We start from the raw sequence: 50655 nt of genomic DNA, 5'->3' as shown, positions 1-50655 counted from the left end.
GGAGCGACAGGAGCAACTGGAACAGCTGGAGCGACAGGAGCAACTGGAACAGCCGGAGCGACAGGAGCAACTGGAACAGCTGGAGCGACAGGAGCAACTGGAACAGCTGGAGCGACAGGAGCAACTGGAACAGCCGGAGCGACAGGAGCGACAGGAGCAACTGGAACAGCTGGAGCGACAGGAGCAACTGGAACAGCCGGAGCGACAGGAGCGACAGGAGCAACTGGAACAGCTGGAGCGACAGGAGCAACTGGAACAGCTGGAGCGACAGGAGCAACAGGCCCAACCGGTCCAACTCCGATAACTTCCACAAAAATTTTTGTATTTGAAGGGACGGCTACGGGTTTTCAGCGTATAGTCGGTTCACCTGGTGCAACTTCTCAAACTATCCCTATTACTATTGGAGCAACAGGAACCATAGTCGGATTTACAGCATCTGTAAATATAAATAACTTACCAGTTGGGTCATACACTTTTCAAATATGTGTTAATGTGATTAATAATGCAGTGGCACCCGCAGTTGCAAATATAATATCTACAATTACGTTTACTAATACAGCCGTTATGTCCGGAACCTTTATTTTTTCCATTAGACCGACAGATGTAGGGCCACAGCCCGTACTTTTCTCCAATGCTACCCCTTATGCACCAGCACCTGCAACTGTAACATGGACCACTAATATTCCTGGTAACCCACTTGCAAGAAATGATGCGTTATCTTTATTCCTGATTGGTAACTTGACACAAAGTGCAGTTTATGGAGTAGCTGCTTCTACTGCTATTTAATTAGACTTTGAAAATGCATTCTATAAAAAGAACTTAAAAATAAAGCATTATACAAAGTATCCGTGTGTACTTTAAATGTCGAACATTTTAAAACAAAAAGAAGGATAGGAAATCAGAAGTAGTATCTGCTATTTCTATCCTTTTTTGTACTACAAATAACCTCATTTACTACATCAACATTTTCTTATGTTATGCAACTAACTCATGCTTTAGTTGAACAACATGATCGGCTTTGTAGCCGATTTTTTTATTAAGCTAAATGGCAGTTTAGTTGAATAAGGAATGGTATAATAAATTCAAAAAAGAAGTTTTTTAACAGCAATTATTGTTAAATTTAAGGGGATAAATGAAAGTGGATATTGGATTTTTTTTATTTTGCTTATTCTTTATTGTTTCTGGAATTACACTAATAATAATGGGTTTAAGATATACTAAAGAAAAACGTGAAAACGATAAGAATAGCAGATATGTAATTGCAGGTAACGGTTGGTTTGATGAATTTTTAAGAACGGTTCTTCCATTAATGCCAGTATGGGTTACAAAAATTGTATATATTATTTTGGGCTTATTTTTACTAATTTTAGGTATAGATATGTTATTTTAATGTTTCGTAAAATCCTTTAATAATATTTTTAATTTAATACAACTAACTCATGCAATAGTACAACAAGCAATCAGATTCAGTGTTTAATCAAAAAACAAGAAAAGGGATGAAATATTGAATAAGTCAAAATGGATACCATTGTCTAATATTAAGGATGATGAGGAAATATGGGCAGGAGCAAGAGTAAGATTATACGATGTTGGATTGAATTCAAGTGACAAAGAAAAAGATTACTATGAATTTATAATTTCTTACATTTACGATAATAATGACCATCTTCAATTAACCAATTTAACACCAGGCAAAGCAGGATATGTAACATTTGTTTTAGAAAAGGATTTACCGAACAACTTTGGATTAGGTAAAACATTAAAATATTTAATAGGCTTAGAAAATGCCTATATTAAATTTGAGTTTGAATAATTAAAAACTAAGGGATGCACCTACTTTAAGGTGTTTTCCTTAGTTTCATAATTTATCAACATTATCTTATATAACTAACGCATGCGTGTGCGGCCGAGCCTAGGTCGTATCATATAGCGGGTGGGATTCCCGTCGAGTAAGAACTAGCCATTCACTCGTAGCGAGTCTTGGAGGGCTAAAGGTAACTTTAGTCTTTAAGCGTAGACAGTTAGGTTGCGGGCCGAAAGCCAAATGGTTGAAGGGATTGAGCTTCGAAATGTTAGTAAAACGAGAGGGCTGATGCCTTACGCATAGCAGAAAGCAACATTTTACCTTTCATTAAAGGCAAGAAGGGTAAAACCTCTCCGGAGTCAGAGACCTTGGCACGTAATACATTGATATGATACGGCAACTCGGGAGACCCTACTGGTCTTTTCATTTAGAAGAAGAGTATGGTGTACAAACGATAACAAGTAAGGAAACCAAATGCCGATGTAGGGAGCCGGATAGCAGCGTAGTACCTATGAAGTTGGGTAATGCCAATGGAGGAAAGGCTGCTACCAAAGAATCACCCTTAATAGGGACACATTTACTACACACAGAGGTAGAATAAATGGAAACAAAACTATTAAGGATAGTAGAATTAGCAATATTTAAGATTGCTACATTCTATGAATGATAACTTGGAGGAGCCGTGTGCATTAATAGTGCAAGCGCGGTTCTGAGAGGGGTTGTACAACAATGGGAGCTGATCAATCGATCGGCTCCTTTATTATTTTTAGAGTTAAGTTGAATTAGAAATGATATAGTAATTGGGTCGAAATAACTCAGATGGATGATCAAAAATTTATTGGAAAACTAGATAACAAACCTTATTGAATACAAGATTTAAAAGCTGGCGATGAAGTTGCATTTGGAATTGAAAACATTTGTGATACAGAATATGATGACCCAAATTCCTCAAATTGGGATTACTATTTTGATACAAAGGTCATTGTTAGTGATGATGTACTTGAAAAAAGAGAGTTTAACTTTCTACTAAGGGATGTTTCGAAAGGCGAAGGTGACTCTGGTTGGTCAATATTAAGTGGTTTCGAAGATGATGAATTTCTTGGTGATTCCAAAAATTTTCAGGTTATATCTATTGGTGTAATCCTAAATATCGATGACTCCATTCTAGATTTTATTGAAGAACCTCCTTTATGTGCATACGAAAGAAACGAAGACGGCAACTTTATTAAAATAGAAGACTGCGATTGGGAAACATATTTAAATGAATAAGATCATCTCTTCTTATTCAAATACCATGAAAATAACTATCTACTAAAAAGTTGTTCCATTAACCATTTTCCTTATGCAACTAAACTGCCAGTAAATTACCGATAAAAATAAACAAAAAAAAAGACCTTTTCTAAGGTCCTTCGGTGTTTTTTGACTAACGTTTTAATCTATTACTGGACTTGTAAATCAAAGAAATGAGCAATCACAATGCCTCGTCTTTTTAATAGTTGCCTAACTCTAATTTGTAGTTAATCGTTTTCTATATAGGAAAAAGAATACAATCGCAATCAATAAGGCAGTTGGAAAAATGACTAAACTATACTTTGCAAAAATAGACGCAACTTTATCCCATTCTTCACCAAAAATTTTTCCTAATGTTATAAAAGTGAATCCCCAAAGGATTGCTCCAATAAATGCAAACGTTGCAAATTTTCTATACGAATATTTATTAATGGCAGCAAAATAAGCAGTTAAATGCCTGACTCCGGGTATAAAAAATCCTATTATAAGAATATATGGTCCAAATTTTGTAAATAAGCTTTTTGTCATTTCAATTTTTTTCTCTGTAATATGAACTTTTGGTCCATATTTATTAAGTAAAGGTAAACCAAATATGTATCCAAGTAAATAGCTTAATGAGATTCCACAAATGATTCCAATCATCGCACAAGCTATTGAAGGTAAATATAATAATCTACCTATAAATACATTATAACCTATGTATACTAAAAGAATTTCATCTGGTAGTGGTAATCCTATAATTCCTCCTATTAATGCTAAAATGATGCCTAAATAACCATAGTGACTAATTAGTAAGTTTAAATGGTGAACCATTGATATACACATCCTCGATTTTTTCCGCGTGAAGTAAATAGGCAAAAAATTAATTTTAAAGATAATATCATTGTATACAAACAAAAGTATTTTATAGCATTTTTTTAAATATGGCAATTCAAAATTCAAATAATTTTGTTATTATTAGAATGATTTAATATTACGATAGAAAATAATGAAATTTAGGTGCTAAAAATGATTAATTATTATGAAATAACCCCAAATATATTTAGTAGGAAAGAAACAATCATCATGTTTCATGGTTGGGGTTCAACGATTGAATCACAAATAAAACTTGGCAATGAGCTATCTGAATTAGGATTTAAAGTTGTTATTCCCGAAATTAAATACCATGATTCCAGACAAGCTCTAAATAACCATTTCGATCAAGAGATTTTACAAACATATTTTTGGAAATCGATATTTGAAACAATTGATGAAGAAGATGAAATGATATATCAGCTTAATTTACAAAAAGAAAATACGATTCTGTTAGGCAGTTCAATGGGTGGTTTCATTGCAAGTGGAATGTTTTTTTCAAACAATAGTTATGCCGGGCTAATTAATATTAATGGATCAAGTTCTTATATTTATTCTGAGCAGGATTTTCGTATAAAAGATAGAAGAGAACCATTAAATGATAGTGAATTGGAAAAGTTTGTGATATATGATCCAAAATATAAAAAAAGTACGATAAGAAAGCCTGTTTTATTTTTACATGGCGAACAGGATCTAGTTATTCCAATTGGTGGGCAACTCGATTTTTTAAAAACAAATCATCATTATTATATAGATTTTCTTAAGTATAAGGATGTAAATCATACAATCACAACTAGTATGAAAAACGACATATTGAATTGGCTTGATAAAAATTTTAAATAGGAGAGGATTTTATATGAGTGAAAATTCACTACCAAATGGATTAGCTAAACCTGCAATTAGAGCATTAACTTCAGAAGGTTACTTACAGTTGGAGCAATTCACACAATTAAGTGAAGCGGAAGTATTAAAATTACATGGAATGGGACCTAAGGCGATTATGACAATTAAAAATGCATTGGAAGAGAATGGATTATCTTTTAAAAAATAATATTGGCTAGCGATTAAGAACTGATCAAATTTCAGTTCTTTTTTTGTCTTTATTAAGTAAATGAAGGTGTTATAAAAAATCATTGATTAACTCATTTTTACCATAAGTTGTTAGGATATTAATATAAACTATAGTGATATAATGATTCTTATCGATTAATTTTCATAAAAAGGAGGAAGGCTATTGAAACCTAACTTGTCTCCTATACAAAAAAAAGGAAACCGTTATTATTTAACAGTAAATAAGAAATTTTGGTTTAGCCATTTTATTTCATTTTCTTGGTTACTTTTTTCAATTTATTTATCAATTCCTTGGGTAAAGGACTTATCTGACGTTGTTACTACGCCAGTAGCAATCATCATAATAGGAGGTATTGCCTATATACCGGGCTATATGAGCACTTTTTTAGTCATAAGTTTACTACTCGATAAACAACCGAATTTTAAAAATGAATTTCCAGATGATTCGGTAACTGTATTAGTGGCTGCTTATAATGAAGAAGGTGCTATTTTTAATACGTTAAAATATATTTCAGATCAAGACTATACTGGTGAAATAAACGTTATCGTTATTAATAATAATTCAACTGATGGTACAGATCGTGAAGTAATGAGGGCGAAAACAGAGTTAAATTCAAATATAACTTTATTACATCAACCAAAACCAGGTAAATTTCATGCACTTAATTTAGGTTTGGAGTATGTAAAAACAACATATGTCATTACATTAGATGCAGATACATTAATTCATCCTTCCGCAGTAAGATACTTAGTTTCAAGAATAAAAAGTAGCCCTACCGATGTTTGTGCTGTTGCTGGCTCAATGTTAGTTCGTAATAGTCGTGAAACATTTTGGACTAAGATCCAAGAATGGGACTACTTTTTAGGAATTGCTTCTATAAAAAGACTTCAGGGATTATATCAAGGAACACTAGTTGCACAAGGGGCGTTTAGTTTATATAAAACTGATTGTGTCAAGGAAGTCAATGGTTGGCCAGATGCAATTGGAGAAGATATCGTTCTAACATGGAGACTTTTACAAAAGCAATGGAAGGTATATTTCGAACCTTTAGCAGTAGCATTTACTGATGCACCTACTACCTTTGGTCATTTTGCTAAACAAAGATCAAGGTGGGCAAGAGGGATGGTTGAAGGACTAATTGAAATAAAACCGTGGCAACAACCACAAGTATATACAAAGTATTTAACTGGTATTAACCTCTTGATGGTTTACTTAGATCTTATTTACACTTTATGTTGGATTCCTGGATTGATTTTAGCGTTTTTTGGAATCAACATTATTGTTGGACCAATGACTTTATTAGTTCTCCCATTAACATTCATTAGCTATTCAATCCTTTATTTTTACCAGAAAAACTATGTTTTCCGTAATTTAAATTTAAGAATAAGAAATAATCGTATAGGATTTCTATTCTTCCTATTATGCTATCAAATGATTATGTCGCCAATTTCACTTTATGGCTATATTCAAGAATTCTTTAAATTAAAACGAGTTTGGGAATAAAAACTTTATCATCATAAAAAAAGGGGATCACTAAAGTAAAAATACTTTTTGTGATCCCCTTTATGTTTTTATAAATTTTTTGTTTCTTTCTTTATTGAGCTATCTAACTTCATCTTTAATTGAACTTCTTGATCCGCGATAATATCATCATCTTCGGCATTATCACGAACAACCTTTTGGGTTAAAATTGAGCCTACTGCTACTAATAGCATAACTGCAATATAATAACCTTTTTCGTTTAACTCCATATCTGCATTATAAAGTCCAATACAAAACAAAAATACTCCTGCAACTAATGTAAAGTAAGCTAAAACAGTAAATGCTGGTGTGTTTCTACGTCTGTGCTTCTGCAAATTTAATCACGCTCCGCATAAGATTTTACAAAATTATTTGACGTTAAAAAATGCTATTAAGAAGATATAAATGATTTCAAATTAATTCTTAACGTCTGTTATTATTATATAAAATTTGTTGTTAAATAGTAATAAAATTCTAATAAATTAGTAAATTGGAAAATATTACTGGAATTTTTTAGGAAAAAGCTAAATAAAAAATAGAGAAATACAAAAAGGTATCTAATCACAAATAGATAGGAAATATTTATTTGGAGAGGATGGTCAGATTTTGAGTAATAGAGGTGCTGGTATTGGTGGAATCGTGTTTGTAGGCTGTATGTTTCTAGGCGGAGGAATTGGAAGTTTATTACATGAACCACATTCTGGTTGGCTAATTGGAATGGGTGTTGGATTTTTAGGGCTCGCTTTAACAAGATTTCTAATAAAAAGTTAATTCGGGAACTAAAAAAGAACCACAAGGGAAATGATAACCTTGTGGCTCTTTCAATTGAAGAGGACTTTTATAAATAAAATCGATCCCTAATTTCTTTTGATGGAATCATACACGATTCGTTTTTTCCAAAAAATTTAAAACGATTTCTTGCGATCAGTCTATATAAATGGTCACGTATTGTTGTTGGGATTATGATAAAGGCATAGAAAAATTTTGGCCAACCTTCTAAATTTTTTGCAATAGAAAGGGCAGCTGAAGATTCAATTTTTATTTTTCCATTTTGTACAAGAATAATTGAATCAATTGAACAAAGTTCGGGGTGATCCTTCTTAAGCTTTTCGCCAAAAGTAGATTGTAATGCGGCAAAATGAAAATATCCTTTTTGGTCATGTTTAATAATAAATTGAACGGCTCCATTGCACAAAATACATTCACTATCAAATAAAATAATTGGCCTCTCACTCATAATATATCCCCTAAAGATTATTCTTGGTTCACCATATGGTAAGTAACATTTCTTAAATGTTGTAATAATGGCTCTTTAATTTCTTCATCTAGATCGACATCATCCATCGCTTTTCCCATGCAATCCAGCCAGTCATGCGCTAATTCAATTGTAATTGGAAAAGGCAAATGACGCGCGCGCATTCTTGGATGACCACGTTCCATACTATAATATTGTGGTCCACCTAAAAACTGTGTTAAAAATAGTTTTTGTTTACGTGCAGTCTCCTCCCAGTCACCTGGAAATATTGGTGAAAGTCTCTCATGCTTTGAAACATAAGAATAAAAAGTATCCACAAGCTCTTCTAATTTTTCTTTCCCTATATAATCATACATTGTTTGATTTTCGTTACTCAAAAGAAAATACCTCCATTAACTTCAAAAAATACAATTAAGATAGGTTTATTTTATCTCTTTTTGGACTTTATGAGAAGTAAATAGGAACGTTAGGGTAATATAATTTATTATTAAAAGATATTGTCCCACTTTTTATGGGAACCCTCGTTTTTTAAGAAAGAAGATGAAATATAGTAACTCATAGGAGGTTCATGAGTAAGTAAAAAAGGAAGAAGATGAAAATAACTTACCCATAGGAGGTTCATGAGTAAGTAAAGAAGCAAAAAGATGAAAATAACTTACTCATAGGATGTTCATGAGTAAGTAAAAAAGCAAAAAGATGAAATAACTTACTCATAGGAGGTTCATGAGTAAGTAAAAAAGCAAAAAGATGAAAATAACTTACTCATAGGAGGTTCATGAGTAAGTAAAAAAGCAAAAAGATGAAAATAACTTACCCATAGGATGTTCATGAGTAAGTAAAAAAGCAAAAAGATGAAAATAACTTACTCATAGGAGGTTCATGAGTAAGTAAAGAAGCAAAAAGATGAAAATAACTTACTCATAGGAGGTTCATAAGTAAGTAAAAAAGTAAAAAGATGAAATAACTTACTCATAAGAATTTATATGAACTAATCGGCTAAATTTCTATAAAGAGTCGTTCAGTCAGTCGTATTAACATCAAATCATAAACTTAGGTGAGATGCCTCCCTATACATACTTCAACTTCAGAGCTTTCCCAAAGTGCTAGTACATTTTATCGTGATTTAAGAGATAGCCCCTATCCTTTATAAGCATCAATTAAGTTGTTTAGATTGATTTTATTCTTAGTTTGGAGAATAGCTTTCATTACTCGTTCAGATTTTTCTAGATTAGAGTCATTTAATAGTTCAGGTAAAATGGTCGGAACAATTTGCCATGAGACACCAAATTAATCTTTTAACCAACCACATGCTTGAGCATTTTTATCTCCATCCTTTGATAATTTTTCCCAATAATAATCTATTTCTTCTTGGGAGTCACAATGAACGATGAATGAAATTGCTTCTGTAAATTTAAAGTGAGGTCCACCGTTTAACGCAACAAAATCTAACCCCTCTAAGCTAAATTGAATGGTCATAACCGCACCTTCTTCCATACTGTTTGGATCATGTCTTTCTTTTCCGTATCGTGTGATTCTTTCAATTTTTGAATTCTTAAATATAGAAGTGTAATAATTTACGGCTTCTTCGGCTTGTGTATCAAACCATAAATTCGTTGATATTTTTTGAATTTTACTTTGCATAGCTTTTCTCCTTTAATCCAAAAACGTTTATAATAATTAGATATTGGTTTTAGATATGATTCAAACTTTATCAGTTTTAACTATATTCAGGCATTAATACACGTTAATAGAATATATAAAAAAATGAAATTATACTAGCATAGGAGGTGAGTCAATGAATCAATGGGCACCAAAGAGCGGAAGAGTTATTTTACATGTCGATATGAATTCATTTTTTGCTTCAGTTGAAATAGCGAATGATCCATCATTAAAAGGTAAACCAGTAGTTGTGGCCGGTAATGAAAAAGAGCGGAGGGGAATAATCGTAACTGCAAGTTATGAAGCTCGAGCCTATGGAATCCGGGCAACAATGCCATTATGGGAAGCACGAAAAAAATGTCCTGAGATGATTGTGAAAACGCCAACTTTTGAAGCTTACCGAAAAGTCTCAAGGCAAATATTTGAAAAATTAGGTGCAATAAGTCCTAAAATTGAAGTAGCATCAATTGATGAAGGATATATTGATATAACTGATTGTGATGAAAAACTAGGTCATCCAATTAAAATAGCTGAAATGATCCAGTCAATGTTGTTAGAAGATCTTGATATGCCATGTAGTATCGGTATTGGTCCAAATAAATTTCTTGCGAAAACAGCTTCAGATATGAAAAAACCACTTGGAATTACTGTTCTTCGAAAGAGGGATGTTCCTACTATTTTATGGCCTAGAAAAGTAGGAGAGATGCATGGTGTTGGTAAGAAAACTGAAGAAAAATTAAATGAAATTGGCATTATTACAATAGAAGATTTGGCAAAAAGTGATGAAGAACAAGTACAAGAATTATTAGGTGTAAACGGTAAATCTTTAAGAAATAAGGCAAATGGAATAGATGAAAGAGAAGTCGATCCTAGTCGTATGCTTTCACATAAGACAATTGGCCAATCAACGACATTTTCATTTGATGTTTTTGAGGAACCAATGATTGCAGAAAAATTTGAAGCTCTATCGAAACGGGTTGCTGAACGATTAATTAAGAAGGGTTTAGTTGCTGACACTGTGACAATTACACTTCGATTTAGTGACCGAAAAACAATTAATCGAAGTAAAAAACTTACTACACCTGTACAACAAGCTAATGAAATCTTTAAAGAGGCATTTGACCTATGGAAAAGAAATTGGAACGGAGAACCATTACGTTTAATCGGAGTAACTGCCTCACAATTAAATCCAAAAGATGAAATATCAAAGCAATTGGACTTATTTTCTTTTGAAAAGGATGCCAAACAAGAACCTTTGTTTGAAACATTACATAAATTGCAAAATAAATATGGAGAACAAGTGATTAGTTTAGGGAGACAAAAAAAGAAAATTGACTCAAACAATATATTAGATATATTGAAATCTACAGAGTAAACAGCTGGTGCGGTTTCTTAATCGAAGAACCCTTTTTTATTCTCTACGAAAAAAAGACGGTCTATTAATTAGACAGTCTTCAAATAGTTAATAGAACCGTTTAAACTTTCTCGATAATAATTTTAGTTGCTGTTGGAAGATATTGTTCCACTGCATTCAGTACATTTTGATCATCCTGATATGCACCGACTTGTACTCCGTCTACGATTACTCTATGCATTTCAGCCTTAGCCTTAGCTGTTAAGTTAAATGCTTTTACTAATCCATTTACATGCCCTTGAGCTACTTTTTGACGCCAATTTGGGTCTTTTAGTTTTGCAGCATCACTTGCATTATCAATGAAACCATTTTCAGTCAAAATCGCTGGCATATTTGATTCACGTAATACATGAAAATTAGCTTTCTTTTTACCACGATCAGTTAGACCATTTACCTTTACGATCTCTGGATGTAAAACGTTTTGATACTGAGCTGAAGTAGACGTATCTGACAAACTATCATGTATATAATCCTCATAACCTGACGCTGATGTATTAAATGAATTGATATGAACAGATAAAAAGTAGCTAGCACCCCATGAGTTTGCATCATTAGTACGTTCAGTTAAAGAACGATCAGTATCGGTAGATCTGCTCATTCTAACCTCAACGTCATTGTAGTTATTCAATAAATCTCGTATTCTTAATGCGATATCCAAAGTTAAGTCTTTTTCCTTTAATCCATTACCTACTGCACCTGAATCAGAGCCACCATGACCTGGATCTAAATAAAGTTTCAACATTTTTTTATAATCCCCTCCTAAAGATAATGTATTCAAAGTAGCCTTTAGTTGAAATGGACAAGCATCTAAATGTATATAACCAAATTTAAGACATTTAATTGAATTAGGCATTCATTCTAATAGATTCTTTTATTTAGATTGATAGTTAAGTAGGGGAATACTAAAATATTGTCGAATTTATAGATTAGGTTATTTTGTTATCCAATATAACTATTGCAGAGAAGCCAAGGAGGAAAAGTGTATGTATACAAAAATGAAAGCGAATGAACACGTTTATTCATCACATCGTAATGTGGTGTATGCTAGAAATGGAATGGTCGCTACTTCTCAACCATTGGCTGCACAAGCGGGCCTTGATATTTTAAAAAAGGGTGGTAATGCAGTAGATGCTGCAATCGCTACAGCTGCTTGCCTTACAGTAGTAGAGCCTACTTCAAACGGCATTGGCGGGGATGCTTTTGCATTAGTTTGGATGAACGAAAAGTTATACGGTTTAGATTCAAGTGGACCAGCACCTAAAAATATATCGATTGAAAAAGTAAAAGATCTAGGTTATGAAAAAATGCCTAAGTATGGTTGGGTGCCAATAACAGTTCCTGGTGCTCCTGCTGCTTGGGTAGAATTATCGAATCGGTTTGGGAGACTTTCATTAAAGGAAGTGCTACAACCGGCAATTGAATATGCTCGTGAAGGTTTTCCGATTTCACCAACATTAGGTAAGTTTTGGAAGAAGGCTTATGAAATATACAAAAAGGAGTTAAACTCTGAGGAGTTTGCTGCTTGGTTTGATACGTTTGCCCCAAATGGAAGAGCTCCTGAAGTAGGAGAAATTTGGTCGTCACTGGATCATGCAATAACTTTAGAAAAAATAGCCGAAACAAATGGAAAAGATTTTTATAAAGGTGAAATTGCAGATAAAATTATTGAGTCTTCAAATCAATATGGTGGCTTTTTAGCAAAAGAAGATTTAGAGTCTTTTAAACCGGAATGGGTAAATCCAATTAGTATAAATTACAGAGGCTATGATGTGTGGGAAATTCCACCTAATGGTCAAGGCATTGTCGCACTGATGGCTTTAAATATATTGAAAAATGATCAGTTTGATGACAAAGAGAACGTAACTACATATCATAAACAATTTGAAGCAATGAAGTTAGCTTTTGCTTGTGGAAAGGAATATGTGACAGACCGAAAGTTTATGAAGACTTCGGTGGAGAGTCTATTAAGTGATCAATATGGAAAAGAACGTTTTTTAGAGATCACGGAAACTGCTCATACACCATTACCAGGAAGACCGCCTAGTGGAGGCACTGTTTATTTAGCAACAGCTGATGCAGATGGAAATATGGTCTCATTTATTCAAAGTAATTATATGGGTTTTGGGTCAGGTATCGTAATTCCTGGAACTGGAATTGGATTGCAAAATAGGGGTTGTGATTTTAGCTTAAATGAAAAACATGCCAACGCTTTAATCGGTGGAAAAAAATCATATCATACGATTATTCCGGCATTTTTAACAAAAAATAATAAAGCAATTGGACCATTCGGTGTAATGGGTGGTTATATGCAGCCTCAAGGTCATGTTCAAGTAATCATGAATAGCATCGATTTTTATTTAAATCCACAAGAAACTTTAGATGCTCCTAGATGGCAATGGATTGAAGGGAAAATAGTTGAAGTCGAACCTAGTTTTCCGCAAGAGATTATAGAAGAGTTACAGGCTAAAGGTCATGAAATTAAGGTTGCAGATGATACTGGAAGTTTCGGGCGAGGCCAAATTATTTGGAGAAATGAAGATTCTGGCGTTTTAATGGGTGGTACAGAATCAAGAACGGACGGTTGTATAGCAAGTTGGTAAATATGAAAAGGAAATGATTTAATGAAACAATTAGAAATATTCATCGCGTTTTTTCGAAGTAGTATATTAGGATATGGTGGAGGACCATCTACGATTCCTCTAGTTTATAAGGAAGTCGTTGATACGTATAAATGGATGAAAGACGAAGAGTTTTCTGAAATTTTAGCTATAGGTAATATGCTCCCAGGTCCAATCAATACAAAATTAGCAGGTTATATCGGTTATCGTATGGGTGGTATAATCGGAATGCTAAATGCGATTATTGCAACGATCCTACCGACAATCCTATTAATGATTATACTATTAACATCATTATCGTCTTTTAAAGATATAAAATGGGTTAATGGGATGAAGGAATCAATTGTACCTGTTGTTGGGGTAATGTTAGGTGTATTAACATGGCAATTTTATCAAAGTTCAAAAAAAGGATTGAAAACACCAACAATATTAATTCATTTAGTTGTTGGATTGTTTCTAATTCAATTTTTACACATACATCCAGCGATTATTATTGGTAGTTTACTAATATTTGCAATCTTCCAACCAGTAAAAGCAACTTCCTCAAATGACCATCAGACGAGGAAGGGGAGTACAAACGAATGATTTATTGGAAATTATTTCTTTCATTTCTTATAACGAATCTTTTAGGATATGGTGGGGGGCCAGCTACAATCCCATTAATTCAAAATGAAGTTGTTACACAAAAACATTGGTTAACAGGGCAAGAATTTCATGAAGCGTTTGCAATGGGAAATGCCTTACCAGGACCTATCGCCACAAAAATGGCTGGCTATATTGGATATAAAATTGGAGGAATCTTTGGTTCCTTTATTGCAGTCTTTGCAACGGTATTCCCTTCTTTATTGCTAATGATTCTATTGATTGGGTTGCTTTATAAAAATCGTGACTCAATTCGAGTGAAGAGAATGACAGCATATGTAAAACCGACAATTGTTGTCCTTTTAGGTCTACTTACATATCAATCTTTTTCTGATTCGTTTCATGATATTGGAGCATTCCAAGTTATTTTTATTGCGGCTTGTACATTTTTCTTAATGGAAAAATTTAAGATTCATCCGGCTTTTGTAGTACTTGGTGCATTAATTTATGGTGCCATTAATCTTTAAAAATAAAAAAAGAAACCAATTAATTGGTTTCTTTTTCATTTTCTTTTTCCTTTTCCTTGCTCATAACTTCTTCATAATCTTTATTAAACCAAAGTGGATCCATATTATCTACTTCGCCATTATAATTAATCAAAATTTCTTCGCCAGCTTTAATGTCTTTGTAAGCGAAAAAATCAAATGTGTGATTATCAAAGTTAATATCGTAAGTTGCATTTGCATCATAAGAATGGTTGAATAGCATTCCGTATCCTAGAAGAATAGCTGAATGATTAATACCATATTCAAATGCGTAGTCTGCTAATAAAGTTTTCTCGATATGCTCATGTTCCTCGTTCGGGTAAGAAATAACTGGCGCCTCGTGTATTAATTCACCTTTTGCAATATCACGTGTTGCAAAGACACCTCGATTAAATTCACCGTCACTCAACGTAGAAGTTTTAATTTCAATCATAATTACACCTATAATTCTCTCTTAAGTCTTATAGATAGTTTGCCATTATTTTAAATATAAATCAATTTTTTTATCTATTTATCGTTATTCACAAAAAAAAGTGCGTCTCTTATTCGAGCGAAAGGAGTAGTAAAGCTAATATTAGATTAAAAACTGATAAAATTTTAAAAATCTAAGTATATATTTTGCCAAAACATCAAATTATAAAATTGTTATATATATATAGGGAGGCAGATTATAATGAAATTTTTTTATAAGATTATGATTTTATTGATTGTAATGTCTTCTATTCTTCCAGGAAATAAGCAGGTAAATGCAACTAGCAAAAAGGAATTTCTGCGAATTGAAGGATATAAGCCAAACCAAACTGTTAACAAAATTCCTAATCTAGCTGATATTTTCCAGGTTTCAACAAATCAGATCCTAGTAACTTTTGATTCACAAGTTGATATTTATTTAGGAACAAAAGCATCTTTTTATTGGATTCAAAGTTTATCTGATAAAATCCCTACCGGAATTGCATCACTAGGAAACAAAAGTCAATTTAATGCAAGGAATGCCTTATCAAATAATCAAGTTACAATTACAAAGGTACAAGGAGATAACAATTCATTCTTGTTAACCTTTAAACAAGAAATCCCTTCAAATAAGCGATTTAAACTAGCAGTTCGTCATTTGCACGCTCCTGGTGGAAAACCATTTGATGGTATAAATGGTATAAAAGTATTTACAGGTAAATAATTATTTTGTAGTTTGTCTACATGATTGATGTAATCCCCTATTGCAGAGGGGATTTTTTTATGTCTTGTAATGAATAATGTTACCAAGCGATCGGTAGAAATTAAATGTAGTGTAGTTCAAAGAAATTTTTTTGAACAGGGTATAGCTTACTCCAAAAAAAATCTTAAAAAATATAAATTATAGAATTGACTTTAACGTTGCGTAAAGGTGTATTGTAAAGATGTCAGGAGGTAGTCGCAATGGAATACACTGTACAAAAGCTTGGACTTCTAGCAGGAATCAGCACAAGGACTTTAAGATATTATGATGAGATTGGGATTCTTAAGCCGGCAAGAATTAACTCATCAGGATATCGGATTTATGGTCAAGCGGAAGTAGATCGCTTACAACAAATCTTATTTTATAGAGAACTAGGTATGAATTTAGAAAACATTAAAGAAATTATCACGTCACCTGACTTTAATAGTACCAAGGCGTTAAACGAGCATCGTGAGCGGCTTCTTGATAAAAGAAAGCAATTGGATTTATTAATTTCAAACGTTGAAAAGTCAATTGCTCTAACAGAGGGGAGAATTACAATGTCAAATAAAGAAAAATTTGAAGGTTTTAAGAAAGATATGATTGAAGAAAATGAAAAGAAATATGGAAAAGAAGCACGTGAAAAATATGGGGATGAAGCTGTTAATAAAGCAAATCAAAAAGTAATGAATATGACAGAAGAAGATCATAAAGAAGTAACGCGACTTGCTGAAGAATTAGCAAAAACACTAGCTGAAGCATATAAAACGGGTGATCCATCAAGTGAAATTGCCCAAAAAGCAGCTGATTTGCATAAACAATGGTTAACATTTTATTGGAGCAAATATAGTAAGGAAGCTCATGCAGGCCTAGCCCAAATGTATGTAGACGATGAACGCTTTAGAGCACATTACGATAAAGAACAACCAGGAACTGCTGAATTTTTAAGAGATGCAATTCATATTTACACGCAACATAAAAAATAAGTCGGGGATGGTGTACTTAGGCAAGTTCTAAGTACACCTGTTCTTAATTCGTGAAGGTTCATGAGTAAGTGAAACAGCAAATAAGAAAAAAGGTGACTCATGAGGGGTTCATGAGTAAGTAAAACAGCAAAAATAAGAAAAAAGGTACCGCATGAAGGGTTCATGAGTAAGTAAAACAGCAAAAATAAGAAAAAAGGTGACTCATGAGTGGTTCATGAGTAAGTAAAACAGCAAAAATAAGAAAAAAGGTTCCGCATGAAGGGTACATGAGTAAGTAAAACAGCAAAAATAAGAAAATACCTTACTCATAAAAGGTTTATGAGATGTAAAACTGAAAAAGAAGATGTTGTCATACTCTTATGTCACATGGAAATCAACATCACTCTACTTCTTTTACGAAAATTTGCTAACTTATTTAACAAGGTTGTTTTTCAGTAGCGTGAAAAAGTGTAATTAGATTCATTCTAAGTACACTTTTTTATTTTTTTTGGAAAAAAATAGTAAATGTATTCAATGAAATTTGGTATAATTATTTTTATGATTATTTAGTTTGATGTAAATTTTGTAGAGATGTATTATAAATTTTTAAATAATGGAATGTTTATGTACAATATAGGTAAGAATTTGATTTAAATAATTTAATTTTTAAACTAAGGATGTACTAAAATGGACGAACAATTTATACCGAGGAAAGAGCGACATAAGAAGCGCTTTATTAGAAAGCGTCAAAATATTGAGCATGAAAAAATAAAATTTAGTACTTATATATTAAGTGTATTTTATTATTTTTTATTATTTTTAATTTTTAATCTTGTACAATTTTATATATTTCAGCATGTTAATCACACCATTAAATCACTAGGGAATTTTGATTTAGCTAGAGCAATTATATCAGGATTAATCTATTTACTATGTATTATTTGTATTGAGGATACTTATAGAAGATATCGAATACCTTCAACTTTCATCCGAATATTAATACCAATTTTAGTGTTTATTTTAGCAATCGTCACTATGTATACTTTAATAAAAGTATTTTTCTAATACGATTTGTTAAGTGAAAACAGCAAAAAAGTATTACTTCTTTTAATGATGTAATACTTTTTTTGTTAAACTTAAATGGTATTTTGTTAGATGGATAAGGTGTAGGGAATTTTTAGTTTAAGCTGTGTAATGGCTAAAAGATGGGGGAACAAAGTGCTTTATTTATGATTCTTTTACACTCATTTCTAATAATCTTTTTTGTATCCAAACAGCGGCTTGGGTACCATCGCCCATTGCTATTGTGACTTGTTGAGAGTGGGCTACTAAATCGCCGGCTGCCCATACATTTGTAACATTCGTCTCCTTTGTCCGTGAGTCTACAATAACATGCTTATTATTTAAAAGATTTACTCCTAGCTGGATAGCGAGACTATTTTGTACTTTATTTCCACCAAAACCAATAAATGCTCGGTCCCCATAAATTATTTCACCACTATGTAAACAAATGCCTTTAAAAGTGGAATCGTCTTCTTTGAGTACTTCTTTAATCGTTTCTTTTCGATAGTGAACTCCAATTTTCTGTAGTTGGTCATGTAATTTGGAGTCAAGGTCATGTCCATCGTGATTAATATATGTAATTTGTTTTGACCAATAAGCTAATGTTATGGCAAGATTTGCACCAATATTACCAGATCCAAGTATTAAAACACTTTTATTTAAAATTTCATATCCATCACAATCTGGACAAACATAAATTGTCGATCCAAGACAATCGACTAGATTTTTAATTTGAGGAATTCGATCAATTAGTCCAGTTGCTAGTAAGACTGTTTTGGCAGAATAAGATTTTCCTGTTTCCGTCTCTATTAAGAATTGATTGTTTACGTTTTGTATACTTATTACTTTATCTTGGATGAATGATACACCATAAACTTCAGCATGCTTTCTTCCTAGTTGTCTTAGCTCTTGTCCACTTATACTATTCGGCCAACCTAATATATTACGATATGTTTTACATAATGTTGAGCGACCATAATTTGAGTCAATTACGAGTACATTCCTTTGGTATCGACCAAGCTGAATGGATGCCTGTAAGCCTGCGAAACCTCCCCCTACTATGATACATTCATATAACTCATTCATAGACTAGTCTCCTAAATCATTTAATACAAAATCGTATATGTTCAATTTTTCCAATTAAGCAATTTCTAATCATAATTTCTCAATTAATCTAATTGTTGAAAATAAAAAGATTTTTGATTGATATATTCTGAATATTTAGGTACGATTTTTCTATTAACTTATTTTAATTTGTTGTTTTTTGTGGAGGGAGTAAGAATGAGTGCAGATAAGATTGCCTTAACAAATTCTAGAACGAAGGGAATTATTCTCGTATTAACTGCGGCAATATTATGGGGCATATCTGGAACTGTTGCACAATTTGTATTTCAAAGAAATCATTTTAGTCCAGAATGGTTAGTCGTTATTCGATTATTGTTTTCAGGAATCATCCTATTAATTTTTGCTAGTCTAAAAGAAAAAGGACATATAACGGAAATTTGGAAGGATAAGAAGGATATCTTTAGTTTATTGTTATTTAGTATTCTTGGAATGTTAGCAGTTCAATATACATACTTTGCCGCAATAAAAGCTTCAAATGCTGCTACAGCAACAATTTTACAATATTTGGCACCTGTCATTATTACATGCTTTTTAGCAATGCGTTTCAAAAAAGTACCAACTAGAAAAGAAGTACTGGCTGTCATTTTAGCGCTTGCAGGGACATTTTTATTGGTAACACATGGAACGATTAAAGGATTGTCTATTACTGGATGGGCATTATTTTGGGGGTTAGCGTCAGCTTTTGCTTTAGCATTTTATTCAATTCATCCTCAGAATCTTTTAAAAAAATTTGGGTCGACTATCGTAGTAGGGTGGGGAATGCTAATCGGTGGAATTTGTTTTAGTTTCATACATTCACCTTTTAATTTCCAAGGTCATTGGTCGATGAGTGCATATTTCGCAGTCATTTTTATTGTTATATTTGGAACGTTAATAGCCTTTTATTGCTACTTAGAGAGTTTAAAGTATATTAATGCTTCCGAATCTAGCTTACTTGCATGTGTGGAACCATTATCAGCTGCTGTACTGTCAGTCATTTGGTTAAGAGTAAATTTTGAAATGATAGATTGGATCGGTAGCCTATGTATTATAAGTACGATTGTCATTTTATCAATGACTGATCGAAAAGAGACTAATTGACGATTATCTGTCACAAAAGAGCATAAAAAGACAGGACTCAATCAATTTAACTTGTTAGGATGTAATTAAGGGAGGAGTCATATGGCTTGGGTTGAATCTTTACAAAAGGCAATTGATTATATTGAAGACAATTTATTAAACGAGTTAACGATTGAAGAAATTTCTAAACAAGCTAATTCATCTGTTTTTCATTTTCAGCGAACATTTTCAATTTTAACTGATATTAATCTAGCTGAATATATAAGACGAAGAAGATTGACGCTAGCGGCCAATGAATTAACAACTACTGATCATAAAATAATTGATATTGCCTTGAAATATAGGTATGACTCTCCTGAGGCTTTTGCAAAAGCGTTTAGAAGACAGCATGGTGTAACACCAAGTGAAGCAAGAAAGTTTATTGGAAAACTAAAATCATATAACCGCCTCGTTATTCAGGTGAGTTTGAAGGGAGCCGAACCAATGCAATTTAATATTGTTGAAAAAAGTGCTTTTCAAGTAGTTGGAGTAAAAAAAGAGTTTTCTTATTTGAATGATCAACAACAGCAACTGATTCCTAAAATGTGGGAAGAGGTTAATGAAAATGGTACGAGTGATCGTTTGTACGAATTGAACAACGGTGACATTAAAGGTGTTTTAGGTGTATGCATGATGAGCGAGGAGCAAAAATCAAAAAATTTACTAGAATATTGGGTTGCAACCGAATACGAAGGAGATGTACCAGAAGGTTTTTATTTTCACGAAATTCCTGCATCAAAATGGGCTGTATTTGGTGTTCATGGAGCGATGCCGAACGCAATGCAATCGGCATGGAAAAAGATTTATTCGGAATGGTTTCCTTCAAGTGGCTATTCACATGCAGGTATCCCAGAATTTGAACTTTATCCAGAAGGAAATCCATTTAGTGAAGATTATTATACTGAAATTTGGATTCCGGTAAAATAAAACCAATCATTAAAAGCGTTAAAAAAGGTGCTTTTTAGAGAAAGCACCTTTTCCTTTTATGTATGGATTTATCCTCTTAATGCTTCTAAAACTACTTGTGCTTTGTAGCCTTCAGAGAAATCTATAATTGTAGCTTCTTCACCTTTTAGAGCCTTTACTAAATGGTCAATTAATGAATCAGCTAAAGTTTGATCGGCTTCAATTTGTTGAATTGGCTCGCCGATTTTTCCTCCTTCTAAATTAGCCCAATTTACTAAAGAAAGAGTTCCTTTCGAACCGTATGCTGTAAATTTAATTTCTTCTTCACCTGCAATTTGGCTTAAGCCATCTATTATTACAGGAGTGCCATCTTCTAATTCTAAAAAGGCGATAATTCCATTTTCGGAAGCAAGAGGGTCAGCGGGATATTGCATATGTTTCGTGCCTACTTTCATATTACCAAAAATCTTTTGAATTTGTTGAATATAATGCACACCAACCTCTAATACATAACCGCCTTGTTCTTTTGTAGCAACCCACTCATTTTGTTGCCATAGTCTCGGCCAATTAGGAAAACGCATCTTTAATTCGATTCTTCTTAAGTCGCCAACATATCCGGATTTAATAAGGCTAGCAAAAGACTTACTACCAACATTGTAGTTTAATGGAAAGTTCATTGCGTGAAAAATACCTTTTTCTTTAGCTTGGGTATAAAGTCCTAGAGCTTCCTCTGTTGAGTTTGCCAAAGGCTTTTCACAAAGCACATTAATTCCTTTTGCGATTACATCAGTTACTACCGAATAGTGATATTTTGGAGGTACAGTCACATAAACGAGATCAAGTTCTGTATTTTCAAGCATCTCAAGATGATTTGTAAAGGTTAAAACTGATTCTAATTGGCTACTTGTTTCTTGAACTCTTTCCTCTAATGTGTCACATATTGCTACTATTTTTGTTTCTTGGTGGTTTGAAAATAAAGGAATTAATCTTTGGCCAATTGCGCCAAGACCAATAATACCAACTTTTATCATGAGAAAAACACCTTTCAAAGTAGATTTATATTGTAATTATAGTAAGAAAAATTAAATAATTAAAGAAATAGATACCATGTTCTTAGATTTAAAAATTTAAGGTCCTACAAATTGCTCATAGCAAAATAATTTTTGAGTAAAAAGTTTTGTGAATTACCAAATTCGAAAAGGGGTTTTCGACATAGAAAAAGAATATAAATCATTGATAAGTAATGGAGGTGACATTATGGAGAAGAAGCCATTGTATTATGATGGTAGTGGGGATGGAGAAAAATTAATTCAATCAGAAGTTATAAAAAAGCAAATGAGTATTGTTACTGAAGTAAGAAAAAATTTAACTGGTAATCCGTTTGTGATTGATTGGAGTCAAGTTAATGTAGCTGGGAAATGATTCGTTATTTGTGCTTGTTTGTTCTTGATTGAGAACGAATCGGTGAACTATTAACAAAATAATGAATTGAAAAATTGTTTATCCCAGTTAATTTAAATTAAAAAAGATGTCCCATAAGTTAGAAAAAAACTTAGGGGACATCCTTATTAAAGAGTATTAACAGTTTCCATCAATGTCGCAGCTTAATGAAGACTGCTCAACAAGTTTTTGGTTGTTTAATGCTTGAATAAATGCTTCTTTACTTTGAACACCTTGTAAAACTTGATCACCAATTATAAAAGTTGGTACTGCATTAATAAAATTAGGGTTTTGAATCGATGAGTCATATTTTGTATTTGAAACAGCTTCAATGAATTGAGAACGGTCTAAGCCAAGTTTTTCAGCGATATCTGCCAGTACGTTTACATCACCAATTTCTTTACCTTTTGTCCAAAAGTCTGCTAAAACTGCTTGAGCATATTCAGCACCTTTTCCATTTTCTTCTGCGAATAGAAAGCCTCTATGAGCTTTTTTAGTTGAAGGATGGGGATCCATTGTTGGTAAAATCATCTCTACACCAAGTTTTTGTGCAAGTGGTTGAACACCGAATTTCCATCCTTGTTGAATATAAGAACTATTAGGACTTAAAGGTTCAGCTCCCTCAGGTCTTAATTGGAATGGTTTCCATTCAAGCTCTACATCGCTAACTTCTTTAATAGCGTCCTCAAGTGGTTTTTTTCCTAAATAGCAAAACGGACATACATAGTCCGAATAAATTGTAACTTTCATTATGAAACCTCCTAAATCAATTAAAGAAAGTATAAACAATATTAGAACTAAATCTCAATTTATTAGCTTCGAATTACGAAATTTTTAAGTGAAGTAACAGATATTCAACTAAAAAGAAATAGAGCATAAGAGCTCTATTTCTTTAAATCATTGGTAGATTGATCATCAGGTGGTGGATTTGTTCCAATTCTAGCAGTGTTTAGATCAACAAATGAGTTTAAAAAATATTTTCTTCTTAAAAGTAAAACGGTTAATAGTAATAGGCCACAGATTGATGTGAAAATCATTCCAGTAAGTAATCCACCGATATACATGAATGTATCCATTTGTGATGTAAATAGTGACCAAACTAATATTGAAAGGATTCCGTCTGCTAAAACAATGGCAAGCGATACTACTAAATACGGTAAAAATTGTCCAGTTTCTTTTGTTTTCTTTGAAGCATATCGATACCCAATTGGTACAGATAAAAAGATGATAAAACAATAGAAGAGTAATATGAAATCTCGAATTGACATAGTATCACACCTAACTTTTTTGTTGGTACTATACTATATGCAGAATATTCATATAATTGGACAAGATTTTTTTATTTACCAATTTTTACTTTTTTCTTTTTAATTTCTGCTTTTTCAGGCTTTGTAGGAGAGAAGTTATCAAAATCCTTTTTTGTTTCTGGTACTTCGATATGACCTGTTCTTATATTTGCTTTATATAAATCAACTTGCTCTTTTGTATCTTTATTTAAATTCTTATCTGTTTTTGCAAGATCAACGCCATTTTCTTTAATACCCCATCTCAAAATGCGTCCACCTTGAAAGTTCCCTTTTAATGACTTGGTGATTACTTCATCTACGCCTTTATCAATTCGTTTAATTGCTGATGTTAGGGTGACATTTTCCGGTAATCCTTGTTTATATTGATCCCGGTCAACACCAATAACCCAAACCTTTTTGCCATTTTTCTTTAATTTTTTAGCTTCAGTAAATACACCTAATCCTGTTTTTCCTGCTACTTGGAAAATAATATCTACACCTTTATCATTGTATAAGGTTTTTGCTAATTTACTTCCGTCTGCAGGTTTATCAAATGAATTTGCAAATTCCGTCAATACTTTTATTTTTGGATCCACGGACATAACACCTGCTTTGAAACCATATTCAAATCTTTTAATAAATGGATCCTTTGTACCACCAATAAATCCGATCTTATGCGTTTTAGTGTTCATCGCAGCTGCAATACCAGCGAGGAATGCTGACTGCTCTTCACGATAGGTAACGCTAACAACATTTGGTTTTTCAACAATCCCATCAATTATGACAAAGTCCGATTTTTTTTCTTTACTCGCAACTTCAGAGATGGCTTTTTGAAATGAATAGCCTATTCCAAATGTTAAATCATATTTTTTCTTTGCATACTTCATTAATTCTTTTTTTGCTGCTTTGTCTGTTGGAGCATCTGTTTTTACATAATTTTTATTTTCTTTCCAACCATGTTTCTTTCCAGTTTCTATAATTCCATCCCAAACTGCTTGGTTAAATCCTTTATCGTGAATTTCAGTTTTACCCATAACAATTCCAATTTTAAAATCATTTTCTTTTTCTTTCTCCGATGCACTTATATTATTATTTCGATTAGCACAGCTGGTTAAAGTAAGGCTAGCAATTAGTGAGACAGTGGCGATTTGGAAAAAACGTCTTCGCATTGTTTTCCTCCATATATTATATTTAAAAAACTAAGCTCTATTGTGTAAATTTCCCAATCAATTCATAAATCATTCTTTAAAGTGTTGGCAATTTAATAGACAAGTGGTACTGTAACAATTAGAAATGATTAAGATGGAGGCATTAACGTGAAGCTTGTATTTTTAGGAACGGGAGCAGGAATGCCATCAAAAGGTAGGAATGTAACAAGTATTGCATTACAGCTTTTAGAGGAAAGAGGAGCAACATGGCTTTTCGATTGTGGTGAAGCAACACAGCATCAAATATTACATACGTCTATTCGGCCACGACGAATCGAGAAGATTTTTATTACTCATTGCCATGGTGATCATATCTTTGGATTGCCTGGATTATTAAGTAGTAGAACTTTCTTAGGTGGAGAAGATTTATTAACAATTTATGGACCTAAAGGGTTAAAGGATTATGTGGAAACTAGCTTTAAAATTAGTGGTACTTACTTAAAATATCCGATTCATTACGTTGAAATTTCTGAAGGGATCGTTTTTGAAGATGACCAATTTATTGTTCAAGCAGTAGAACTTGAACATGGAATTCAATCATTTGGTTATCAAATTATTGAAAAGGATTTACCTGGAGAATTGAACGTAGAGGAATTAAAGAAAATTGGTGTAAAGCCAGGGCCAGTTTATAAATTCCTAAAAGAAGGGAAGACAGTAACTTTAGAGGATGGAAGAATTTTAAATGGTAAGGATTTTATTGGATCTTCAAAAAAAGGTCGACGCATTGCAATAGCAGGGGATACTCGTATAACTGATAAAAGTAATTTGCTTGCAAGAGGTATGGATGTATTAGTTCATGAATCAACCTTTGCAGACGATGAAACAGCTCATGCTTATGATTATTTCCATACTACAAGTACTCAAATTGCAACAGTTGCTAAATGTGAGGGGATTAAAACACTCTATTTAACACATATAAGTGCAAGATATCAAGGGGAAGCTTCAAAAAAATTGTTAGATGAAGCACGTGAAATCTTTGATCATACGTATATCGTGAATGATTTTGATGAATACGCTATCACAAGAAATGATTAAATTTTCAGTTAAGATGCAAAAGCTTAAAAAGTTGAGAAGTTTACATAAAAGAATCGTTTAGAGACATGATATAAGTATTCTGTGTAAAAGGAAGGTCATGGCTTTGAAACAGTTAAAAGTTATCCTTTTATTAATTTTTAGTTTCCAATTTATTTTTTACAGTTCTATTAATGCATCAGCTGAAAGTAAAAATCGATATTACTATGAAAAACAAGGTACTGCTATTTGGGAGGTACCTGTAAAAGAGAAAGTAATAGCAATTACATTTGATGATGGGCCGAATGATGAATATACCCCAGAAGTTTTAGATTTGTTAAAGAAGTATAATGCTAAAGCTACATTTTTTTTAGTCGGTGAGAGAGTTGCGAAATTTCCTGAAGTTGTAATGAGAGAAATAAAAGAAGGTCATGAAGTTGCGAATCATACATATACGCATGCTAGACTTCAGTATTTAACTGATGAACAAATAAGAGATCAATTACATAAAACTCATGATGCAATTATAGCTGCAACCCATGTCGAACCAGTATTATTTAGACCACCATTTGGTTACTATAGTGAGCGTTCAATAAATACCGTGCATGATCTTGGCTATTTAACTGTTATGTGGTCTTGGCATCAGGATACATTTGATTGGCAAAATCCTGGAGTATATAAAATCGTATCAAATGTATTAAAAGATACTAGAAAAGGAGATATTGTTCTTTTTCATGATCACGGGGGGGACCGTAGTCAAACTGTCGATGCACTGAAGCAAATCTTACCAGCTCTTCAAAAGCAGGGCTATCAGTTTGTAACGGTATCACAATTATTACAATTAAAAGCAGGAGTTAAACTTCCTAATTTTTAGTCAGAACCAGATCAATGGGTAACCAAAATTGATCTGGTTTTTTGTTTGTCTTGTACTTCTACTTCTTAAGTCTGATATAAAACCATTCCTCAGGCCATTATTCCGATATAAAAACTTGTATAAGATAAGAGTATAAGTTGAAAGGAGGCGACGAGGTCATGAAGAAGTTCTTAACTTTTATCCTCGTACTAATATTAATTGGAGTTGCTTTAGCGAATTTAGGTGGCTTGATTACTTTAGCACTTGGGTTAGTAATCACATATTTCAGTTTTAAAAAGTTTATGAAAACAGATTCGATTTTAATGAAAATCATCTGGACAATTATTGGATTAATCGGTTTATCGATTGCAATAGGTGGTCTTCCTTCTTTAATAGGTGCAGCAGCAGCAATTTTGCTTTATTACCTATATAAAGATTATAAAAATCAAAAAAAACTTAAAGATGATGAATTTAATGTTTATGATGAAAATTTTAACCCTATAAAATAAGAGGAGTGTATGATTATGAAAAACTTATTTACTCGTATTAAAAATCAAATCTCAGCGGATTTACATGGCTTATTAGATGAGAAAGAACAACAAAATCCTATCTCACAATTAAATTACTTCATTAAACAATCTGAAAGTGAATTAGGAAAAGTAAGGGGATTACTTGAAAGACATTACTCATTACGTACGAAATTCCAAGTCGAACGTGAGGGAGCACTTCAAATGGTGCAAAAACGTGAAGAGCAATTAAAGGTTGCTAATGAAGCGGGTGCCGAAGAGTTAATCAAACGTGCAACTGAAGATCTTGCTTTTTATAAAGAACAAGCTGAAAAGTTTGTTACATTAATCGCTAAAACAGAAGAAGAAATTAGCTTTATGCATGAGCAAGTTAATCAAATTGAAAAAAAGCTAAAAGAGCTTCATACGAAAAAATATGACTTAATGTCTCGTCAAAACATGGCTCACGCGACAAAAAAAATAAATGAAACTCACCATTTACTTAATAGTAAAATGCCATCAATTGACTTCAACTACTTTGAAAAACAAATTCGTGATTTAGAGCTAAGAGTTCGTTCAGAATTTGATCTACAATCATTTGATTACAAAATTGACTTATTAAAAAAAGAACTGACAAATAAAGTAAAGCAAGAAGCATAATCGTTTTTGAGAAGAAGAGATCACCAATCTCTTCTTTTTTTGTGGATTTAAAAAGGCTGAAAGAGCATTTTGAGTACCTCGTGAACCTGTTATGAGGAAGTAGATTACAAGAAAAGGCAATATAAGTACCTCATGAACCCAATTTTTTGTCTGTTTTTTGATTATTTTGGAATAAATTTCTCTTTAAATAATATAGATAGGATGTTGACTTTAAATAGTATTGTAAAATTATTTGAAAATTTAGAATTAGTTTATCAAACAAAAAAGGTAGATTTTGAGAAAGGGCGAATTAGTTATGAAAGGCTTCGAGATCGTTTTAAAAGACATTGTTATTTATTAAAGTAAGATTCGTAAGATTCCCACATAATTCAACATCAAAAGATCCAACAATGAGGAGCGTATAAGGAGGTTTTTAGAGTTTCAATCTTTGGAATGTGGGGCGGTTAATGGAATCCATTTATTTTAACAGTGCTTTTATTCAAATCATGCGACTTGATGGAGTTTTTATTTTTGTATAGGTGTTTTTAAAAGAGAAAAATTAAGAATGACTAGTAAAATAAATTTGAAAGTAGGGTTATTATTGAGAATTAAAGGTAATATCGTAAAAAAACATGATGTAGTTCATTGTATGGTTTCGACTGAGGCGCAGTTTGCTTGGGATCTTTTAAAGAAAACAAAATATCGATGTATTCCAGTTTTAAGTGAAAACGATAAAGAGTATGTTGGAAATCTTTATCGTGTGGATTTAGCTGAGTATTTAGTAGATAACGATTCTTTGCAAGGCAAGACAGTAAATGATTTTGTGCGCAAAGAATGTCCACCAATTCAGGAGGATTCACCATTTTTCAAAGTATTCTTTACGATTAAACGTTTTCCTTATTTAGCAGTAGTAAACGATCTAAATGAATTTGTAGGAATTTTAACGCATAAAACAGTTTTTGAATTATTAGAAGAAGCATGGGGACTAAAAGACGGCGGTTATTCATTAACTGTTAGTACGATGGAACATGAAGGTGCATTAGCAAGATTAGCTAAGCTTGTAAATAAATATTCTAATTTGAAGAGCTGTATTACACTAGATAGTGATTCGGTTTATCGAAGAATTTTAATTACACTACCACCAACTATTAGTGAAGACGATTATATTAAGTTGAAAAAAGATATTATTAAAAAAGAGTTTCATATTATGCATGAAGAAGTTTCAACAAGTCATGCAACTCAAAAATGATTAAAAAGAAGAGCAAGGGGATCAATATAGAGTCCCTTGCTCTTTTTTTTAAAATATGATGCCAGTTCAGGCTTGAACTTAGTTAAACCCTTAATTTAGCTTTTTATGTACTTCATGATTTGATTCTTTATTTTTCTTTAATGAATCGAATTTTAATAGTAAGAGAGTTGATACCTTTTGAGGGTAGCTAAGTGGTTTGCCTTTTGCTTCTACCATTGAATTGCCAACAACATAACTGATTGTTAGAAAGCCAACAATTAAAACTAGTGTGACGATTAAAGCAATTGTGATGAGAATACGCTTAATACTTGCTCGTAATACACTACGGTTTGTTATTTTCATCAGAAAACTCTCCCCCTTAGGACAACACAGTTACCTGTATCATTTTATTACCTAAAGAAGAGAGTCATGACAAGCAGATTAAATTTTATTAATTTTTTCATATTCCTCTTGGATCTCACGTGATCGAACAGTTGCTTCAATAAAGCAATTTAAAAATGAATTAGCAACTTCACGGTCTTCAAGAACAGATATTCCAGCTTGAGTAGTGCCATTTGGGCTTGTAACTTTCTTTCTCAATGTCAATGGAGATTTATTCGTTTCTTGAAGCATTGAAATCGAGCCCATTAAAGTTTGTTGAATAAATGGCTTGGCAATATCACGATGGATCCCTAGTGCCATTGCAGCTCGTTCAAATTGTTCGATGACATAATATATATAGGCAGGACCACTACCAAATAATCCAGTCATAGCATGTAATTCGTCTTCTTCAACTTTAGCGACAATACCAACACGCTCAAATAATCTTTTTGCTGTTTGCACTTTTTCAAAAGGAACTTCATCTGGATAAGCAAGTGCTGTAGCAGATTTCCTAACGAGTGAAGACGTAGTAGGCATTGCACGAACAATATTCAGATTTTCATTTCCTAGTAACTGTTTAATTGTATTGATTGTAACACCTGCTACTAAGGAAATAATTAATTGTTTTTCATTGAAAAAACTTTTAATTTGATCAAGAGCGACTGTAACATCTTTAGGTTTCATCGCTAAAAAAACTACACTTGAACCAGAGATTGCTAACTGACGGTTAGTAGTAGCTAATACACCGTATTTTGTATGTAAACTATCTAAACGCTCTAAATCCTCCCTATTAGTGATCGCAATTTGATCACTCTCAATATACCCACTATCTATTAACCCTGCAATTAATGCTTCTGAAATACTACCTGCACCAATAAACGCAACTTTGCCTAGAAACATTACATTCACCTCACCTCTATTGTAATAGATATTTATATTAGAGAAATAAATGCTATATTCCTTGTTGACATATTACTTTTATATAATTTTTCAAAAATATTTTTAAATAATTTTTAGTTGAAGGGAAAATTTTAATGAGAAAAGAAGTAATTAGGAAATTTTTCTAAGTTTTGTAACGATTAATTCCTTTTCCGTCCCCGTGTTTTCTGTACATTCTAGATTCTGTCTTTACATTAATGTAAAATTCTAATCATCTTTGTTTTTATTTTTTTAAATGTATATTAGAATTAACTGTAAGAAGATTCAGATAAGGAGGAATAAGTATGATCCCTGAAGATAAGATTCACCAAATTACACTCCCGGTACCGTATGCAATGAATACTGTAAATGTTTTTTTAGTTGAAGGAGATTTATTGACTTTAATTGATACAGGAACGAATACTCCAGATACATTAGATGCACTTAAAAGTGAATTAGATAAATTAGGGTATAAATTAGAAGATATTGAACAAGTCATTTTAACTCATCATCATCCAGACCATGCAGGACTATTAGAGGAGTTTAATGAGGATGTAAAAATATTAGGTCATGAACGAAATATTCCATATTTAACCCAGGACGAATCATTTTTAAATTACTATAATGAGTATTTTATTGAAAATGCGCTATTATACGGTGTACCACAAGAATATGTACAAAGAATGCCACGAACAACAGAGAAAATGCCATATACTAGTATTCGTTCTTTAACTCATACGATCGATGAAGGCGATCGAATTGATAGTATTTTTGGGTTGAAAGTATTGTACACACCTGGTCATGCAACTTCTCACATTTCTTTAATTAGTGAGGATGATGGCATTGCATTTGGAGGAGATTTATTATTAGATAAAGTTTCGTCAAACCCAATCATAGAGCCTCCATTAAATGGTGAAACCGAACGTGTAAAACCATTATTACAATACAATCACTCTTTACAAAGAATAGCAGAACTTCCGATTACAAAATTATATACTGGACATGGTGAACCAGTTATCGATATTAAAGGGTTAGTAAAAAGTAGATTAGAAAAGCAAAAAGCTAGAGCTGAAAAAGTATATGAAATGATTAAAAAACAACCGTTAACTGCATATGAAGTTTGCCAAATGTTATTTCCAAAGGTTTATCAAAAGCAACTTTCACTTACTATATCTGAAACAATTGGTCAATTAGACTATCTGGAAAACTTAGGTTTTATTAGTTTAAATGAACGAAATGATGGTATACTTGAGTATAAAACGAATGAGCATTCAGTCAGTCAATAATAGAGGTGGGAATTTTTGAGGTTAAGTAACCAAACGGTAGTAATAACAGGTGCTTCTAGTGGTCTTGGGAAAGATTTAGCTTTAACTGCAGCAAAACAAGGCGCTAATATCGTCTTAATTGCTAGAAGAGAAACAGAGCTAAAAAACTTAAAGGCAAAAATACAAGAAGATTTTCCAGTTAAATGTCATTATTTTGTTGTAGATGTGACAGATGAAAATGCAGTATACGATGCATTTCACCAGATCGAGGAACAATTTGATGGAATCGATGTTTTAATAAATAATGCAGGGTATGGTCTATTTCAAACGGTTGAACAAATGTCACTTCAAGATATGAAGCAAATGTTTGATGTCAATGTATTTGGAGTCATGATTTGTTCAAAGCTTGCCCTTACGTCTATGAAGCTGAAAGGGAAGGGGCATATTATTAATATCGCTTCTTTAGCTGGTAAGATTGCAACTTCGAAGGCTGCAGCATATGCAGGTTCTAAGCATGCAGTACTAGGTTTCAGCAATGCCTTAAGACAAGAAGTTGAAAAAGACGGTATCTATATTACGAATATAAATCCAGGTCCAATGGATACACCGTTTTTTGATATAGCAGATGAGTCAGGATCGTACGCAAAATCTGTTCGAAAAATGATGCTAGACCCTGAAAAAGTTGCTTCGAAAGTTATTTCTTTAATTGGAAAAAATGTTCATGAAATCGATTTACCTTCATGGATGGGATTTGGAGCAAAAGTTTATTCAGTATTCCCTAAAGTAAGTTATTATTTAATGATGAAATTCGGAAATAAAAAATAACAGAAGCTGTTCATAGAGACTGCTTAAATGATGATAGAAAAAAGAGCTAAGAGAGGTAATTTTCTCGAAGCTCTTTTTATTTTGTTCTGTATTAAAGAATAATGTTGTTTTTGTTATTCAACTAATTAGTAGATTAGTGGATTAATTACACTTAAAGGTGGAGATTAAAGTTTTGCCGAATAATATAAAGTCAGATCAAAATAATTAGGGGTGATTAAATGGTATTGGAAGCTGCTATGCTATATGTTAAGGAAGGTATGGAGGAACAATATGAAGAAGCTTTTCGAGAAGCATCAAAAATTATTTCTTCTATGAAAGGGTACATGTCTCATGAATTACAACGATGCATGGAAACAAAAGGGAAATATCTATTATTGGTGCAGTGGGAAACATTGGAGGACCATACAATTGGATTTAGGCAATCTAATGAATACCAAGATTGGAAAAAGCAGCTTCATCATTTTTACGACCCATTTCCAACAGTGGAACATTTTGAAATGGTGAAATTTTTGTAGATGTTTCTTCGACAACTATTGAAGTAAGTTATAAACTTCCATGGACTGAGGTAATTATTAATCCATGGTCGGCTAACGCAATTGTTCGTTACATAAAGTAAAGTAAGACCACATTTTTGTGGTCTTTTTCAGTTGCAATCAACATTTAAATTTAGCGTAGCTTTATTTAAATTAATTTAAACCTTTTCTATTTGTTATTTGCTTTTCAATTTTTAATAATACTAAATTGTTTTACGCCTCGTTAATATTTCAATCTTGCTTCTATACACCTCATAATTTTATTCGAAGTAAACCCTATTGTTTTTCATTAGTCTAACTTCATGCGCTTTCAACTATATATATAGTAATGAGATCTAAGTGAAAGATGGTGGGATAGTATGACTAAAAGGGATTATTTAATAAAACCACTTGTAGGTGATTGTTATCCGACAATTGATCGAGGAGAAACTATCTACCTATGGGACAAGCAAGGAAAGAAATATATTGATGGTTCTTCAGGTGCAGTTGCGGCAAGTATTGGTCATGGTGTTAAGGAAATAATTGATGAAATGGTAAAACAGGCCTCTAAAGTGGCATTTGTTTATAGATCACAGTTTACGAGTGAGGCGGCAGAACAATTAGCTGAAAAAATAGCTCAGCTAACACCTGGGGATTTAAACTGGAGTTTTTTTGTTAATAGTGGTACTGAAGCAACTGAAACAGCTATGAAAATGGCAATACAGCATTTTCAAGAAAGAGGAATTCATACGAAAACGAAGATTATATCAAGAAGCATGAGCTACCATGGTATCACCATCGGATCTTTATCTATGTCAGGGCACCCTTTAAGGAGGAAACGTTTTACTAGTTTACTAGAGGATTATCCTATGGTTGAAGCGCCGTATTGCAAAAGGTGCCCATTTGAATTAGAGCCTGAAAGTTGTGGGTTACTTTGTGCGACTGCACTTGATCGTACAATTCAGAAATTGGGTTCGGAAAATGTGGCAGCATTTATAGCTGAACCTATTGTTGGTGCGGCAGGAGCTGCGTTAACTCCTCCAAAAGGATATTATGAAAAAATTAAAGAAATTTGTGATAAACACGATGTCCTACTTATTGCGGACGAAGTAATGACGGGAATAGGTAGAACTGGAGAAATGTTCGGAATGAACCATTGGAGTTGTGTACCCGATTTATTAGTCCTTGGTAAGGGATTGGCGGCTGGTTATACGCCTATTGCTGCAGCAATCGCAAGTGATCGTGTAATGCAACCAATTTTAGAAGGCAGTCGACTTGTTATGAGTGGACATACGTTTAGTGCGAATCCTCTTTCTGCAAGTATAGCTTTAGCCGTTTTAAACTATGTCGAAAAAAACGGATTAGTACAAAATTCTAAAATACAAGGTGAAAAGATTAAATTAAAACTAAAAGAATGGCAGAAAGAGTATCCTTTTCTTTTCGATGTCAGGGGTGAAGGACTACTGATCGGTATTGAAATAAATGATGATCTGTTTGATTGTAAAAGTGTAACAAATCGTGTAATTGAGATTGCCAAAAATCATGGATTATTACTGTATCCATCTGTTAGTGGTCCATATGGAAGATCTGAAAATAGTTTCTTGCTTTCTCCACCTTTAGTCATTACTGATGCGCAAGTAAATGAATTGCTAACTTTATTGAAGGAAGTATTTAATGAGCTAAATCAAGAAGCAAAGGAGATTAAATAATGGCAATCAATACTTTCGGGAAAATCATTAGTATTGAAGAAGCTTTGCTTTATTTTAAAGATGATATGGTGTTAATGTTCGGTGGGTTTGGAGGAATCGGTAATCCACCAACATTAATAAGGAGCATTTTAGAGAAAGGTGTGAAAGATCTTACTCTAATTGGAAATGATACGGGTTTTCCTGATGTTGGGATCGGACAATTAGTGACGGCTAAAAGAGTAAAAAAAATGATTACAACGCATATCGGATCAAATCCGAATGCTGGAAAGCAAATGACAGATGGTACGTTAGAAATAGAGTTCAGCCCTCAAGGTACTTTTATCGAACGGATACGAGCGGGTGGAGTTGGATTAGGTGGCGTTTTAGTAGATATAGGGATTGATAGTGTAATAGATGTTGATAAACAGAGGGTGAATGTATTTGGAAAAGAGTATTTAGTTGAAACTCCTCTCATTTCAGATGTTTCAATTGTATATGCGAAGAAAGCAGATCCTTTTGGGAATTTAGTTTTTGATAAAAGTGCTCGCAATACGAATCCTTATGTAGCAATGGCCGGAAAAATCACTATTGCCGAAGTTGATGAAATTGTTCCTTTAGGAGCATTAGAACCTGAAGAAATTATCGTACCTGGCGCTTTTGTAAACCACATCGTTCAATCGGAAGGGGTGAATTGGAAGTGGGTTTGGGAAAAATAAATCCTAGGGAAATAATGGCAAAGCGTGCAGCAAAAGAAGTAAAGAGCGGTATGATAGTGAATCTTGGGATTGGAATTCCTTCACTTATCCCAAATTACTTACCAGATGATTGCCAAGTAATGTTCCATGCAGAAAATGGCGTGTTAGGTTTAGGTCCTACTCCACAAAAGGGTGAAGAAGATGAGAATTTATGTAATGCTGCAGGATTACCTGTAACATTAATTCCAGGTTCTAGTTATTTTGATAGCAGCATAGCCTTTGCGATTATTCGAAAAGGTTTATTAGATTTAACAGTACTAGGTGCTCTTGAAGTTAGTAAAAATGGTGATTTAGCAAATTGGATTGTTCCTGGTAAAAGAGTGCCAGGAATTGGTGGAGCAATGGACTTAGCTCAAAAATCAAAAAAAGTAATTGTTTTAATGAACCATACTAATAAAAATGGTGACCCAAAAATAGTCTCTGATTGTACACTTCCTCTTACATCTCCAAGTTGCGTAGATTTAATCATTACTGAAATGGCCGTAATTGAAGTTAAAAAAGAAAGTGGAGAGCTTTGGTTAAATGAAGTAATGTCTCCATATTTAGTCAGCGATGTGATTGAGAAAACTGGTGCTCCACTATTTGTGAACCCAAATGTTGTTGTTCATCGTTGGGAGTGATCAAAATTGGATTTGAAAGCTAAAATTAATGACTACATTCAAAAAAATAAGAACAAGGCAATTGAATTACTTCAGAATCTTGTTCGTGAAAAAAGTGTTTCAGGAAATGAAGCTGCTGCTCAAAAAATTGTTTCAAATTATTTACAGAATCTTGGATTAGTAATTGATCGTTTTGAGCCGACAATTGAGGAATTAACAAAATCATCCTATTTTATTTCAGAACGAACTTCATTTGAAGATAGTCCGAATATCGTTGCAATTCTAAAGGGAACAGGAAATGGTCGATCGATTATATTAAATGGACATATTGATGTGGTTCCTGAAGGTGAAATAAGTGGTTGGGAGCGCCATCCGTATAGTGGTGCAATCGTAGGAAATCGCTTATTTGGTAGGGGATCAACAGATATGAAGGGTGGAAATGTTGCTGCATTATTTGCGATTGAGGCAATAAAAAAATGTAATATTCCACTTAAAGGCGATATCTATTTTGAAAGTGTTATTGAGGAAGAAAGCGGAGGGGCAGGTACGCTAGCAACAATATTACGGGGATACGTTGCAGATGCTGTCCTTATTCCAGAACCAACTAAAATGAAAATATTTCCGAAACAACAAGGCAGTGTTTGGTTTCGAATAAAAGTAAAAGGTAAAGTTGCCCACGGTGGAACGAGGTATGAAGGAGTTAGTGCAATTGAAAAAAGTATAATGGTTATAAATCATATAAATCAATTAGAAAAAGTTCGAAATACAAGACTACTAGATGATCCACTTTACAAAAATGTGCCAATTCCAATACCAATTAATATCGGAAAAATAAATGGGGGTACTTGGCCCTCCTCAGTCTCCGATTTAGTTACTCTTGAGGGAAGACTAGGTGTTTCACCAAATGAAACAATTGAAGAAGCTAAACTTGAAATAACGAGGTGGCTTAAAACACTCTCATTAATAGATGATTGGTTTATTGAAAATCCGGTTGAGATTGAATTTTTCGGAGCAAGATGGTTACCAGGTAGTATCGATCTTGAGCATCCATTTATGGAATCTCTCAAGAAATCTTATCGTTATGTTTATAAAAATGAACCGATTATTGAAGCTTCTCCATGGGGGACGGACGGTGGATTATTTACACAAATCAAACAAATACCTACGATTGTGTTTGGACCAGGGGAAACAAAGGTTGCACATTATCCAAATGAATACATTGATCTAGATGAATTATTTCGTTGTGCGGAGGTAATTGCCTACACTTTACTAGATTGGTGTGGGGTAGATGAATAAAGAAGTATTTTATCAAAACAAGTAGAACACAAATGAAAACGAAGTCCCAAAATATTTTCACGGAAATAATTTGAGCTTTTATACTATAAAAATGTAAATATTGACGAACATAGACATTGATTGAAGAGGATGATATGAATAAACAAATCACTTCTTCAAATGAATGGTCAAAAGGGAGTAAAAGCTCTCTAAAACTTTGATATAGAAGGGCCTTAACTGTAACTAAGGCTCTTTAATTTTGATTTAAAATTCTGGAAATATAATTGATAATGATGATTATTATCATGAAATTTTAGGGGAATATTTTCTTTAAGGGAGATGCTTATGGAAAAACAATTAGAAGTTCAATTTAAAATATATGAAAAACTTCAATCTGAATGTAAAACGTTGATGATCAATTCAATGGATCATAAAGGGGATCCGCATATTAGTTATTCACCTTTTGTCATCTACGAAGGTAACTTCTATATTTTCATTAGTAAGATCGCAGCTCATTTTCAACATTTAGAAAACAATAAGTTTATAAGTATCATGATTATTGCAGACGAAGCAACTTCTCCAATATTATTTACAAGAGAGCGAATTCGATATAAATGTACTCCTGAATTCGTGGGCAATGTGGACAAAGAGCACATATTTGAAAAGTTTGTAAAAAATCATGGAGATCAGATGATTGAGGTTTTAAGAGGAATTGATCTGTCGTTATTCAAGCTTACACCAATAGAAGGTCGATTTATCGCTGGATTCGGTCAGGCTTTTGATATCAATCCGATTGAAGGAACATTCAACCAAATTGACCCTTCTAAAATGAACCACTAAATAGAAAGGCCCGTTACTACATTATGAGTAATGGGCTTTAATTTATTAATAGACAAGTTAAGCATCATTGTATAGTTAAATCGTAGGTAAAATAATTTTTTCAATTAGTATAAAATTACTATAAATAATGATAGATAAAATGGAAATTGGAACACTAAATAGTAAAAAGATAAAGGGAGGATTTATATGCGAAAGATAACTTTATTTTTTCTATGTCTATTTTTGTGGATGCAGTTACCAGAAAAGACACATGCTGCAGACAAAATTCCAATTTTAATTTATCATAATATCGATGAGTTTACGGGTCATGGAGTAAGGGATTTATTTGTTTCACCAGAGAATTTCGAAAAACAAATGATTTATTTACGTGATCATGGCTTTACGCCTTTAACTTTTGAACAATGGGGAGACCGTAATAACGTAAAGAAACCGATCTTTATTACAATTGATGACGGTTATAAAAATAACTTAAATGTGTTAAAAATCTTTCAAAAATTGAAATCGGATACGTTTACACCAAGAGCAACTATATTTGCGATATCTGATTATATTGGATGGCCGGATCGACTTTCTAGCACGGACTTAAAAAAGATGTCTGATTCAGGGATGTTTTCAATCCAATCGCACACTGCAACCCATCCGGATTTAAGGAAAATAGATGATTATAAGCATGAGTTGAAAGGTTCCAAAGATAAGATCCAATCAATCACCGGAAAAGATGTGATCGCGCTCTCTTATCCTTATGGTTATCATAATGATAAAGTAATTGAGGAAACAAAAAAGTACTATAAATTTGCAGTAGCGACAGATCCGAAATATTATCTTGAAAAGGGTACAAAGAATGAAGTCTATCTTTTACCTAGAATCTATATTAAGTATGACACTACGATGGATGAATTTGCTAAGATTGTAGAAGGACAAGCTAAGGTAATTGTAAATTTTAGAGAATCTGAAACTATTTATTACGATTGAAATAGGGTTACTCATAAGTCTTTGTACGTTAGACTCTATGAGTTAACCTTTTTTTATTGATTAATCAGCTTAAAGATATTTGCTTAGTTAAATGATTATTTTTTCATCAATTATGGGGAAAATTACCTTTTTTTAACTTTGTCGATAAATAGGAGGTTTGTGAATAGTTTGTCTCATGGTATGATATAGTAAGTGATAGATTAATGAGATAGAAAAGGTGATTAAATGAGAGCAAATCCATCACAAAGACCATCACCTAAAATGAGGTCAGTATGGAGAATTACATCGCTACTTAGCAGTATCTCTTTAGTTGCTTTACCAATTATCTATTATTTTCTTATGAGATATTTTTCACTTCCCTTCTTTATTTTAATGATTATAATCGGTGTCGTTATAGCGTTAATTATTTTTTTAACTTTATTTTTACCTACTCTTAAATTGAAATATACCGCATATGAGATTTATGAAAATGAGTTAGAAATTCAAAAAGGAATATTTGTTATTAAACGAATTGTAATTCCTATGGTCAGAGTTCAACACGTTACGACAGAAGTAGGACCACTACTGCGTCGATACGGTTTATCTACAGTGAATATTTCCACGGCTGCTACCACACATGAAATTGAAGGCTTAGAACACCATATCGCAGAAAAGCTTAGAGATAAAATTATCTACTTAGCAAGGATCAGTGATGACGATGTATGAGCCAAAAAGACAACATCCAGCTTATATACTTACCGTATTTTTAGAGCAAATTAAAAACGTACTAATACCACTTATTATACTTTTAGTTTCAGGTGGTAAAGGGTCAATGTTTCAATATTTGTTTGCTGCTGTTCTGATTGTTTTTCCAGTTGCTTCGGCAATCATAAAATGGTATCGATTTACCTACTATATAACTGAAGATGAATTTAGAATTCGTTCGGGATTATTTGTAATCGAAAATACATTTATTCAAAAAGAACGTATTCAGTCATTTTCAATTAATGCTGGATTTGTTCAACAGCTTTTTAATGTGGTGAGCGTACGAATTGAGACAGCTGGTGGAAAAAAAGCTGAAGGTATATTAAATGCAATACCTAAGGAAGTGGCACTTTCATTAAAAAATGAAGTATTAAACTCTAAAAAGAAAAAAGTAGGTTTGGTTGTAGCTGAGGAAAATAGTGTACAAGCAGTACCTTTAGTAGATATAAGTTTAACAATTGAAACGAGAAAACTTTTTTTAGCTGGCATCACTTCTTTTGAAGTTGGACTAGCTTTTGCCGTTTTAGCATCATTATTTTCACAAATCGAGGATTTACTTCCACATAGTATTTATGTGGCAATATATAATCAAATACAAACATTCACTTACATGATGTTTTTTATTGTATTTTTAGGTAGTTTATTACTTTCCCTAATTTTTTCAACCATTCGATACATATTGAAATTTGCAAACTTTACTGTCCAAAGAAAAGATGATCGAATAATTATTACAAGAGGGTTATTCGAAAAAAATGAATTTACGGTTTCGTTAAAACGAATTCAAGGAGTAGTTATAAAAGAAGGCATCATTCGCCAATTATTTGGTTATTCTACAGTTTACGTCGAAGCTGTTGGAATGGGGGATAAGCAGGAGCAAGGTAGACATGTTCTACATCCATTTATTAAAACGAAGGATGTCCACTTATTCCTAAAAAATTTTATTCCTTCTATTAACTATGATGAAATAACAAACCGAGCACCAAAAAGAGCCCGAAAAACGTATTATTCAAGAATGATTATTACGTTTCTTCTAATAGCAAGTGGAATTGTATTACTTCCATTTATTCACTTCTGGGTTTATGGCATTGTTTTAATCGGTATATTTATTGGGGAATTAGGATTTAGAAATGCAGGCTATACATTATTAGATCGAACTGTGATCATTCAATCTGGTTATTTATCAAGAACAACCGCGATTTTACCAAAAGAGCGAATACAAGTATTGATCGGTGAACAAAGTTTCCTTCAAAAAAGAGTAAAACTAAAATCTATATACATTACAATTCTTTCAAGCCAATTTGGTCGTACGTATCAGATAAGACATTTAGATGAAAAAGACGTAAATCGAATGATTGGTTGGTTTAGTTAATATCCATATTGAATAAGCAGATTGTAATAGAAGACGTGTATACATTAGTGTAAGCACGTCTTTTTTAACGCTTAAAATTATTTTTTCTATTAGGAGGAAAAGAACTTGGGGAAAAGAATATTTGTAGGAATACTCCTCTTAACCGTGTTTGTGACAGTTTTACATACACTGTGGAATAAACCTGCACCATTAAGGCATGGAGTAATTGATGATGTTGGCCATCTTCTTCCTACTAAAATTGATCGTATAGTCAAAGGAAAGGAAGTAGATCAATTAAAGAAAATTGTAATCGATGCAAAAAAACAAGGTAAGACAGTTTCAATTGCGGGCGAGCGACATAGTCAAGGAGGTCATACATATTATAAAGATGGTGTGGTGATTGATTTAAAAACATTTAATAAGGTTGAAAAAGTGGATCCCGTTCAGAAGACAGTAATTGTTCAAAGTGGTGCAACATGGGGAGATGTACAAAAAGCGATTAATCCTTATCATCTTGCCTTAAAGGTAACTCAGTCACAAGAGATATTCTCAGTAGGTGGTTCATTAAGTGTGAACGCACATGGTCGTGACATTCGGAATCACTCATTAGCTAGTACTGTTAATTGGTTTACATTATTAACACCAGATGGGAAAGTAATTAAAGTAAGCCGCACTGAGAATAAAGAATTATTCCCATATGTATTAGGTGGATATGGATTGTTTGGAATTATTTTGGAAGTAGAGTTTCAACTAACAAATAATGAATTATATCGAGTAGAAACAAAAACGATGGACTATAAGAAATATCCAAATTATTTTAAGAAGAACGTTTTAGAAAACCCAAATGCAAGAATGCAAATTGCTAGGATTTCTGTAGCACCAGATAGCTTTTTAGACAAGGTTTATGCAATTAATTATACGGCAACATCCCGTAAAATGACCGATTCAGATCAAGAGCTGAAGGAAGATCATTCCGCTTTTTTACCGAAGCTTGCGTTAGGTATGTCCAGAACTTCGGATATTGGTAAAGATCTTTTTTGGGATTTTCAATATCGCTTTATTCACTCCCTAAATGGAAACTATGAAACACGTAATAATGTCATGCGTTCTGAAAGTAAGTTTATGGAATTCGATGACCGTCAAGATACACAAGTTTTACAGGAATTTTTTGTGCCTGTAAATGAATTTACTCGTTACATTGATGATGTTAGAGAATATTTGCAATATGAAAATTTAAATATATTAAATATCACGATTCGTTACGTTGAAAAAGATGATGAAACAGTCATGAATTATGCAAAAGATGATATGTTTGCTTTCGTTGTTTTGATTCAACACGGTAAAGATAAAGATTCTGTTCAATATGCAAAAGAGGTAATTCAAAAGTGGACTGATCTAACTTTGGCGCATCGAGGAACTTATTATTTACCGTATTATCCATATCAGTCTAAGCAACAGATGGTAATAGCATATCCAAAAACGCAAGATTTTTTCAATAAGAAAAGAGAGTTTGATCCAAATAATGTATTTATGAATACTTTTTATGAAAATTATGGGGAGTAATCCTATGAACCGTTTTTTAATTGCATTGCTTAGTATTATTGGATTTAGCAGCTCTTTAGTATTTCCATATTATGTACTCTTCTTAAGGAATATAGGAGATGCGTATGACGTATTTAGTTTATTATATGGACTTTTTTCATTAAGTTTAAGTGTCGTTGTATATTTTGGTGGCAGATTCGTTGACCGGGTTTCACCATTTTTATTAATGATATTCCATTCATTATTTTGTTGTTTATTGTTTTTTTCACTTCCTTTGATCGATAATATAAAAATTGTTTATATTGGGCAAGTTTTATTTGGAGGATTTACTGCGTTATTCAAGATCGCTGAAAAGAAATTATTTATGAACGCTTCTTCCGATTTTTATAGAAGTTACTTATTTTGGACTTCTTTTGTAACAGCTATTTGTATTATTGGTGTAGGAACTTTACTTGAATCAATTGACATTCAATTTATGTTTCATTTAGCAGCTTGGCTTTTCTTAATAAGTGCAATTGGTCTTTGTTATAAATTGATAATGAACAAGAGGCTGACTGGTCCTAAGTAATGTATCCAAGGTAACACAACAATGTTTTGTTTTTGTGGGTTATTTTTGTACGTAACGTTGTTGTATTCCTTTTTATACAATAAAGTTACTGAATAAGTAGCATGATATACATATAAAATACTGTTTTTAATAAAAATAAAATAATAAATTAAAATTTATATATTGTTTAAGTAACGAAACAATGTTATATTAACTTTAAATTAATTAAAGTATTTATGGTGACATTTATTACTTTATGTGAAGTTAAATTGTATGGAAGGAATGATTATATAGTATGAGACATGAGGAAGCTGTAGGAATTTTTTATGCTGCTTTTGTAATTTTAGGATTAACGATTGGTTTAGGTGTAGGCTATTTTACATCGCATTTAATCGTAGGCGGATTTCTTGGTTTTGGAATTGGAATAGGTTTAGGTCTATTAAGTAATGCTATTTTATACATTAATAGAGACTGATTTTGATTGCTGTGCTAATTATCGCCAAAGATTAGCTCTTTTTTTAGACTAAGCGTCTCGAAAGAATATCGTTTTTAAGTCAGTCAAATACTTAAGTTAGGCTATGAATACAGTATTGAAATTAATTTTTATGCTTGAAATGTAAAAGGAGAGATGGTTATGCAAAAAAGGGAAACAAAATTGGTTCCTGTTATGATTGCGTTATTACTTGGGATATTTTTCGCTTCCCTTGATAACACAATCGTTTCTACGGCGATGCCTACAATATTAAAAGATTTAGGTGGCTATGATAAATTTGTTTGGGTAACTTCAGCTTACTTAGTTACAGAAATGGCTGGGATGCCAATTTTCGGTAAACTTTCTGATATGTACGGTAGAAAAAGATTTTTTATGTTAGGAATTATTTTATTCATTTTAGGTTCAATTCTTTGTGGAACAGCAAATTCGATTATTCAGTTGAGTATTTACCGTGCAATTCAAGGTATTGGTGGAAGTGCTTTAATGCCAATTGCTTTTTCAATTATTTGGGATGTGTTTCCTGTTGAAAAGCGTGGTAAAATGAGCGGTATTTTTGGTGCCGTTTTTGGATTATCAAGCGTTCTTGGTCCATTAATTGGTGCTTATATTACAGATTATATTAACTGGAGATATATTTTCTATATAAATATTCCTTTTGGACTTTTAACACTTGGACTAATTAGTTATTTTTATATCGAATCAAAAAACCACACGAAGCAACAAATCGACTGGTGGGGTGCAACAACTTTTGTTATTAGTATCATCTGTTTAATGTTTGCACTTGAGCTAGGTGGAAAAGAATACGCTTGGGATTCAGTTCAAATTCTTGGATTATTTGCTGGATTTGCTGTTTTCCTTATTATCTTTTTATTCATTGAACGGAAAGCTGCTGAACCGATTATTTCGTTTAGTATGTTTAAATATCGTCTGTTTGCTGCTAGTAACTTTGTTGGATTATTTTATGGGGCGGCATTCATCGCTGCAACAATTTACATTCCAATCTTTATCCAGTTTGTTCAAGGTGGAACAGCTACGAATTCTGGTTTAGTTTTATTACCAATGATGGTAAGTGTAAGTATTTCTGCCGCATTTGGTGGAGCTTTAGCAAATAAAACTAGTTATCGTAATATCATGGTTGGATCGGTTGTACTTTTATTAGTAGGTATTATTTGTTTAGGTACTTTAACACCTGATACGTCTAAATTCCAAGTGATTGTTTATATGATCATTGTTGGATTTGGTGTAGGGGCATCGTTCTCAGTTCTTGGTATGTCTGCGATGCATCATTTTGATAATGAAAATCGTGGTTCTGCAAGTTCAACTAACGCATTCCTTCGTGCTCTAGGCATGACAGTAGGTATTACGGTATTTGGTGTTATTCAACGAAATGTATTTACAGATAAAATTGCTGATGCATTTGCAAAAAGTGGCGCACCTCAGAATTTCTCTAATATTAATCAGGCCTTTACTCCTGAAGCTGCCAAATTGATTCCTGCGCCAATACTGACAAAAATTACTGACGTGTTTTCAACATCAATTGCTCATACATTCCTTTGGACATTAGTTCCAGTAGGATTAGCATTGATTTCAATTTTCTTAATGGGTAACGAGCGTTTATCAGATAAAGAAATGGCAAAGAGCAATGCTTCATAAATAGAAATAAAAAAGAAAGACCTTTGGTCTTTCTTTTTTTGAACACAATAATCTAACTTAAGTTGGTAAGTAGATTAAATGATTTTAAAAGGGGATTTAGATATGGCAGAAATTTGGGAATCGAGTTTTATAGAAAATCAAATGATGTGGGGGTATGAACCTTCAGACTCTGCAATTTTAACAAAGGACTTTTTCCTTGAAAAGAACGTTAAGGATGTATTGATTCCGGGGATTGGATATGGTAGAAACGCAAAGATTTTTACTGACAATGGAATAAACGTAACAGGTATTGAAATATCAAAAACAGCGATTGAATTGGCAAGACAAAATGGAATTAATTTTACTATTTTTCATGGTTCAGTAACAGACATGCCTTTTGACCAAAAGCTTTATGACGGTATATTTTGTTACGCACTTATTCACTTATTGAATGATCATGAGAGAGAGAAGTTTATTAAAGATTGCTATAATCAGCTAAAGCCGAATGGCTACATGATCTTTACTACGATTTCAAAGGATGCACCAATGTTTGGAAAGGGCAAACAGCTAGATAAAGATTACTTCGAAATAATGGAAGGGATAAAAATGTTCTTTTATGATTCTGACTCGATCAAACAAGAATTTGGAAACTATGGACTCATCGAAGTTTCCGAAATTCTTGAACCACATAAGAATATGGAAAGTAAACCTCCGTTTAAATTTACGATGGTGAAATGTCAAAAGAAATGATCCTTACAAATCTTATTGTCATTAAAAACTACGAATCATTATTGTGAATTTAGGAAAAGTCATAGGGTTTTTCTAAATTCACTTAATTTTTTTCACCCTGTATTACATTTATTTAGATAAGGTTGTCTTTTTCAAAAAATAGTTTAGACTAGTAACTGAGGTGAATGATCTTGAAAGATAAGGTTTCTAGTACGAAATGGTTTGGACTAGCACTGCAATCTCTATTAGTTTTAGCGGAGCAAGACGGAATTTGTCCAAGCGCAGTATTAGCTCAAAAACTTGAAGCACAATCTACTTTTTTAAGAAAAATTCTTGCTAATTTAGTTAAAGCAGGCATTATTTCAGCTAAAGAAGGACGAGATGGTGGATATTATTTAGCCAGAGGTGCTAATGAAATTACTTTAAAAGATGTTTATGATGCGATGAGATCAGATCCATATTCAAAAGGCTTTTTAGATGTAAATAGTAAGGAATGTTTTACGCCATCTACACGATCTGCTTTATATGATTTAAAAGATGAGATGGAAAGCTGGCTTGTTGAAGGTCTTGCAAAGAAAACAATTTCAGACTTATTACCAAAGGAAAATGGGTAAAATAAAATCGAAACTAGTTTCAGACTGACCGCCAAACGCTCGCAATCAGTCTGAAAATCAAATTATTAGTATTTTTTCTAATTTAGTCGAAACTAAGATGTTTCGATTTTATTTTTTTATAAACTGTAGTTGACTTTTATACAGTTAAAGTCATATACTGTATTTATAAATAGTGCAGTTAAATAAGGAGAGATTAAATATGTCTAATGTTAAATCTGAAAAAGAAGAGTATTTAAATAAAGTAAACGAAATTGATTTTGGTAAAGAAGCGCCAAAAGAACTTGATAGTACGGATTTCTTCACTGTAGCAAAGGAAAGAAGATCAGTTCGTCATTACGATCCAAGCTTTCAAATGTCTGATGATGAAATTAAGGAATTACTAGAAATTGCAGTTCAAGCTCCATCTTCTTCAAATTTACAACCATGGAGATTCCTTGTCATTAAAGACCAAAATACTAAACAAAAATTATTACCAATCGCTAATAACCAACAACAAGTTGTGGATGCATCTGCAGTAATCGCTGTTTTAGGTGATACAGAAGCATACAAAAATGCTGATCGCATTTACGATGAATTAGTTGAAAAAGGTATGATGACTCAAGAAGTGAAAGACTTCTACGTTGGATCAATCGTGAAAAACTACGGTAGTTTACCAGAAGAAATTGCAACAAAAATTGCGATGGTTGATGGTGGATTAGTTTCAATGCAATTTATGCTTGCAGCAAAAGCAAAAGGTTTAGATACAGTTCCAATGGGTGGATTTGACCAAGCGAAATTTGTAGAAGCTTTCAATGTACCAGCAAACTTCAAACCAGTTATGCTAATTTCAGTTGGTAAAGGAATCAAAGCAGGTTTCGAAAAAGTTCGTTTAACGTTAGATGAAGTTGTTGCTTGGGATCAGTACTAAGTACTTAGAAGAGTATGTAGAGCAGGGATAAGGGAAACCTTGGACCTGTTCTTTTTTTGTTTGAAGGAAATTTGCATCCGTTTAAAGAATAACTTTTTTAAGGGGAGTAATGACCGAGCTAACTAGCTAAGACTAAAGTGAATGAGCCAATCCGATTGGTATTATAAAAACATTATAGTAAAATTTAAAACGAAGATTTTTCATGAAATACGAATCATATTATTGGGATGAAAATTCTGAGGTTAATTTATGTTTATTTAAAGCTAAAAAAGTGGAATTAATGAGAGGTGTTTATCGATGACAAATAATAATATGCATCCTAAAGTTGAAGCATTTTTATTGAGAGCGAAAAAGTGGCAAGAAGAATTTTATAAGTTAAGAGAAATCGTCATTGACTGTGAACTGACTGAAGATTTTAAATGGATGCATCCTTGTTACACACTTGATAATAAAAATATCGTTTTAATTCATGGTTTTAAAGAATATTGTGCACTTCTGTTTCATAAAGGTGCGTTGCTAAAAGATCCAAAAGGCATTCTGATTCAACAAACAGAAAATGTACAATCAGCACGTCAGATACGATTCACCAATATTCAGGAAATAATTGAAATGGAAAGCGTTTTGAAGGACTATATTAAAGAAGCAATTGAAGTGGAAAAAGCAGGTTTGCAAGTGGAATTAAAAAAGACTTCAGATTATGAAGTTCCTGAAGAATTACAACTTAAATTAGATGAAAACCCGACCTTAAAAACGGCTTTTGAAGCATTAACGCCAGGACGTCAAAGAGCTTATATTTATTATTTTTCTCAACCGAAACAATCGAAAACACGTACGTCTAGGGTTGAAAAATACATTGATCAAATTCTCGATGGAAAAGGATTAAATGACTAGTTTTATTAAAATCAATAAAAAATAAAGAGCGATTAATGACGAATATCGCTCTTTATTTCTTGAGGTTATATTGCTTAAAGAATTATTCCCCACCAATCATTCCGACTTTTTTGTTTGTCTCTGTATCAATATAGATAACGATCTTCTCTTCAGGATTATCTCCATTAAAAGTAACAGAATATAGTTTATCTTTATGATAGTTTTTATTAAATAAAGTCGCTTGATTGGGTATAGATTCTACTTTTTTAACGACTCCATGTTTATCACTTAACGCAGCCTGTTCAGTTCTTGTTAAGCTTGCATATGCAATCCCTTGGATATCTTCGTTATTATTTTTTTCACAACCAATTACTAAAAAAAGCAGAAATGTTAGCATTAAGATGGAAAAATTTTTTCTCATAAAATCCACTTCCTTTCTATATATAATAACATGTAATACATAAAAAATGTTAAATAATGGTAATTTTCACTTGGTATTCAAAATTATTGAAAGTGTAAAAGTATGTGGGAAATAGAGTAGAAATTAATCGGAAAATTGTATGCTCTAGCTATTTATAAACTATTTAAGCTATTAACTAAAGGAGGAGAGAATTTATATGGGACAAAACAAACATGCATTACATCTTCACAAGCGTCTAAACACTTTGCATACAAAACGTAATGAACGAGTTGCTGAATTTCATAAACAACACACGCTTCAGATTGAAAATGGTGAAAACGGAAATGGTTTATTAGCTAAATGGGAAAGATTCGTTTATTTCAAAGGAAGAAATGCAGTTAAGGCAATTAAGGGAATTGTTAAGTGAAAAGTGGGAACATAAGGGATAGGGAAACCTTTCCCCTTTTTTTATTTTTAAAATAAAAAATGTACGTGGACTGCAAATAAAATCTGAAAAACGCAATTAAATTTGGCAAAACTGCAATTAAAATTAGGATATCGCAAATAAAGTTAGTGAAACTGCAATTAAATTCCAGGAATCGCAAATAAAATTAAAAATTACCCATGCCAGTTACAGTATTGTGACATCTAAATTAGATACTTTCAAAACAAAAACTAGTAAATCTGTTCCAAATTAAAAAAAACTTGATAAAATCTGCTTACTATCTGTAAAAAGGTCAATCATATCAGCTTCAAGTTAACCTCTACTGGCGTCAGTACATTCCCTTTTTTAAAATATAGGCTCTGTTAATGAAGATTGTTGACTTTCTTATTCAAATAAATGGTAGGATTGTTTAAGTGAAGGGTTTCGCAAATAGTGTCGTGTTTTTATATTTGTATTACCTAAATTTAAGCAGCTTTTCCAAAATCGTATCAAGTTGTTAACGATGGAGTAGTTTACTTTAGTATTTATTAGAAAGTATAAAAAAAGCTTGCTCACCGTTTGGTGCATTAGGTTTTACAATTATTTTAGTTATTTGTTTATCGTTTTTCAACAAGTTAAAGAGAAACACGTACCGAGATGTCTCATATCTTTATGTTGGTGGGGTCGTATTTTCAAAGGATTTACTTGGATATGAGAATATGGGGTGGATAGGTTTATTTCACTTGTCACAAAATAAGGATGTTACCTTGCCGTAAGACTTTTCTACTTGTATTATGAAATCAAGAATTGTAGATGATAAACTGTGGAATGAGGTATAAATTTGAGAATAGATATTTACTTTCATGATTATAAAGATAAAAGTGAATCAAACAGAACTATGGAAGTTTTGCAGTTATACCTTAACAAACACGTAATCATGAAAAACTATAGTAGTGTTTATAACAGCATCTCATTTAAATTTTTGAATAACCCTCCAAAGAAAAGGGAAGCTAAAGTACTAATGCCCTATGGTGTTCATCCCGAGGTAGAGATCCTATCCCATTTTGAAGATAATCGAAAACTATCTGTAGAGGTATTTCATCTTGCACTAGGATTATTAAAAGAGGCAATTCCTCTTATACCATATGCACCTACTAAAAAAGAATTTGATTTTGATGTTGAAGGACTTTTGAAAGATATTATTACTGCTATTAAAGATGCACCTAATTCTAAGCAAGAACTCA

The 50655-nt window shown here is 32.6% G+C and carries 58 protein-coding genes and 1 pseudogene (1 of these 59 cut by a window edge); 44 read left to right on the top strand and 15 right to left on the bottom strand.

What is annotated here, in order from left to right:
* From BED47_RS09360 to BED47_RS24510, 4 genes and pseudogenes are all read left to right on the top strand, one after another.
* Positions 1 to 786, top strand: a 786-nt coding sequence (locus BED47_RS09360) for a hypothetical protein (protein WP_069033468.1), incomplete at its 5' end; no start/stop codon positions are given.
* Between the two features lie 352 nt (positions 787 to 1138).
* A complete protein-coding gene (locus BED47_RS09355; protein WP_069033467.1) occupies positions 1139 to 1390 on the top strand; it encodes a hypothetical protein in 252 nt (83 codons plus the stop codon).
* Positions 1391 to 1522: 132 nt separating this feature from the next.
* Positions 1523 to 1813 (top strand): hypothetical protein, encoded by a 291-nt coding sequence (locus tag BED47_RS09350; RefSeq protein ID WP_069033476.1) that lies wholly within the window; start codon positions 1523 to 1525, stop codon positions 1811 to 1813.
* Between the two features lie 792 nt (positions 1814 to 2605).
* Positions 2606 to 3073 (top strand): annotated as a pseudogene (locus BED47_RS24510) (immunity protein Imm33 domain-containing protein); the annotation flags it as partial.
* A 237-nt stretch (positions 3074 to 3310) separates the two neighbouring features.
* Here the strand turns inward: BED47_RS24510 and BED47_RS09340 are convergent.
* A complete protein-coding gene (locus BED47_RS09340; RefSeq protein ID WP_069033465.1) occupies positions 3311 to 3907 on the bottom strand; it encodes a DedA family protein in 597 nt (198 codons plus the stop codon).
* 195 nt (positions 3908 to 4102) lie between these two features.
* On the opposite strand from BED47_RS09340, the gene BED47_RS09335 reads away from it, so the two are divergent.
* The 3 genes from BED47_RS09335 (at position 4103) to BED47_RS09325 (ending at position 6521) form a co-directional block, all read left to right on the top strand.
* A complete protein-coding gene (locus tag BED47_RS09335) occupies positions 4103 to 4789 on the top strand; it encodes an alpha/beta hydrolase family protein (protein ID WP_069033464.1) in 687 nt (228 codons plus the stop codon).
* Between the two features lie 13 nt (positions 4790 to 4802).
* Positions 4803 to 4997 carry a DNA-binding protein gene (locus tag BED47_RS09330; RefSeq protein ID WP_069033463.1) on the top strand — a complete coding sequence of 65 codons (195 nt, stop codon included), beginning with the start codon at positions 4803 to 4805 and terminating at the stop codon, positions 4995 to 4997.
* A 183-nt stretch (positions 4998 to 5180) separates the two neighbouring features.
* Complete coding sequence (locus tag BED47_RS09325; protein WP_069033462.1) at positions 5181 to 6521, top strand: glycosyltransferase family 2 protein; 1341 nt, start codon at positions 5181 to 5183, stop codon at positions 6519 to 6521.
* 68 nt (positions 6522 to 6589) lie between these two features.
* Here BED47_RS09325 and BED47_RS09320 read toward each other — a convergent pair whose 3' ends face one another.
* Positions 6590 to 6874: a YiaA/YiaB family inner membrane protein gene (locus BED47_RS09320; protein ID WP_069033461.1), complete on the bottom strand. Its 285-nt coding sequence runs from the start codon at positions 6872 to 6874 to the stop codon at positions 6590 to 6592.
* Between the two features lie 271 nt (positions 6875 to 7145).
* On the opposite strand from BED47_RS09320, the gene BED47_RS23685 reads away from it, so the two are divergent.
* Entirely contained in the window at positions 7146 to 7310 is a 165-nt protein-coding gene (locus BED47_RS23685; RefSeq protein WP_175403474.1) for a hypothetical protein, read from the top strand.
* Positions 7311 to 7377: 67 nt separating this feature from the next.
* Here BED47_RS23685 and BED47_RS09315 read toward each other — a convergent pair whose 3' ends face one another.
* The 3 genes from BED47_RS09315 to BED47_RS09305 form a co-directional block, all read right to left on the bottom strand.
* Complete coding sequence (locus tag BED47_RS09315; RefSeq protein WP_069033460.1) at positions 7378 to 7776, bottom strand: thiol-disulfide oxidoreductase DCC family protein; 399 nt, start codon at positions 7774 to 7776, stop codon at positions 7378 to 7380.
* A gap of 17 nt (positions 7777 to 7793) precedes the next feature.
* Entirely contained in the window at positions 7794 to 8150 is a 357-nt protein-coding gene (locus tag BED47_RS09310) for a globin domain-containing protein (protein WP_069033475.1), read from the bottom strand.
* Positions 8151 to 9081: 931 nt separating this feature from the next.
* Positions 9082 to 9435, bottom strand: a complete 354-nt coding sequence (locus BED47_RS09305; RefSeq protein ID WP_353615534.1) for a VOC family protein — start codon at positions 9433 to 9435, stop codon at positions 9082 to 9084.
* 154 nt (positions 9436 to 9589) lie between these two features.
* Here BED47_RS09305 and BED47_RS09300 point away from each other — a divergent pair, with 154 nt between their 5' ends.
* Positions 9590 to 10828, top strand: a complete 1239-nt coding sequence (locus BED47_RS09300; RefSeq protein ID WP_069033459.1) for a DNA polymerase IV — start codon at positions 9590 to 9592, stop codon at positions 10826 to 10828.
* A 100-nt stretch (positions 10829 to 10928) separates the two neighbouring features.
* On the opposite strand, the gene BED47_RS09295 is transcribed toward BED47_RS09300, so the two are convergent.
* Positions 10929 to 11609, bottom strand: a complete 681-nt coding sequence (locus BED47_RS09295; RefSeq protein WP_069033458.1) for an N-acetylmuramoyl-L-alanine amidase family protein — start codon at positions 11607 to 11609, stop codon at positions 10929 to 10931.
* Between the two features lie 241 nt (positions 11610 to 11850).
* On the opposite strand from BED47_RS09295, the gene ggt reads away from it, so the two are divergent.
* From ggt to BED47_RS09280, 3 genes are read left to right on the top strand one after another with little or no spacing between them, the layout of a single operon-like run.
* On the top strand, positions 11851 to 13467 hold the full coding sequence (gene ggt / locus BED47_RS09290) for a gamma-glutamyltransferase (RefSeq protein WP_439097775.1): 1617 nt from the start codon (positions 11851 to 11853) through the stop codon (positions 13465 to 13467).
* 21 nt (positions 13468 to 13488) lie between these two features.
* The gene (locus BED47_RS09285) at positions 13489 to 14070 is read left to right on the top strand and encodes a chromate transporter (RefSeq protein WP_069033457.1); all 582 of its coding nucleotides are present in this window, start codon (positions 13489 to 13491) and stop codon (positions 14068 to 14070) included.
* Positions 14067 to 14594 carry a chromate transporter gene (locus BED47_RS09280; protein WP_069033456.1) on the top strand — a complete coding sequence of 176 codons (528 nt, stop codon included), beginning with the start codon at positions 14067 to 14069 and terminating at the stop codon, positions 14592 to 14594. Before BED47_RS09285 ends, BED47_RS09280 begins: the two co-directional genes overlap by 4 nt.
* 19 nt (positions 14595 to 14613) lie before the next feature.
* Here the strand turns inward: BED47_RS09280 and BED47_RS09275 are convergent, their stop codons facing one another.
* Entirely contained in the window at positions 14614 to 15045 is a 432-nt protein-coding gene (locus tag BED47_RS09275) for an SET domain-containing protein (protein WP_069033455.1), read from the bottom strand.
* Between the two features lie 240 nt (positions 15046 to 15285).
* On the opposite strand from BED47_RS09275, the gene BED47_RS09270 reads away from it, so the two are divergent.
* From BED47_RS09270 to BED47_RS09260, 3 genes are all read left to right on the top strand, one after another.
* Positions 15286 to 15786 carry a hypothetical protein gene (locus BED47_RS09270; RefSeq protein ID WP_069033454.1) on the top strand — a complete coding sequence of 167 codons (501 nt, stop codon included), beginning with the start codon at positions 15286 to 15288 and terminating at the stop codon, positions 15784 to 15786.
* 239 nt (positions 15787 to 16025) lie between these two features.
* Positions 16026 to 16790 (top strand): MerR family transcriptional regulator, encoded by a 765-nt coding sequence (locus BED47_RS09265; RefSeq protein ID WP_069033453.1) that lies wholly within the window; start codon positions 16026 to 16028, stop codon positions 16788 to 16790.
* Between the two features lie 666 nt (positions 16791 to 17456).
* Positions 17457 to 17834 carry a hypothetical protein gene (locus BED47_RS09260; protein WP_069033452.1) on the top strand — a complete coding sequence of 126 codons (378 nt, stop codon included), beginning with the start codon at positions 17457 to 17459 and terminating at the stop codon, positions 17832 to 17834.
* Between the two features lie 162 nt (positions 17835 to 17996).
* Here the strand turns inward: BED47_RS09260 and BED47_RS09255 are convergent, their stop codons facing one another.
* Positions 17997 to 18917, bottom strand: coding sequence for an NAD(P)/FAD-dependent oxidoreductase (locus BED47_RS09255; protein WP_069033451.1), 921 nt, complete (start codon positions 18915 to 18917; stop codon positions 17997 to 17999).
* A gap of 195 nt (positions 18918 to 19112) precedes the next feature.
* Here BED47_RS09255 and BED47_RS09250 point away from each other — a divergent pair, with 195 nt between their 5' ends.
* Complete coding sequence (locus tag BED47_RS09250) at positions 19113 to 20036, top strand: DMT family transporter (protein ID WP_069033450.1); 924 nt, start codon at positions 19113 to 19115, stop codon at positions 20034 to 20036.
* 81 nt (positions 20037 to 20117) lie between these two features.
* Positions 20118 to 20981 carry an AraC family transcriptional regulator gene (locus tag BED47_RS09245; protein WP_069033449.1) on the top strand — a complete coding sequence of 288 codons (864 nt, stop codon included), beginning with the start codon at positions 20118 to 20120 and terminating at the stop codon, positions 20979 to 20981.
* A 68-nt stretch (positions 20982 to 21049) separates the two neighbouring features.
* On the opposite strand, the gene BED47_RS09240 is transcribed toward BED47_RS09245, so the two are convergent.
* Complete coding sequence (locus tag BED47_RS09240; protein ID WP_069033448.1) at positions 21050 to 21991, bottom strand: Gfo/Idh/MocA family protein; 942 nt, start codon at positions 21989 to 21991, stop codon at positions 21050 to 21052.
* A gap of 226 nt (positions 21992 to 22217) precedes the next feature.
* Here BED47_RS09240 and BED47_RS23680 point away from each other — a divergent pair, with 226 nt between their 5' ends.
* Positions 22218 to 22382, top strand: coding sequence for a hypothetical protein (locus tag BED47_RS23680; RefSeq protein WP_175403476.1), 165 nt, complete (start codon positions 22218 to 22220; stop codon positions 22380 to 22382).
* Positions 22383 to 22538: 156 nt separating this feature from the next.
* Here BED47_RS23680 and BED47_RS09235 read toward each other — a convergent pair whose 3' ends face one another.
* From BED47_RS09235 to BED47_RS09225, 3 genes are all read right to left on the bottom strand, one after another.
* Positions 22539 to 23150, bottom strand: coding sequence for a DsbA family oxidoreductase (locus BED47_RS09235; RefSeq protein ID WP_069033447.1), 612 nt, complete (start codon positions 23148 to 23150; stop codon positions 22539 to 22541).
* A 134-nt stretch (positions 23151 to 23284) separates the two neighbouring features.
* Positions 23285 to 23668 (bottom strand): hypothetical protein, encoded by a 384-nt coding sequence (locus BED47_RS09230; RefSeq protein WP_069033446.1) that lies wholly within the window; start codon positions 23666 to 23668, stop codon positions 23285 to 23287.
* Positions 23669 to 23739: 71 nt separating this feature from the next.
* Positions 23740 to 24855, bottom strand: a complete 1116-nt coding sequence (locus BED47_RS09225; RefSeq protein WP_069033445.1) for a BMP family lipoprotein — start codon at positions 24853 to 24855, stop codon at positions 23740 to 23742.
* 147 nt (positions 24856 to 25002) lie between these two features.
* Between BED47_RS09225 and rnz the strand changes: the two genes are divergently transcribed.
* From rnz to cbpA, 5 genes are all read left to right on the top strand, one after another.
* Positions 25003 to 25929 (top strand): ribonuclease Z, encoded by a 927-nt coding sequence (gene rnz, locus BED47_RS09220; protein ID WP_069033444.1) that lies wholly within the window; start codon positions 25003 to 25005, stop codon positions 25927 to 25929.
* Between the two features lie 97 nt (positions 25930 to 26026).
* Entirely contained in the window at positions 26027 to 26779 is a 753-nt protein-coding gene (locus tag BED47_RS09215; protein ID WP_069033443.1) for a polysaccharide deacetylase family protein, read from the top strand.
* 158 nt (positions 26780 to 26937) lie between these two features.
* On the top strand, positions 26938 to 27267 hold the full coding sequence (locus BED47_RS09210) for a lmo0954 family membrane protein (RefSeq protein ID WP_069033442.1): 330 nt from the start codon (positions 26938 to 26940) through the stop codon (positions 27265 to 27267).
* Positions 27268 to 27282: 15 nt separating this feature from the next.
* Positions 27283 to 27924, top strand: coding sequence for a PspA/IM30 family protein (locus BED47_RS09205; RefSeq protein WP_069033441.1), 642 nt, complete (start codon positions 27283 to 27285; stop codon positions 27922 to 27924).
* 580 nt (positions 27925 to 28504) lie between these two features.
* Positions 28505 to 29152 (top strand): cyclic di-AMP binding protein CbpA, encoded by a 648-nt coding sequence (gene cbpA / locus BED47_RS09200; RefSeq protein ID WP_069033473.1) that lies wholly within the window; start codon positions 28505 to 28507, stop codon positions 29150 to 29152.
* Positions 29153 to 29242: 90 nt separating this feature from the next.
* Here the strand turns inward: cbpA and BED47_RS09195 are convergent, their stop codons facing one another.
* Both BED47_RS09195 and proC read right to left on the bottom strand, forming a co-directional pair.
* Positions 29243 to 29494 carry a hypothetical protein gene (locus tag BED47_RS09195; RefSeq protein ID WP_069033440.1) on the bottom strand — a complete coding sequence of 84 codons (252 nt, stop codon included), beginning with the start codon at positions 29492 to 29494 and terminating at the stop codon, positions 29243 to 29245.
* Between the two features lie 78 nt (positions 29495 to 29572).
* On the bottom strand, positions 29573 to 30412 hold the full coding sequence (proC, locus tag BED47_RS09190) for a pyrroline-5-carboxylate reductase (RefSeq protein ID WP_069033439.1): 840 nt from the start codon (positions 30410 to 30412) through the stop codon (positions 29573 to 29575).
* Between the two features lie 323 nt (positions 30413 to 30735).
* On the opposite strand from proC, the gene BED47_RS09185 reads away from it, so the two are divergent.
* From BED47_RS09185 to BED47_RS09095, 19 genes are all read left to right on the top strand, one after another.
* Entirely contained in the window at positions 30736 to 31716 is a 981-nt protein-coding gene (locus tag BED47_RS09185) for an MBL fold metallo-hydrolase (protein ID WP_069033438.1), read from the top strand.
* A gap of 15 nt (positions 31717 to 31731) precedes the next feature.
* Positions 31732 to 32520 (top strand): SDR family NAD(P)-dependent oxidoreductase, encoded by a 789-nt coding sequence (locus tag BED47_RS09180; protein WP_069033437.1) that lies wholly within the window; start codon positions 31732 to 31734, stop codon positions 32518 to 32520.
* A 218-nt stretch (positions 32521 to 32738) separates the two neighbouring features.
* Positions 32739 to 33035, top strand: a complete 297-nt coding sequence (locus BED47_RS09175) for an antibiotic biosynthesis monooxygenase family protein (RefSeq protein WP_069033436.1) — start codon at positions 32739 to 32741, stop codon at positions 33033 to 33035.
* Between the two features lie 377 nt (positions 33036 to 33412).
* The gene (locus BED47_RS09170; protein WP_069033435.1) at positions 33413 to 34741 is read left to right on the top strand and encodes an aspartate aminotransferase family protein; all 1329 of its coding nucleotides are present in this window, start codon (positions 33413 to 33415) and stop codon (positions 34739 to 34741) included.
* 65 nt (positions 34742 to 34806) lie between these two features.
* On the top strand, positions 34807 to 35436 hold the full coding sequence (locus BED47_RS09165) for a CoA transferase subunit A (protein ID WP_286133816.1): 630 nt from the start codon (positions 34807 to 34809) through the stop codon (positions 35434 to 35436).
* A gap of 14 nt (positions 35437 to 35450) precedes the next feature.
* Positions 35451 to 36095, top strand: coding sequence for a 3-oxoacid CoA-transferase subunit B (locus BED47_RS09160; RefSeq protein ID WP_439097777.1), 645 nt, complete (start codon positions 35451 to 35453; stop codon positions 36093 to 36095).
* A gap of 6 nt (positions 36096 to 36101) precedes the next feature.
* Positions 36102 to 37370: a peptidase gene (locus BED47_RS09155; protein WP_069033432.1), complete on the top strand. Its 1269-nt coding sequence runs from the start codon at positions 36102 to 36104 to the stop codon at positions 37368 to 37370.
* A gap of 324 nt (positions 37371 to 37694) precedes the next feature.
* Positions 37695 to 38189: a HugZ family protein gene (locus BED47_RS09150; protein ID WP_069033431.1), complete on the top strand. Its 495-nt coding sequence runs from the start codon at positions 37695 to 37697 to the stop codon at positions 38187 to 38189.
* A 186-nt stretch (positions 38190 to 38375) separates the two neighbouring features.
* Positions 38376 to 39161, top strand: coding sequence for a polysaccharide deacetylase family protein (locus tag BED47_RS09145; protein ID WP_069033430.1), 786 nt, complete (start codon positions 38376 to 38378; stop codon positions 39159 to 39161).
* A gap of 225 nt (positions 39162 to 39386) precedes the next feature.
* Positions 39387 to 39866, top strand: a complete 480-nt coding sequence (locus BED47_RS09140; protein ID WP_069033429.1) for a PH domain-containing protein — start codon at positions 39387 to 39389, stop codon at positions 39864 to 39866.
* On the top strand, positions 39859 to 41274 hold the full coding sequence (locus BED47_RS09135; protein ID WP_069033428.1) for a PH domain-containing protein: 1416 nt from the start codon (positions 39859 to 39861) through the stop codon (positions 41272 to 41274). Before BED47_RS09140 ends, BED47_RS09135 begins: the two co-directional genes overlap by 8 nt.
* Positions 41275 to 41379: 105 nt before the next feature.
* Positions 41380 to 42816: an FAD-binding oxidoreductase gene (locus tag BED47_RS09130; protein WP_069033427.1), complete on the top strand. Its 1437-nt coding sequence runs from the start codon at positions 41380 to 41382 to the stop codon at positions 42814 to 42816.
* Between the two features lie 4 nt (positions 42817 to 42820).
* Positions 42821 to 43363, top strand: a complete 543-nt coding sequence (locus tag BED47_RS09125; protein ID WP_069033426.1) for a hypothetical protein — start codon at positions 42821 to 42823, stop codon at positions 43361 to 43363.
* Between the two features lie 274 nt (positions 43364 to 43637).
* Positions 43638 to 43817, top strand: coding sequence for a hypothetical protein (locus BED47_RS09120; protein ID WP_069033425.1), 180 nt, complete (start codon positions 43638 to 43640; stop codon positions 43815 to 43817).
* Between the two features lie 159 nt (positions 43818 to 43976).
* Positions 43977 to 45488 carry an MDR family MFS transporter gene (locus BED47_RS09115; RefSeq protein ID WP_069033424.1) on the top strand — a complete coding sequence of 504 codons (1512 nt, stop codon included), beginning with the start codon at positions 43977 to 43979 and terminating at the stop codon, positions 45486 to 45488.
* A gap of 102 nt (positions 45489 to 45590) precedes the next feature.
* Complete coding sequence (locus BED47_RS09110) at positions 45591 to 46217, top strand: class I SAM-dependent methyltransferase (protein WP_069033423.1); 627 nt, start codon at positions 45591 to 45593, stop codon at positions 46215 to 46217.
* Positions 46218 to 46387: 170 nt separating this feature from the next.
* On the top strand, positions 46388 to 46810 hold the full coding sequence (locus BED47_RS09105; RefSeq protein ID WP_084006839.1) for an RrF2 family transcriptional regulator: 423 nt from the start codon (positions 46388 to 46390) through the stop codon (positions 46808 to 46810).
* Positions 46811 to 47009: 199 nt separating this feature from the next.
* Entirely contained in the window at positions 47010 to 47717 is a 708-nt protein-coding gene (locus BED47_RS09100) for a nitroreductase family protein (protein WP_069033421.1), read from the top strand.
* Between the two features lie 297 nt (positions 47718 to 48014).
* Entirely contained in the window at positions 48015 to 48608 is a 594-nt protein-coding gene (locus BED47_RS09095) for a YdeI/OmpD-associated family protein (protein ID WP_056475450.1), read from the top strand.
* Positions 48609 to 48690: 82 nt separating this feature from the next.
* On the opposite strand, the gene BED47_RS09090 is transcribed toward BED47_RS09095, so the two are convergent.
* Complete coding sequence (locus tag BED47_RS09090) at positions 48691 to 49008, bottom strand: hypothetical protein (protein WP_069033420.1); 318 nt, start codon at positions 49006 to 49008, stop codon at positions 48691 to 48693.
* 196 nt (positions 49009 to 49204) lie between these two features.
* On the opposite strand from BED47_RS09090, the gene BED47_RS09085 reads away from it, so the two are divergent.
* Both BED47_RS09085 and BED47_RS09080 read left to right on the top strand, forming a co-directional pair.
* Positions 49205 to 49414, top strand: coding sequence for a hypothetical protein (locus BED47_RS09085; RefSeq protein ID WP_069033419.1), 210 nt, complete (start codon positions 49205 to 49207; stop codon positions 49412 to 49414).
* An 838-nt stretch (positions 49415 to 50252) separates the two neighbouring features.
* Positions 50253 to 50655, top strand: the start of a protein-coding gene (locus BED47_RS09080) for a hypothetical protein (protein ID WP_069033418.1). The gene runs 842 nt beyond the window's last position; the window shows 403 of its 1245 coding nt (coding positions 1-403); the start codon lies at positions 50253 to 50255; its stop codon lies beyond the right edge, outside the window.

This window comes from Gottfriedia luciferensis, assembly GCF_001712755.1.
In the GTDB taxonomy this organism is placed as follows: domain Bacteria; phylum Bacillota; class Bacilli; order Bacillales; family Bacillaceae_G; genus Gottfriedia; species Gottfriedia luciferensis_B.
This window is presented reverse-complemented; position numbering and strand designations above follow the sequence as displayed.

Bases quoted from the DNA above. Each gene is read 5' to 3' on its own strand.
- BED47_RS09340 (WP_069033465.1), bottom strand. From the start codon at position 3,907: ATGGTTCACCATTTAAACTTACTAATTAGTCACTATGGTTATTTAGGC.
- BED47_RS09335 (WP_069033464.1), top strand. From the start codon at position 4,103: ATGATTAATTATTATGAAATAACCCCAAATATATTTAGTAGGAAAGAA.
- BED47_RS09330 (WP_069033463.1), top strand. From the start codon at position 4,803: ATGAGTGAAAATTCACTACCAAATGGATTAGCTAAACCTGCAATTAGA.
- BED47_RS09315 (WP_069033460.1), bottom strand. From the start codon at position 7,776: ATGAGTGAGAGGCCAATTATTTTATTTGATAGTGAATGTATTTTGTGC.
- BED47_RS09310 (WP_069033475.1), bottom strand. From the start codon at position 8,150: ATGTATGATTATATAGGGAAAGAAAAATTAGAAGAGCTTGTGGATACT.
- BED47_RS09305 (WP_353615534.1), bottom strand. From the start codon at position 9,435: ATGCAAAGTAAAATTCAAAAAATATCAACGAATTTATGGTTTGATACA.
- BED47_RS09300 (WP_069033459.1), top strand. From the start codon at position 9,590: ATGAATCAATGGGCACCAAAGAGCGGAAGAGTTATTTTACATGTCGAT.
- BED47_RS09295 (WP_069033458.1), bottom strand. From the start codon at position 11,609: ATGTTGAAACTTTATTTAGATCCAGGTCATGGTGGCTCTGATTCAGGT.
- ggt (WP_439097775.1), top strand. From the start codon at position 11,851: ATGTATACAAAAATGAAAGCGAATGAACACGTTTATTCATCACATCGT.
- BED47_RS09285 (WP_069033457.1), top strand. From the start codon at position 13,489: ATGAAACAATTAGAAATATTCATCGCGTTTTTTCGAAGTAGTATATTA.
- BED47_RS09280 (WP_069033456.1), top strand. From the start codon at position 14,067: ATGATTTATTGGAAATTATTTCTTTCATTTCTTATAACGAATCTTTTA.
- BED47_RS09275 (WP_069033455.1), bottom strand. From the start codon at position 15,045: ATGATTGAAATTAAAACTTCTACGTTGAGTGACGGTGAATTTAATCGA.
- BED47_RS09270 (WP_069033454.1), top strand. From the start codon at position 15,286: ATGAAATTTTTTTATAAGATTATGATTTTATTGATTGTAATGTCTTCT.
- BED47_RS09265 (WP_069033453.1), top strand. From the start codon at position 16,026: ATGGAATACACTGTACAAAAGCTTGGACTTCTAGCAGGAATCAGCACA.
- BED47_RS09260 (WP_069033452.1), top strand. From the start codon at position 17,457: ATGGACGAACAATTTATACCGAGGAAAGAGCGACATAAGAAGCGCTTT.
- BED47_RS09255 (WP_069033451.1), bottom strand. From the start codon at position 18,917: ATGAATGAGTTATATGAATGTATCATAGTAGGGGGAGGTTTCGCAGGC.
- BED47_RS09250 (WP_069033450.1), top strand. From the start codon at position 19,113: ATGAGTGCAGATAAGATTGCCTTAACAAATTCTAGAACGAAGGGAATT.
- BED47_RS09245 (WP_069033449.1), top strand. From the start codon at position 20,118: ATGGCTTGGGTTGAATCTTTACAAAAGGCAATTGATTATATTGAAGAC.
- BED47_RS09240 (WP_069033448.1), bottom strand. From the start codon at position 21,991: ATGATAAAAGTTGGTATTATTGGTCTTGGCGCAATTGGCCAAAGATTA.
- BED47_RS23680 (WP_175403476.1), top strand. From the start codon at position 22,218: ATGGAGAAGAAGCCATTGTATTATGATGGTAGTGGGGATGGAGAAAAA.
- BED47_RS09235 (WP_069033447.1), bottom strand. From the start codon at position 23,150: ATGAAAGTTACAATTTATTCGGACTATGTATGTCCGTTTTGCTATTTA.
- BED47_RS09230 (WP_069033446.1), bottom strand. From the start codon at position 23,668: ATGTCAATTCGAGATTTCATATTACTCTTCTATTGTTTTATCATCTTT.
- BED47_RS09225 (WP_069033445.1), bottom strand. From the start codon at position 24,855: ATGCGAAGACGTTTTTTCCAAATCGCCACTGTCTCACTAATTGCTAGC.
- BED47_RS09215 (WP_069033443.1), top strand. From the start codon at position 26,027: ATGGCTTTGAAACAGTTAAAAGTTATCCTTTTATTAATTTTTAGTTTC.
- BED47_RS09210 (WP_069033442.1), top strand. From the start codon at position 26,938: ATGAAGAAGTTCTTAACTTTTATCCTCGTACTAATATTAATTGGAGTT.
- BED47_RS09205 (WP_069033441.1), top strand. From the start codon at position 27,283: ATGAAAAACTTATTTACTCGTATTAAAAATCAAATCTCAGCGGATTTA.
- BED47_RS09195 (WP_069033440.1), bottom strand. From the start codon at position 29,494: ATGAAAATAACAAACCGTAGTGTATTACGAGCAAGTATTAAGCGTATT.
- proC (WP_069033439.1), bottom strand. From the start codon at position 30,412: ATGTTTCTAGGCAAAGTTGCGTTTATTGGTGCAGGTAGTATTTCAGAA.
- BED47_RS09185 (WP_069033438.1), top strand. From the start codon at position 30,736: ATGATCCCTGAAGATAAGATTCACCAAATTACACTCCCGGTACCGTAT.
- BED47_RS09175 (WP_069033436.1), top strand. From the start codon at position 32,739: ATGGTATTGGAAGCTGCTATGCTATATGTTAAGGAAGGTATGGAGGAA.
- BED47_RS09170 (WP_069033435.1), top strand. From the start codon at position 33,413: ATGACTAAAAGGGATTATTTAATAAAACCACTTGTAGGTGATTGTTAT.
- BED47_RS09165 (WP_286133816.1), top strand. From the start codon at position 34,807: ATGGTGTTAATGTTCGGTGGGTTTGGAGGAATCGGTAATCCACCAACA.
- BED47_RS09160 (WP_439097777.1), top strand. From the start codon at position 35,451: ATGGCAAAGCGTGCAGCAAAAGAAGTAAAGAGCGGTATGATAGTGAAT.
- BED47_RS09150 (WP_069033431.1), top strand. From the start codon at position 37,695: ATGGAAAAACAATTAGAAGTTCAATTTAAAATATATGAAAAACTTCAA.
- BED47_RS09145 (WP_069033430.1), top strand. From the start codon at position 38,376: ATGCGAAAGATAACTTTATTTTTTCTATGTCTATTTTTGTGGATGCAG.
- BED47_RS09140 (WP_069033429.1), top strand. From the start codon at position 39,387: ATGAGAGCAAATCCATCACAAAGACCATCACCTAAAATGAGGTCAGTA.
- BED47_RS09135 (WP_069033428.1), top strand. From the start codon at position 39,859: ATGTATGAGCCAAAAAGACAACATCCAGCTTATATACTTACCGTATTT.
- BED47_RS09125 (WP_069033426.1), top strand. From the start codon at position 42,821: ATGAACCGTTTTTTAATTGCATTGCTTAGTATTATTGGATTTAGCAGC.
- BED47_RS09120 (WP_069033425.1), top strand. From the start codon at position 43,638: ATGAGACATGAGGAAGCTGTAGGAATTTTTTATGCTGCTTTTGTAATT.
- BED47_RS09115 (WP_069033424.1), top strand. From the start codon at position 43,977: ATGCAAAAAAGGGAAACAAAATTGGTTCCTGTTATGATTGCGTTATTA.
- BED47_RS09110 (WP_069033423.1), top strand. From the start codon at position 45,591: ATGGCAGAAATTTGGGAATCGAGTTTTATAGAAAATCAAATGATGTGG.
- BED47_RS09100 (WP_069033421.1), top strand. From the start codon at position 47,010: ATGTCTAATGTTAAATCTGAAAAAGAAGAGTATTTAAATAAAGTAAAC.
- BED47_RS09095 (WP_056475450.1), top strand. From the start codon at position 48,015: ATGACAAATAATAATATGCATCCTAAAGTTGAAGCATTTTTATTGAGA.
- BED47_RS09090 (WP_069033420.1), bottom strand. From the start codon at position 49,008: ATGAGAAAAAATTTTTCCATCTTAATGCTAACATTTCTGCTTTTTTTA.
- BED47_RS09085 (WP_069033419.1), top strand. From the start codon at position 49,205: ATGGGACAAAACAAACATGCATTACATCTTCACAAGCGTCTAAACACT.